This window comes from Streptomyces sp. NPDC104367, from assembly GCF_055583825.1.
In genome coordinates, this window is sequence record NZ_JBVJND010000006.1 from 113,760 (window position 1) to 169,528 (window position 55,769).

A 55,769-nucleotide genomic window follows, 5' to 3' on the forward strand; every position below is an offset into this window, starting at 1 on the left:
ATCAGCACCCTGAAGACGGCGGCCGGCACCAGCGCGTCCACCGTCTACCCCGGGGACTCGCTGTGCTCGGCGGGCGACCAGTGGTGCGCCGACTCGATCGTCCAGCGCACCCTGGGCGGCATCAAGCACTACAACATCAGCTGGCAGAACCGGCCGACCTTCCAGCAGGTGGTGGAGTTCACGTCGCACCGGTGACGTACCCCGGCGGCGGGGTCACGCGATACGCCCCGCCGCCAGCACCACCCGGGCCAGCTCGGGGTGCACGATGTCACTGTGCGCCCCGGTCGGCGGACCGCCCCTCCTGACCACCGCCGCCGCGTCGACGTTCACACAGCCCGACGCGGCGAGCGGTCCGCTCAGGGCCGCCGCCAGATCCAGCGACCCGGTACCCGGCACCGCCTGCACGCCGTCGTGGCCCAGCGCGCCCCACCGGTCGCCGGCCGTCCGGCCCGCGTCCGCGACCAGGACCGCCCGGTCCTCGTCCGCCAGCCGCGAGGCCAGCGGATAGAGCGTGCCGAGCGCCTCGTCGAAGCGGGAGTAACAGCACACCAACGGCCCGTCGATCCGGTCCTGACGGCCGTGCAGCACTCCGCTCGTGCGCGCGTCCTGGGGCAGCCGGGCGGCGAACGCGTAGTGCGAGAAGGCCCCTTGCAGCAGCGTCACGGACTTCACCGTGCGCACCCCGTCGGGCAGCCCGCGCAGCGCGAACGCCACCAGCCGCCCGCCGAAGCTGTGCCCGACCAGATGCACCCGCACGTCCGGCGCCACCTGGGCCAGCCGCCCGATCACACCCCCGAGTCCCCGCTCGCCGACGGTCCCCGCGCGCCGCTTCATCGCGTAGTACGCCGCCTGCCGCAGCAGCTCCTTGGCCCCGTCCCACGGATCGGGCAGCGCGAACTCCTCGGCCCCCGGCCCCTGCCGGAGCGACGCCAGGGTCCGGGCGAACTCCTCGCACAGGGCGGCCGGGTCCCCGGTGAACAGCGCCGGCTCGCCCTGCGGGACGCCCTCCGCGAGCGTGTCGGCGGCGAAGAGCGGCTGCGGGCCGTCGGGGAGGACCTCGACGAGCACCCGCGCCAGCCGCCCGAACTCCTCCAGTCCGTCGGCCGGCCGCCCGTCCAGCATGCGCGCGAGCCGGTCGACCACGGTGGCCCGCCCCGGGAACGCCTCCAGCAGCGCCTGCCGGGTGTCCTTGTCCAGCGCGGGGGCCGGCGACTGCTCCGCCTCCCGCGCCGCCACGGACCTCGGGAAGTCCGGGATCGGCTCGTCGCAGAACCGCATCGACGGCCAGATCACCCCGACGTACCCGAGCCGCGCCCTCGGCACCAGCTTCGGGATCGGGGCGAAGAACCGCCGGTACAGGGCGGTCGCGCCCGAGCGGTCGTTGTTCCAGCCGTGCGCGAAGACGATCAGGTCGTGGACGCCGTGCCCCGCGACCTGCCCCAGCAGCCGGTCGCGTTCGGCGCCGTCCGGGTCCCCGTCCGCGTCGAAGGTCAGCTCCCAGTAGGGAGCCACACTCGTCCCGGGATCCGTCATACCGGGCTCCTCCTCCCGCGAACCGGTGCGATGTGCGCGCATCGTCCTGCCGGGGGGCAAGTTTGGCCATACGCCGCGCCTCACCTGTAGCGGAGAAATTCCCTTCGGATGCGGAGGAAAGCATCCAGTTCGTCCCGCCGGGCTCCGACGGCGCCCGGTCCGGGCCGGGGCCCGCGCCGATCGCCGTCCGCCCGTCCGGGCCGCCCTTCCCTTTCAACATACCGACTGGTTAGTCTGACGACGCTGAGCCGAGGCGTGTTGTTTCGCGTCGTGTCGAAGGAGACCGATGGTGGGAGCCGTGCGAGATGCCCGAGTCGTCGTCACCGGGGCGGGAGGCGGCATCGGGGCCGCGCTGGCCCGCCGGTTCGCCGCCGAAGGGGCGCGGGTCGTGGTGAACGACCTGGACGCGGAGAAGGCGGCCGCCGTCGCCGGGGAGATCGGCGGGACCGCCGTCCCGGGGGACGCGTCGGGCATCGTGGCGGCCGCCCGCGAGGCGCTCGGCGGGGGCGTCGACGTGTACTGCGCCAACGCCGGGCTCGGCTCGGGCGGGTCCGAGGCCGCCGGCGAGGAGGTGTGGGCCTCGGCCTGGGACGTGAACGTGATGGCCCATGTGCGGGCCGCCCAGGAGCTGGTGCCGGAGTGGCTGGAGCGGGGGAGCGGGCGGCTCGTGTCGACCGTGTCCGCCGCCGGACTGCTCACCATGATCGGGGCCGCGCCGTACAGCGTGACCAAGCACGCCGCCTACGCCTTCGCCGAGTGGCTGTCCCTGACGTACCGGCACCGGGGGCTCAAGGTGCACGCGATCTGCCCGCAGGGCGTGCGCACCGACATGCTCGCCGCCACCGGGAGCGCGGGCGACCTGGTGCTCCGGCCGACCGCGATCGAGCCGGACGACGTCGCGGACGCGCTGTTCAAGGGGATGGCGGAGGACCGGTTCCTGATCCTGCCGCATCCCGAGGTCGCCGAGTTCTACCAGGCGCGGGCCGCCACCCCGGACCGCTGGCTGGCCGGCATGAACCACATCCAGCGGAAGTGGGAGGCCACCCGGTGAGCTCACCGCAGACGGAGTCCGTGTACGCCGCCCGCCCCTGGGTGGCGCTGCTCAACGACGTCCAGCGCGGCCCGGTCGACCCCCCGGACTCGCTGGTCCACGCCCTGCGCACCGCCGCGGCCGAGGCGCCCGACCGGGCCTTCCTCGCCTACTTCGACGCCCGGCTCGGCTTCCGCGAGATCGACGAGCTGAGCGACTCCGTCGCCGCCCACCTCGCCGAGCGCGGCCTGGAGCGCGGCGACCGGGTCGCCGTCGTCCTCCAGAACTCACCGCACTTCGTGCTCGCCGTGCTCGGCGCCTGGAAGGCGGGCGCGATCGTCGTGCCGGTCAACCCGATGTACAAGTCGGGGGAGGTCTCCCACGTCCTGAAGGACGCCGGGGCGGCCGCGCTGGTCTGCTCGCAGCGGGCCTGGGAGTCGTACCTGCGCGAGACGGCCGCCGACTCGCCGGTGCGGATCGTGCTCACCGCCAGCGAGCTGGACTTCCAGACCCGCGACGACGCACGCGTGCTGACCTTCGGACGGCTCCCGCAGGCCGCCGACGCCGACGACCTGGTCGAGGTCGCGCGCCGGGGCGGCAGGGCGCCCGAGGGGCGGGACCCGGCGCCGTCCGACATCGCGCTGATCAGCTACACCTCCGGGACCAGCGGCGCCCCCAAGGGCGCCACCAACCTGCACGGCAACATCATGTACAACGCCGAGCGGCAGCGCACCGGGCTCGCGCTGCCCGACGCGCCCGTCTACTACGCCCTCGCGCCGCTCTTCCACATCACCGGCATGGTCTGCCAGCTCGGCGCCTGCCTGACCAGCGCGGGCACACTGGTGCTGACCTACCGCTTCGAGCCGGGCCTGGTCCTGGAGGCGTTCGCCGAGCACCGGCCGCAGTACACGGTCGGTCCCTCCACCGCCTTCATGGCCCTCGCCGCCCACCCGGACGTCACCCCGGAGCACTTCGCGTCCTTCGTGAACATCTCCTCGGGCGGCGCGCCGCTGCCGCCCGCGCTGGTGGAGAAGTTCCGGGCGGGCTACGGGCCGTACATCAGGAACGGCTACGGGCTGACCGAGTGCACCGCGCCGTGCGCCGCCGTGCCGCCCGGACGGGAAGCGCCCGTCGACCCCGCCTCCGGGACCCTCGCGGTCGGCGTGCCCGGTCCCGACGGCGTCGTGCGGATCATCGACGACGAGGGCCGTGAGGTGCCCCTCGGCGAGCAGGGCGAGATCGCCGTGCGCGGGCCGCAGGTGGTGCCCGGGTACTGGCGGCGCCCCGAGGCCACCGCCGAGACCTTCCCCGACGGCGAACTGCGCACCGGCGACATCGGGTTCATGGACGCCGAGGGCTGGCTGTACGTCGTCGACCGCAAGAAGGACATGATCAACGCGTCCGGCTTCAAGGTCTGGCCGCGCGAGGTCGAGGACGTCCTCTACACGCACCCGGCGGTGCGCGAGGCGGCCGTCGTGGGAGTACCCGACGGCTACCGCGGGGAGACCGTCAAGGCGTACATCAGTCTCCGCCCGGGAGCCGCAACCGATCCCGCCGATCTCGCCCTCCATTGCAAGGAGAGACTGGCCGCCTACAAATATCCGCGCCAGGTGGAGATCCTGCCCGACCTGCCGAAGACGGCGAGTGGGAAGATCCTCCGACGGGAACTTCGTTCCCGACCGCAACAGGGTTAGCAGGACATACGAGGAAGGCAGGTGGCGGCAGTGCCCAGGACGACGGACGGGGACGGGGCTCCCGTTCCGCAGCGGCTCCTCGCCGCCGCCACCCGGCTCTTCGCCGAGCAGGGGTACGACCGCACCTCCGTGCAGGAGATCGTGGAGGCCGCCGGCGTCACCAAGGGGGCGCTGTACCACTACTTCGGCTCCAAGGACGACCTCCTGCACGAGGTGTACGCGCGCGTGCTGCGCGTCCAGCAGGAGCGGCTCGACGCCTTCGCGAACGCGGACGAGCCGATCGAGAAGCGGCTGCGGGGCGCGGCCGCCGACGTCGTCGTGACCACCATCGAGAACCTCGACGACGCGTCGATCTTCTTCCGGTCCATGCACCACCTGAGCCCGGAGAAGAACAAGCAGGTGCGCGCCGAGCGCCGGCGCTACCACGAGCGCTTCCGCGCGCTCGTCGAGGAGGGCCAGCGCGCGGGCGTGTTCTCGACCGCGACCCCGGCCGACCTCGTCGTCGACTACCACTTCGGCTCGATCCACCACCTGTCGACCTGGTACCGGCCGGACGGCCCCCTGACCCCGCAGCAGCTCGCCGACCACCTGGCCGACCTGCTGCTGCGAGCGCTGCGCCCCTAACGCGCCCCGGCCGGTGCCGTGCCGACGGTGTCGGTCAGCAGCGGCAGGAGCGAGGGGTCCGGCACGGTCAGGCGCAGGCCCTCGCCCGGGTAGAGGCGGGCGTGCAGGCCGGCGTCGGCCAGCCGCCGGTGGACCGGGGCGGACGCCTGCGGATGGTCCAGCCACACGAAGTTCGCGTGGCTGCGCGGCACCGTCCAGCCGGCCTTCCTGAGCGCGTCGAGCAGGGCGTCGCGGGTGCCGGTGAGCGAGCGGATCCGGTCCTCCAGCTCCGTCTGCGCGCGCAGGCTGGCGTGGACCGCGGCGGTGGCCTCCTTGGTGACGCCGAACGGCAGTTGCTGGGCCCGGGCCCGCCCGGCGGGACCCGGGTGGGCGATGCCGTACCCGATCCGCAGCCCGGCCAGGCCGTACGCCTTGGAGAACGTCCGCAGGACGACCAGGTTGGGACGGCCCTCCAGGAGGGCCGGGGAGTCGGGGCGGCCGGGCCCGGCGAACTCTGTGTACGCCTCGTCGAGCAGGACGAGGGTGTGGGCGGGGACGCGGTCGAGGAAGCCGGTCAGCGCCCGCTCGCCGACCAGCGTCCCGGTGGGGTTGTGCGGGTTGCACAGGACGACCGCGGCCGCCCCCGCCCCCGCCACCGCCGCGTCGGCGATGGCGTCGAGGTCCTGGTGGCCGCCCGCCCGCAGCGGCACCCGCACCGGTCGCGCCCGGACCATCTGCGCGAGCAGCGGGTAGGCGTCGAAGTTCCGCCAGCCGAAGACCATCCGGCCGCCCGCGGGCACCTCGGCCCGCAGGAACTGAAGGGCCACGCCCACGGACCCGTTGCCCACCACCACGCGGTCCTCGTCGACCCGGCACCAGCGTGCCAGCCGGGCGGCCAGCGCGTCGGGGTGGAAGTCCGGGTACCGGTGGGCGTCGGCGCCCGCCTCGCCGATCGCCCGGGCCACGGAGGGCAGGGGGGCCAGCGGGTACTCGTTCAGGTCCAGCCGCACCGGTGCTCGGCCGGCCGGGCCGGGGGCCGGCGCGCCGAGGGGCAGGGGCGGGGGGTGCAGGCTCACGGGGGTCTCACCTCGTCGTAAACGATCACAGGGACGCCCCGCAGTCTGCTGGCAGCCGTGCCGATGCCCCGGCGTCCGCACGGCGCACTCCTATTCGGTTTCCTGTTCGCATCCTGACCCGCCGAATCGATCCGCCGGGCCCGGCCCGTACTCCTCCAGGTGACTTGCCCGGTGTGCGGCGCCCCGGGCGCGGCCGGGAGTGGGACAGTGACCTGGGCCGGAGAGGGGGCAGACGCGGCCGGACGGACGGCGGGCTCGGCCCGCCCGAGCGGAGGCAGGGATGCGTGTGCCGGTGGTGAGTGCCGCGCCGTTGATGGGGCTGGCCGGCGGGCTGTGGACGTTCAAGACGGTCGCCACGGCCCTGGAGTTCGGCCTGTTCGAGTTCCTCGACGGCCGTCCGGCCCGGGAGGAGGAGGTCCGCGAGGCCCTGGGGCTGACCCCGCAGGGCACGGAGATGCTGCTGGCGGCCTGCGCCTCGCTGGGGCTGCTGACCAGGCCGGCGGAGGGCTTCTGGGCCGCGGGCGAGATGGCCGCGGCGTACCTCGTGCCGGGCAAGCCGTACTACTTCGGGGACCTGATCGAGTACATCGACCGCTACCAGTACCGGCCCTGGCAGCGGATCGGGGACGCGCTGCGCACCGGCCGGCCGGTGATGTGGGACCCGGACCGGCACGAGACCCGGTTCCACGACGCGGAGTTCCAGGAGGTCTTCCACCGGGCCATGCGCGCGGCCTCGGCGGCGACGGCGCGGGAGTTCGCCGGCCTCGTGCCCTGGCCGTACCGGCGGCTGCTGGACGTCGGCGGCGGCAGCGCGGTCTACGCCGTGGAGCTGTGCCGGGCCAATCCCGCCCTGGCCGCCACGGTGATGGACCTGCCGTCCGTCACCCCGGCCGCCGAGAAACAGGTGTCCGACGCGGGACTGGCCGGGCGGATCGCGACGCACCCCGGCGACTTCCGCGCCGACCCGCTGCCGGGCGGGCACGACGTGCTGCTGCTGTCGCACATCCTCCACGACTGGGACGACGCCACCTGCCACCGCCTGCTGGACGCGTGCTTCACCGCGCTGGAGCCCGGCGGCACGATCGTCGTCAACGAGATGTTCCTCAGCGCCGACCGCACCGGGCCGGCCGGCGCCGCGCTCCTCGGGATGAACATGATCGGCGAGTTCGGCATCAGCCGGAACTTCTCCCACACCGAGATCGGCGACTGGCTGACCGGGCACGGATTCACCAGGGTGTGCCACCGGGAGCTGCCGTTGGCCACGAGTACCGGCATCGTCACCGGCGTCAAACCCACGGGCTGACCTGCGCGTCCCGCTCCCGGGGCGCTTCCGCTCCCGGCGGCGGAGCGTCTCGTGCGGGTGAATTCCACCGCCGGGCGGGTGAGTCCGGCGTGGGGGGCGCGCGGGGAGCTTTTAGGTTGCGCCGGTGAACGACGTGTACCGCATCCTCGAAGAATCCGCCCTCCTCGCCGAGTCCGGGGACACGGCCGGGCTACGTGCCGCGCTGGCCCGCGCCGAACACCTGTCCAGCGACGACCCGCAGCTCACGCACTCTTTCCTGACCGCCTTCCGGCGCCGCCTCGACGGTGTCGCGGACCTCGGGAACCTGTACCTGCGCGCGGACGGCGACGCCCAGATCGACCTGTTCGCCGTGATGGTGCGTCACCTTCCGCTGCTGCGGGCGGCCCGGCACGCCAACGACAACCTGCTGCCCCTGCTCGACGGGGAGGAGCGGGCCACGGTCCTCGCCCTGGGCATCGGCGAGGGCCGCCAGGAGCGGGATCTGCTGGTCCGGGCGCCCGCGCTGCGGCATCTGACCGTGATCGGTGTGGACGTGGCCGCCGACAGCCTGGTGGCGGCGGAGGGCGCGGTGCGGGAGGGGGCGGGGCGGACGGGGGCCACGGTGGACTTCCGTTCCGTCACGGCCGCGACCGAGGACCTGGACGACGCCTTCTGGGAGAGCCTCGCCGCCCTGCCCGGCCCGCTGCTGGTCACCGCGTCGTTCGCGCTGCACCACATGCGCGACACCCCCGACGGCGCCGACACCCGCACCCCGCTCTTCCGGCGGCTGCGGGCCCTGTCACCGGCCGCCCTCGCGCTGTGCGAGCCGGATTCCGACCACCACCGAGTCCCCCTGCCCGTCCGGCTGGCGAACGCCTGGCACCACTACGGCACGGTGTTCGCCGCGATCGACGCCACCGGCGCGACCGATGCCGAACGGACCGCGATGAAGCGGTTCTTCGGCCGGGAGATCCACAACGTGATCGGTGCCAGGGACGCGGACCGCTACGAGCGGCACGAGTCCGCGGATGCCTGGGCCGACCGGCTCACCACCGCCGGATTCCGCCTGCTCACCCCGCTGCCCGCCCCGGACGGCCCCGAGCCGGGCTTCACCGCCACCGTCCTGCCCGGCCGTCTCGCCCTCGCCTTCAAGGACGTCCCCCTCGCCGCCGTGCTCATCGCCGCACCCAGCTGAGGACACCCGGCGGACCGCACGGCCAAGGGGCGCACGGGACAAGGGCCCGATGGACAAGGGCCCCACGGACGGGGCCGCACGGACGGGGCCGCACGGACGGGGCCGGGGCGGGCGGGGCGGTTCGCCCGCCCCGGCCCCGGCGCGCCGCGGACTACAGGTACTTCTTCAGCTCCCGGCGTGCCAGCGACCGCTGGTGCACCTCGTCCGGGCCGTCGGCGATCATCAACGTCCGCGCCCCGGCGTACAGTTCGGCCAGCGGGAAGTCCTGGCTGACCCCGCCCGCGCCGTGCAGCTGGATCGCGCGGTCGATGATGTCGACGACGGCGCGCGGCGTGGCGATCTTGATGGACTGGATCTCGGTGTGGGCGCCCCGGTTGCCGACCGTGTCCATCAGCCAGGCGGTCTTGAGGACCAGCAGCCGCAGCTGTTCGACCGTCACGCGCGCGTCGGCGATCCAGTTGTGCACCACGCCCTGCTGGGCCAGCGCCTTGCCGAACGCCGTGCGGGACACCGCCCGCCGGCACATCAGCTCGATCGCCCGCTCGGCCATGCCGATCAGCCGCATGCAGTGGTGGATCCGGCCGGGGCCGAGCCGGGCCTGGGCGATGGCGAAGCCGCCGCCCTCCTCGCCGATCAGGTGGGACACCGGCACGCGCGCGTGGTCGAAGACCACCTCGGCGTGGCCGCCGTGGTAGTGGTCCTCGTACCCGAAGACCCGCATCGCGCGCTTCACGGTGACGCCCGGGGTGTCGCGCGGGACCAGGACCATGGACTGCTGGCGCCGGATGTCGGCGCCGTCCGGGTCGGTCTTGCCCATCACGATGAAGATCCGGCAGTCCGGGTTCATCGCCCCGGAGATGTACCACTTGCGCCCCGTGACGACGTAGTCGTCGCCGTCCCGCTCGATGTGCGTGGTGATGTTGGTGGCGTCGGAGGAGGCCACCTCCGGCTCGGTCATGGCGAACGCCGAGCGGATCTCACCGGCGAGCAGCGGCTCCAGCCACTGCTTCTTCTGCGTCTCGTCGCCGAACTGCGACAGCACCTCCATGTTGCCGGTGTCCGGGGCCGCGCAGTTGAGGGCGGTGGGCGCCAGCTGCGGGGAGCGGCCGGTGATCTCGGCGAGGGGCGCGTACTGGAGGTTGGTGAGGCCCGCGCCGTACTCGGAGTCGGGGAGGAAGAGGTTCCACAGGCCCTGCCGGCGGGCCTCGGCCTTCAGCTCCTCCACCACGGCCGGGGTGTCCCAGGGCGAGGCGAGCGCGGCGCGCTGCTCCTCGGCGACCGCCTCGGCCGGGTGGACGTACTCGTCCATGAAGGCGAGCAGCTTGGCGCGGAGTTCCTCGGTGCGCGCGTCGAACGCGAAGTCCATGGCCGGTCAGCCTTCCTGAAGAGTCGTCAGTCCGTGGTCGATGAAGACGGGCACCAGCTCGCCGATGCGGTCGAAGCCCTGACCCAGCGTCTGGCCCAGCGTGTACCGGTAGTGGATGCCCTCCAGGATCACGGCGAGCTTGAACCAGGCGAACGCCGTGTACCAGGAGACGGCCGAGACGTCCCGCCCCGAACGCTCGGCGTAGCGCTCGACCAGCTCCTGCGGGGACGGGTGGCCGGGCGCCTCGGCGGTGGTCGACACCGGCGAGTCGGGCGCGCCGAGCGGCTGGCTGTACATCACCAGCAGACCCAGGTCGGTCAGCGGGTCGCCGAGCGTCGACATCTCCCAGTCGAGGATCGCCCTGATCCTGTCGTCCTCGCCGATCAGCACGTTGTCCAGGCGGTAGTCGCCGTGGACGACGGCGGGCGCGGGGGAGTGCGGCAGCCGGCGGCCCAGGGTCGCGTGCAGTTCGTCGATGCCGGCCAGTTCGCGGTTGCGGGAGGCGTCCAGCTGCTTGCCCCAGCGGCGCAGCTGCCGGTCCAGGAAGCCCTCGGGCCGCCCGAAGTCGGCGAGCCCCACCGCCGCGGGGTCCACGGCGTGCAGCTCCACGAGCGTGTCGACAAGGGACAGCACGGCGTCGCGGGTGCGCTCCGGGCCGAGCGGGACCAGCTGCTCGGCGGTGCGGTACGGGGTGCCCTCGACGAACTCCATCACGTAGAACGGCGCCCCGAGGACCTCCTCGTCCTCGCACAGCAGCAGCGGGCGGGGCACCGGCACCTCGGTCGGGTGCAGCGCGCTGATCACCCGGTGCTCGCGCTTCATGTCGTGCGCGGTGGCCAGCACATGGCCGAGCGGTGGCCGTCGCACGACCCACTTCGAGGCGCCGTCCGACACCGCGTAGGTGAGGTTCGACCGTCCGCCCTCGATCAGCCTTCCGGTCAGCGGACCGGTCACCAGGCCGGGGTGCTCACGGTCGAGCAGCCCGCGCAGCCGGTCGAGATCCAGTCCGGGCGGGTGGTCGGGGCTCATGCATCGCTCCTACGAACGAGTGAACAGGACCCGACTCATGATGCCGACCAGTCGGTATGTCGTCCAGCTCGGGAGCCAAACGTGACCGGGACCACCCTACGGTCCGGCCACGGGGTGACGGCTCCCCGCGCGCGCAGAGCGGGGAGCCGTCGTCCGTCGGTGAGGTCTCAGTGGTCGTCCCAGTGACCGTCGTGCTCGGCGTGCCGGTGGCCGTCGTGCAGGTAGTCGACGTGGTCGCCGTGCAGCACGCCGGTGTGCCCGCAGCCGTCGCCGTGCCGGTGGTCGTGGCCGTCGTGGGTGACGTGCCCGGCGGGCTCGCACTCGTCCCAGTGGCCGCCGTGCTCGCGGTGCAGGTGCCCGTTGTGCGCGTAGTCGACGTGGTCGCCGTGCGGCACCTGGTCGTGCCCGCAGTCCGGTCCGTGGCTGTGGCCGTGCGCGGCGTGTTCCTGGTGAAGGGTGGTCATGCGGCTCGCCTTCGGGGGGTGCGGGGTCCGGGAGTGTGGCGGGATGCCGACGGACAGGCTGCCACGCGAAAGCCGCTTATGCGGGCATAACGGGTGCGTGGCGTTCGAGTACCCCGGATGGGCGAAGCCATGGACGCGCGCGGCTCATACGACCAGGGCGGCGGCGCAGACCGCGATGGCGACCGTGCACAGCACCGCCGCGACCGCCTGCCGCGGGGCCAGCGCCGGGGGGCGGCCGGTGGCGGCGAGGGCGCGGATACGGCGGTGGGCGACCCAGAGGAAGCCCAGCCAGAGCGCGCAGCACAGGGCGCAGGCGGTCACCCCGAGGGCCGAGGCGCCCCCGTGCAGCACGGTCTTCACGGCGAGTACGGCGGCGACGGTGCCGGACAGCGTCGTGCGCCGCCAGGCCAGCCGGGTGCGCTCCGGCTGGAGCCCCGGGTCGCGGGCGGTGCCGGTCATCCCGCCCATCCGACGAGCACGACGACGACCATCGCCACGGCGACCACGGCGACGACCATGCTCAGCAGGGCCGGGAACCGGGAGACCGGGAGATCCTCGCCCCGGCGCATCGCCCGCTCGCAGCGTATCCAGTGGTTCACCGCGCGCAGCGAGCAGAGCACGCCGGCGGCGAGCAGCGCGAGGGCGAGGCCGACGCGCCAGCCCCAGGTGAGGTCGGGCAGGAACTGGTCCACGGCGAAGCCGCCGCCGATGAGGGCGAGGGCAGTGCGCAGCCAGGCCAGGAAGGTGCGCTCGTTCGCGAGGGAGAAGCGGTAGTCGGGGGTCGTTCCCTCCTGGCGCACGGCCTCGGGGGCGAACCACAGACGGACGTTCCTCACGAATTCGATCACGTGTAGCAAGACTACCGGGACGTGCCGTCCGGCGTTCTGCTGCGGGCTGCGGGCTGCGGGCTGCGGGCTGCGGGCTGCGGGCTGCGGGGGCGGCCGTGTGGTCGCCCGTGCCTCTCGGGTCTCTCAGGGCGCGCGCCGCAGCCGCAGCTCCTCCCACGCCGCCGACCCGTCCGGCACCCACTCCCACTCCCCGAGCCTGGACGCCAGCTCCTCCTCGGTCAGGAAGTCGTGCCAGGCCACCTCCTCCACCTGGGGGTGCACGGGGAGGTCGCAGCGGACCTCGTACACCGCCGACCACCAGCTCCGGCCGGCGCCGTCGTCGTAGAGGAACTTGAAGAGGTACGTCGGCCGGGGGAGGCCGGTGACGCCCAGCTCCTCCTCGGCCTCGCGCAGGGCGGCGTCGTCGTAGGACTCGCCCGCGCCGACCACGCCCCCGACGAACATGTCGTACAGGGAGGGGAAGACCAGCTTGGTCGCGGTGCGGCGGTGCACGAAGACGCGGCCCGAGGCGTCGCGGGCCTGGATGAAGACGCAGCGGTGGCGCAGCCCGCGCGCGTACGCCTCGCCGCGCGGGGACTGCCCGGTGACCTGGTCGTTCTCGTCGACGATGTCGAGGATCTCGTCAGCAGCGCTCATGGCGCCCATCCAAGCAGCCGCCCGGCGCGGGCGTCAGCGCGGCTGGAGGTCCAGGGCCGGTTCCCGCGGCGCCGCGCCCCGGGGCATCGCCGGGTGCAGCCCGAGCAGCACGATGCCCGTCACGATCGCCGCGAGCCCCGCCGCCTCCCAGGCCAGCGCCCCGGTGTCGGTGCGCAGCCGGTCCCCGAGGAAGCCGACGCCGCACAGGATCCCGGCGAGCGGCTGGGCCGCGGTGAGCGCGGGCAGCGACATCCGCAGCTCGGCGGTCTCGAACGCGCTCTGGACGAGGAGCAGCCCGGTGACCCCGAGGACCAGCACACCGTACGGCTGCCAGCCCGTCAGCACCTCCATGAGGCCGCCCTCGGAGAAGCGGGTGCCGGTGACCCGGGTCAGCGCGTCCTGCACGCCGTACAGCAGGCCGGCCGCGAGGGCGAGCAGGGTGGGTCCCGCGCTCAGGCGCGAGCGCTTGGCGAAGGTCGTCAGCAGCAGGGCGATGCCGACCGTCACGCCGATGATCAGCCAGTGCCGCAGCGGGTCGGCGACGGCGTGGCCGCCGCGGGGCTCGCCCGCCACGATGAACGTGGTGACGCCGCCCGCCAGCAGGACGAGGCCCGCCCAGCCCTGGTGGCTGAGGGGGTGCTTGGTCTGGTGCCGGGAGAGCGCGAGGGCGAACAGGAGGTTCGTCGCGAGCAGCGGCTCGACGAGGGAGATCTCGCCCTTGCCGAGCGCGACCGCGCCGAGGATCATGCCGGCCACCATCAGGCCGATACCGCCGAGCCAGCGCGGCACCCTCACCAGGTCGAGCAGCAGCCGGGGCGAGAGGAAGTCGCTGAGCGGGGCCTTCTGGGCGACGTTCTGCTGGAGCACGAACCCGAAGCCGAGGCAGCAGGCGGCGCTCACCGCGAGAACCAGAACCGGGACGGACACGCTGCGTACCTCGATCATGCGGCCGGGCTACGGGATGCGTAGTGGCCGACTGTAGCGGTGCCGGGCAGGGACTGCTCCGGGAGTACCCGGAACCGGGTGGACGACTCGGTCACGACGCCCGGGTCGATCGCACGGGGTGGATCGGGGCGGCGGCGGGACCCTACGGCCATGGTCCGACGCCCGGGCGGCCCGCGCCATGGCGTACGCCACAACCGGAACCCGGAGCCCTGCGGCCACGGTACGCCAACCCGGCCCCGGCATGGGTCAAGTTCCGTCCTCTCCAGGGTAGTTGAACGAAGGACCAGCACCGCCCGGCTTGACGCAAAGTCTTGGCTGCGGGTTTGCTGTGCGTGATCGGCCGATGGCAGCCCGACAACCAGGAAGTTCCGCGGTGCCCCCAACCCCGCCTCTCTTAGGCCCAGGCCGGGCCGTCGCCGAAGGTCCCCGCGCGGCAGCGCACCACAGGTGCGAACACTGTCCCGACGACGCCCTCGACGACGCCGAACTCATCTCCGCCCGTGCCGCGTTGGCCCAGGGCCGCTGGCAGTCCGCCCGCTCCCTGCTGCTCCACACGGGTGACGACTGGGACCGCCGGGGCCACCGGGTCACGGTCCTGGCCGGCGAGCCGTACGCCGTCGCCTGGGCCCGCGAGTGGCTGCTCGCCGAGCCGGACTCCGGCGGCGCCGCCACCCTGTACGCGCTGACCCTGACCCGGCTGGCCCTGCGCGGCAAGGAGGACCCCGACCGGGCCCGCGAGGCCTGCGACCGGGCCACCGTCCTCGCCCCGGCGGATCCCACCCCGTGGCTCGGCCTCCTCCTGCTCGCCCGCCGCCTCGGCACGGACGACGAGACCCGGCGGGCCTTCGCCGAGGTCCGCCGCCGCCACCCCGAGCACCACCACGCCCACCACCTGATGGCGGCCCGCATCGCGGAGACCGAGACCCAGGGGACCTACGAGCTGTGCGCCTTCGCCGAGCGCGCGGCCACCGAGGCGCCGGCCGACTCGCCGCTCGCCGTCCTGACGGTCGTCGCGTACGCCGAGCGGCACCGGGTGCTGGCCGCGGCCGGCCGGGCGCCCGCCGACCCGGCCGCCGCCGGGCACTGGGCCGAGCCCTCCGCCAGGCGCGCCCTCACGGCCGCCTTCGACTGGTGGCTGGAGTGGGGGATCGAGGAGCACCCGCGCCGCCTGGTGGACCTCAACCACCTCGCCCACGCCACCTCCGGCGCGGGCCGCCTCGCCGAGGCCGCGGCCCTCTTCCAGCGCATCGGCCGGCACGCGACCGCGGCGCCCTGGTCGTACCCGGACCGCGATCCGTGCGCGACGTTCCGGGCGGCCCGGGAGCGCGCGCTGGGAGGTTCATGAGAAGAAGTTGTGGATTCCTTACGGACGCCGTGATTCCTGGCCGATCGCGTCCCGGGGGTGTTCGAATGAAGGGGTGAACTCTGAACGACCCGAGGAGCCGCGGCACACCGAGGAGGGCAGCCCGGTCGGCCGCCGGGTGTTCCTCGGCACGATCGGTCTCGGCGCCCTCGGCGTGGTGACCGCACCCGTGCTGCAACGGGCCACCGAGGCGGTTCTCGGCGCCTTCTCCGGCGAGGACCCCACGGGGCTGACCGGCCTGCTCCCGAACGGCGGCGGCTTCCGCTACTACTCGGTGACCGGATCGGTGCCGACCAGGACGGCCGCGAACTACCGGCTGAAGATCGACGGACTGGTCGACAGTCCGCGCACCTACTCCCTGCCCGACCTGCGCGCGCTGCCGCAGACCAGGCTGGTCAAGGACGTCCAGTGCGTGACCGGCTGGCGGGTGCCCGACACGCCCTTCTCGGGGGTGCGCCTCTCGCACCTGCTGGACCTGGCCGGCGTCCGGGACACCGCCAGGGCGATCCACTTCACCTGCTTCGACGGCGCGTACACCGAGAGCCTCACCCTCGACCAGGCGCGCCGCCCGGACGTCCTGGTCGCGCTGCGCATGCAGAACAAGGAGATCTCCCACGACCACGGCGGCCCGGTCCGCCTGTACGTCGCCCCCATGTACTTCTACAAGTCGGCCAAGTGGCTCTCCGGCATCACGGTCACCGACAAGGTGGAGCCCGGGTACTGGGAGAACCTCGGCTACGACGTCGACGCCTGGGTCGGCCGCTCGAACGGACGCGACGATGAGCCTACGAGCTGAGGCGCCGGCCGCGACGGACCGGCTGCACCGCTTCACCGCCGCCGAGCGCTGGATCCACCGCACCACGGCGCTGCTGATGGGGGTCTGCGTGCTGACGGCCGCCTGCCTCTACATCCCGCAGCTGGCGATCCTGGTCGGCCGCCGGGCCCTGGTGGTCCGCGTCCACGAGTGCGCGGGCCTCGCCCTGCCCGTCCCGGTCCTCCTCGGCCTCGCCTCCCGCGCCTTCCGCCGGGACCTCGGCTTCCTGAACCGGTTCGGCCCCCACGACCGGCTCTGGCTGCGGGCCGCCCTGAGCCGCGACAAGCGCCCCTCGTCCCGGCCCGCGGGCAAGTTCAACGCCGGCCAGAAGATCTACGCCAACTGGATCGCCGGCGCCACGCTGGTCATGCTCGCCACCGGGCTCATGATGTGGTTCACCCACCTCACCCCGCTGATGTGGCGCACCTCGGCCACCTTCGTCCACGACTGGCTGTCCCTCACCATCGGGATCGTCGTGGGCGGCCACATCGGCATGGCCCTGGCCGACCCGGAGGCCCGCCGCGGTCTGCGCACGGGCGAGGTCAGCCGCGCGTGGGCGAAACGCGAACACCCGCTCTGGCGCCCTTAGCCCCCACGGGGCGCGAGCCGACGGGGCCGCCTTCGCGGACCGCCGTCGGCGGCGCGCTTCTGGATCGCGCTTCTGGATCGCGCTTCTAGATCACGAGGGACAGCAGCAGGACCAGGCCGCCGGCGACGACCGAGATGATGCACTCCATGACCGACCAGGTCTTCAGGTTCTGGCCGACGCTGAGCCCGAAGTACTCCTTGACCAGCCAGAACCCGGCGTCGTTGACATGGCTCAGGAAGAGCGAGCCGGCGCCGACGGCGAGGACCAGCAGGGCGGTGTGGGTGGTCGACATGTCGGCCGCGAGGGGGGCCACCAGGCCCGCCGCGGAGACCGTGGCCACCGTCGCCGAGCCGGTCGCGAGGCGGATCGCCACCGCGATCAGCCAGGCCAGCAGCACCGCCGGGATCGACCAGTCCCGGGATATCTCCAGGATCATCCGGCCGACACCGCAGTCGATCAGGGTCTGCTTGAAGCCGCCGCCCGCGCCGACGATGAGCAGGATGCCCGCGATGGGCACGAGGCCCTTCTCGACCGTCCGCGAGATCCGCTCCCTGCTGAAGCCGGCCGGTCGGCCCAGCGTGAAGATGCCGACGACGACGGCCGCGAGGAGGGCGATCAGCGGGGAGCCGACGACGTCGAGGACGCGCTGGACGGTGTGCGTCGGGTCGTCGACGACGATGTCCACCACGGCCTTGGCCAGCATCAGCGCGACCGGCAGCAGGATCGTGGCCAGCGTCACGCCGAAGCCGGGGCGTTTCTCCAGCTGCTCCGAGGGGCGTTCGGGGACCAGCAGGTCGGGCACCGGCACGTCCACCCAGCGGGCCGCGACCTTCGAGAACAGCGGTCCGGCGACGACCACGGTCGGGACGGCGACCAGTACACCGAGGGCGAGGGTCACACCGAGGTCGGCGCCGACCGCGTCGATCGCGACCAGCGGGCCGGGGTGCGGCGGCACCAGGCCGTGCATCACGGACAGACCGGCCAGCGCCGGGATGCCGACCCGCATCAGGGAGTAGTTGCCGCGCTTGGCGACCATCAGCACGACCGGGATCAGCAGCACGATGCCGACCTCGAAGAAGAGCGGCAGACCGATCACGGAGGCGATCAGCACCATCGCCCACGGCATGGCCCGGCCGCCCGCCCTGGCGAGGATCGTGTCGACGATCTGGTCGGCGCCGCCGGAGTCGGCGAGCAGCTTGCCCAGGATCGCCCCGAGCGCGATCAGGACACCCACGCCGGCGACCGTGGCGCCGAGTCCGGTGGTGAAACTGGTGATGGCCTTGTCCGGCGGTGCCCCGGCGAACGCGCCCAGCGCGAGCGAGCCGATGGTCAGCGCCAGGAAGGCGTGGAGCTTGAACCGGGTGATGAGCAGGACGATGACGGCGATGCCCGCGAGGACGGCGATGCTGAGCCGGGCATGTCCGGCCGAGGTGATGGGCGCGACGGTGTCCGCTGCCAGCAGCTCGACGCTGAGTCTGGTCACGGGGGTTCCTAGTGGTGTGGGGACCATGGGGTGGTGAGGCCGGGCAGCGCGGCCAGCGCCCGCTCGGCCCGTGCGGTGATCTCCGCGGGGCCGCCGGACACGTCCACGGCGACGCCGGGCTCGTCCGCGCCGAGCGGTTCGAGCGTGGCGAACTGGGAGTCCAGCAGCGCGGTCGGCATGAAGTGGCCCTGCCGGTGCGACATCCGGTCCTCGATCAGCCGCCGGTCACCGGTGAGGTGCACGAACACGAGGCCGGGGTCCGCGGCCCGCAGCCGGTCGCGGTACGACCGCTTCAGCGCGGAGCTGCTGACCACCCCGCCGAGCCCTTCCCGCCCGTGCGCCCAGGAGCCGATGGCGTCCAGCCACGGCCACCGGTCGGCGTCCTGGAGCGGGTGCCCGGCCGACATCTTGGCGATGTTGGCGGGCGGGTGGAAGTCGTCGCCCTCGGCGTAGGGGACGCCGAGCCGGGCGGCGAGCAGGGGACCGATCGTGGTCTTGCCCGTGCCGGCGACGCCCATCACCACGACGACGTGGGGGGTCCGCATCACTGCCTCGCTGTCTTCCGCGGGATTCCTCGAAGAGGGAGACACCGGCGTAGGCCATCCGGTGTCGGCCTCACTGAAGCCCATTAGGTACGACTAATTCAAGAGACTGTGACAAATAAGTCTGACTTTTTGGTCGAGTGATCCACTCGGTACGCTGAGTGCATGAGCACACCGGGCCGAGGGCTGCACGGCCGCGTACTGGACTCCCTCGGCCCCGCGATCACCGCGGGCGAGTACCCGCCCGGCAGCGTCCTGCGTACGGACGAACTGGCCCAGCACTTCGAGGTGTCGCGCTCCGTGATGCGCGAGGCGGTCCGGGTCCTGGAGTCCATGCACCTGGTCGAGTCCCGCCGCCGGGTGGGCGTCACGGTCCGCCCGAAGCCCGAGTGGAACGTCTACGACCCGCAGGTCATCCGCTGGCGGCTGGCCGGCGCCGACCGCCCGCACCAGCTGCGCTCGCTCACCGTGCTGCGCTCGGCGGTCGAGCCGGTGGCGGCGGGCCTGGCGGCCGAGCACGCGACGGCCGGGCAGTGCGCCGAGCTGACCGAGTGCGCGCTCGGCATGGTGGCCAACTCCCGCGGCCACCAGCTGGACGCGTACCTCGTCCACGACACGGCGTTCCACCGGGTGATCCTCGCCGCGTCCGGCAATGAGATGTTCGCCCGGCTCGGTGACGTGGTGGCCGAGGTCCTCACGGGCCGCACCCGCCACGAGGTGATGTTCGAGGACCCCGACCCGGCCGCCGTCACCCTCCACGTCCAGGTCGCGGAGGCGGTCCGGGCGGGCGACGCGGTCCGCGCGGAGCGGCTGACCCGCGAGATCACGGCCGGCGCCCTCCAGGAACTGGACATCCTCGCGCCGTGACCCGGCTCACCCCTCGGGGAACTCCCCGTCCACGTACACCCACGCCCCGTCCACCCGCTCGAACCGGCTGCGCTCGTACAGCGAACCGTCCCTGAAGGACGCCCGGAAGGTCACCGTGCCGGTGCTGTGGAAGGCCGTGCCGTCGGCGGTCCCCAGGACCTCCAGACCGGTCCAGCGCATCCCCGGGTCGAGGTCGATCCGCGGCGGGCGGGTCCGCGGATGCCAGGTCCGCAGCAGGTACGCCTCGTCACGCCGGACGAAGGCGCTGTAGCGCGACCGCATCAGCCGCTCGGCCGTGGGCGCCGCCGCCTCGCCCCGGTGGAACCGGCCGCAGCACGCCTCGTAGGGCTCCGCGAGACCGCAGGGACAGGAGGAGCCGGTGACCGGGGCGGAGCCGGGCCGCCGCCGGGACGGCGAGGTGCGTCGGGACATGCGGTCCATTCTGCTGCACCCCTGCCGCACCACGACGCCGTCCCCCGCGCCGCCGGCGCCCGCGGCTACGCCGACTCGGCGTTGGTGGGCGGCTGCGCCGGGCGCGCCGGCACGGCCTGGACGGGCAGCGGCGGCAGGGCCGTGCGGTGCACCCAGGCGTCGAGGAGGCCGTCCAGCGGCTCGTCCGCGAACCGGTTGACGTGGGTGGTGAACGCCGACGTCGTCACCGACCCGCCCCGGTGCAGCCCCGCCCACGCCCGCAGCATGTGGAAGAACCGCTCGTCGCCGAGCGCGCAGCGGATCGCGTGGACCGCGACCCCGCCCCGCTCGTAGAGCCGGTCGTCGAACATCGCCTTCTTGCCCGGGGCCGCGATCCGGATGTCCTGCGGCAGCCCGGACAGCAACCGGTGTGCGACCGTGGCCAGTTGCTGGGCGCTGCGGCCGCCGGACCGCTCCGACCACAGCCACTCCGCGTACTTGGCGAGCCCCTCGTTCAGCCAGATGTGCCGCCAGTCGGCGATGGACACGCTGTTGCCGAACCACTGGTGGGCCAGCTCGTGCGCCACCAGCCGCTCCGAACCCCGCGCCCCGTCCACGTGGTTGGCGCCGAACAGCGACAACCCCTGGGCCTCGACCGGGACGTCGAACTCCTCGTCGGCGACGACCACGGCGTACTCCTCGAAGGGGTACGGCCCGAACAGCCGCTGGAACAGGTCCATCATCGCGGGCTGGCGCGCGAAGTCCCGGGAGAACTCCGGCAGCAGCTGGGCCGGTATGTGCCCGTGCATCGGCACCCCGCCGAAGCCCGGGTCGCCCAGCAGCACCGTCTGGAACTTGCCGATCGCCAGGCTCACCAGATAGCTCGACGTCGGCGCCGCCTGCTCGTACACCCAGGTGGTCGTGGACGCCTTCGTGGCACGGGTCAGCAGCCGGCCGCCCGCCACCACCGAGTACGCCGACGGACACGTCACCGAGATCAGGTAGGACGCCTTGTCGGCGGGCCGGTCGTTGCACGGGAACCAGGAGGGCGCACCGACCGGCTGGCTGGCCACCAGGGCGCCGTCCGTCAGCTCCTCCCAGCCGAGCCCGCCCCAGGGGCTGGTCACCGGCTTGGGGTTGCCCGACCAGTGGATCTCCACGGTGAACGCGGCCCCGGCCCGCAGCGGCTTCGCCGGCTTCACCCGCAGCTTGCCGCCGCGGTGCGTCCAGTGCGGCTGACGGCCGTCCACCCGGATCCGGCCGATCTTGAAGTCGGCCAGGTTCAGCTGGAACTCGGGCAGCGGCGCCCGGCCCGCGATCGCGTTGATCCGGGCCATGGCGGACAGGCGGTTGGGTCCGGGCCGGTAGTCCAGCGTGAGTTCATAGCGATGCACCCGGTACCGGGGATCGCCGTTGTCCGGGAAGTACGGGTCCGGACCCACTGACTGCTGAACTGCCACTTCCGCGTTCGCTCCCTGCGCTGTGCTCGAACCGTCTCTCGGCGCGCCGACGCCCGCGGCCACCGTACGGCCCGCGCTCAGGGACGCCATGCCTCGATCGGGTTGCCGAGCCAGCGGGTGTCGTCGGGAACCGACTCCGCCGCCATGACGAGCGACGCGGGACCCAGGGTGGTACGGGCCCCGATCGTGCTGCCGGGCAGCACGATCCCGCCAGGGCCCAGGGTGGCGCCCTCACGGAGAACAACAGTATCCGTCCGCAAGATCCGGTCGTGGAAGAGGTGAGTCTGCAGGACGCATCCGCGGTTCACGGTCGCCGCGTCCTCCAGGGTCACCAGATCGGTCTCCGGAAGCCAGTAGCTGTCCACCCAGACACCCTTGCCGATCCGGGCGCCCAGACCCCGCAGCCAGGCCGTCATCAGCGGGGTACCCGGAACCGAGCCCGCCAGCCACGGCACCGCCAGCACCTCCACGAAGGTGTCCGCCAGCTCGTTGCGCCACACGAAGGAACTCCATAGCGGGTGCTCCCCGCCGCGGTGCCGTCCCACCAGCAGCCACTTGGCCAGCACCGACACCAGCCCCGCCGCGGCACCGGCACCGAGCAGCACCGGCCCCGACAGCAGCGGCGCCCAGGCGCCCAGCGTGCACAGCGCGGCCACCGTCAGCCCGGCCAGCGCCACCGAGCACAGCACCGGCACGATCCGGCACGTCTCCACCAGCCCGCGCGCCCACAGCAGCCGCGCCGGCGGCTCGTAGGTACGGCTCTGGTCGCCGTCGGCGGCGCTGCGCGGCAGCTTCACCGGCGGCAGCCCCAGGTACGAGGTGCCCTTCTTGGCCTTCTTCGGGGTCGCCGACAGCACACCCACCAGACCGCCGTCCGGCACGCTGCGGCCCGGCGCGGTCATCCCGGAGTTCCCGAGGAACGCCCGCCGCCCGATCTCCGCGCGCCCGATCCGCACCCAGCCACCGCCCAGCTCGTACGGCGCGGTCAGCGTGTCGTCGGCCAGGAACGCGCCCTCGCCGACCGTCGTCAGGCTCGGCAGCGCGAGCACGGTGGACACCTCGGCACCCCGGCCGATCCGCATCCCGAGCAGCCGCAGCCACACCGGGGTGGCCAGACCGGCGTACAGCGGGAACAGCGTCTCGCGCGAGCGGTCCATCAGCTGGGAGACCGTCCACGCCTGCCAGCCGATCCGGCTGTGCGTGGGGTGCGTGCCGACCCGCAGGCGCAGGCTCAGCAGCCGTACGGCGACCAGGATCAGCAGCGCGTACACCAGCCCGAACGCCAGCGTCGCCGGGACCAGCGCGACGGCGGCGCCCCGCAGGGCCCCGGCCAGCCCGTCGCCGGGGGCCACGAAACGACCGGCGACCAGCAGCGCCGCGGCGCCCGCCAGCACCGGCAGGGCGCTGAGCCCGAGCCCGGTCAGGCCGTACATCACCCGCCAGTAGGTGCCGCGCTGCGGCCGCTGCTTGGGCCAGTTCCGCTTGGCCTTGCCCAGCTTGACCGCGGGCGCGCCGGCCCAGCGCTGGCCGGTCGGGACCTGGCCGCTGACCGCCGAGCCGGGGGCCACCTCGGCGCGCTTGCCGACCCGGGCACCCGGGAAGAGCATGCTGCGCGTCCCGACGACGGCGTGGGCGCCGATCCGGACCGCGCCGACCACCAGACGGTCGCCGTCCAGCCAGTGGCCGGACAGGTCCACCTCGGACTCCACGGCCGCGCCGCGCCCCACCCTGAGCAGACCGGTGACCGGCGGCAGCGAGTGCAGGTCCACCTCGGGACCGATCTTGGCGCCCAGCGCCCGCGCGTACCGCTCCAGCCAGGACCCGGTCAGCGTGGTCGCCCCGGAGAACTCGGCCAGCCGCTCCGCGGCCCAAAGCCGCAGGTGCACGGCGCCGCCGCGGGGGTATCCGCCGGGCTTGACGCCCCGCAGCAGCAGCCGGGCGCCGCCGGCCGCGATGGCGATCCGGCCGGGCGGGGTGAACAGGACCAGGGCCCCGAGGCCGACCAGCCACCAGGGCGCGGTGGGCAGCCAGCCGTAGCCGCCCAGCACATGGCCGAGCGCGGCCAGGACGACCGTCCAGCGCAGCCCGAGCAGGGTGAACAGGGGGAGCAGGAGCAGCAGCTGCACGAGCTGGGCCGAGCGCGGCACCGGGGCGACGGCGCGCCGTGCGCCGTCGTCGTGCGCGGACTCCTCCAGCCGGCGGGCCAGCTTGCGCAGCACCGGCTGCTGGTAGACGTCGAGGACGGCCGCGCTCGGGTAGCGGGTGCGCAGCCGGGTGGTGAGCTGGGCGGCGGACAGGCTGCCGCCGCCGATCGCGAAGAAGTCGTCGGCGGCGCCGGTCACCGGGATGCCGAGGACCTCGGTCCACTGCTCGGCGAGCCAGGCCTCGGTGCCGTACAGCTGCTCGGCCGGACCGCCGCCCTCCAGGCCCTCCAGGGGCCACGGCAGGGCGTTGCGGTCGACCTTGCCGGAGGTGCGGGTGGGCAGCCCGGCGACGGGCGCGAGCAGCGGCACCAGGGCGGCGGGCAGCTCGGCGCGCAGCTTCTCCACGGCGGTGGCGTGGTCCCAGCCGTCCTGGGTGACGACGTAGCCGACCAGGAGCTGGTTGCCGCCGCGGGCGGTGCGCACGGCCGCCGCGGCGCCCGCGACCCCGGGGAGCGCCTGGAGCGCCGCGTCGACCTCGCCCAGCTCGATCCGGCGGCCACCGAGCTTGATCTGCTCGTCGGCGCGCCCCAGGAAGACCAGCCCCTCGCGGTCGGCCCGGACCAGGTCACCGCTGCGGTACGCCCGCTTCCAGCCCAGCGATTCCAGGGGCGCGTACTTCTCGGCGTCCTTCTCCGCGTCGAGGTAGCGGGCCAGGCCGACGCCGCCGATCACCAGCTGGCCGCTCTCGCCCAGGGACACCGGCTCGCCCGCGTCGTCCACGACGGCGAGCTCCCAGCCGTTCAGGGGCAGCCCGATGCGGATCGGCTCCGCGCCGGTCATCAGGGCGGCACAGGCCACCACGGTGGCCTCGGTGGGTCCGTAGGTGTTCCAGACCTCGCGGCCCTCGGTCACCAGGCGCTGCGCCAGCTCGGGCGGGCAGGCCTCGCCGCCGAAGATGAGGAGGCGTACGTCGTTGAGGGTCTCGGGCTCCCAGAGCGCGGCCAGGGTCGGCACGGTCGAGACGACGGTGATCTCCTGCTCGACCAGCCAGGGGCCGAGGTCGGCGCCGCTGCGGACCTGGGAGCGGGGCACCGGCACCAGGCAGGCGCCGTAGCGCCAGGCGAGCCACATCTCCTCGCAGGAGGCGTCGAAGGCCACGGAGAGGCCCGCCATGACCCGGTCGCCGGGGCCGATCGGCTCCTCGGTCAGGAACAGCGCGGCCTCGGCGTCCACGAAGGCGGCGGCGCTGCGGTGGGTGACGGCGACGCCCTTGGGCCTGCCGGTGGAGCCGGAGGTGAAGATGATCCAGGCGTCGTTCTCCACGCCGGGGCGGTTCACGGAGTGCGCCGGGCCCGCCGGGGCCACCGAGCCGCCCGCCGGGGCCACCGAGCCCGTCGAGCCCATCGGGTCCGTCGAGCTCACCGGGGCCGTCGGGTCCGCCGGGTTCTTGCCGGGGCGGAGCGGGTCGATGCGCAGGCCCTCGCCGAGGACGGCCGCGACCTCCGCCTCGCCGAACACCAGTGCGGCCCGCTCGTCCGGGTCCTCGGCGTCGACGGGCACGTAGGCGGCACCGGCCGCGAGGACGCCGAGAACGGCGACGTACAGATCGTTGGTCCCCGACGGGACGCGCACGCCCACCCGGTCGCCGAGCCCGATGCCGGCCCCGGCGAGCCGCTTGGCCAGCCGCCGCACCTCGACGGCGAGCGCGCGATAGGTGAGCTGGATGGTTCCGTCGTCCAGCGCGGGCTCGTCGGGATGTGCCCGTACGCTCGCCTCGAACACGTCCACGAGCGTGCGCGGCGGTGCCGCCGCCCCGGCCGAGAATCGTGCGGTGTCCCCGAACTCCTCGCGGATCTCATCGTCGAGCAGGCCGAGAGCACTGCTCTCGTCAATGGCTGCCATCCGGTCCTCGCGTCTCGTTCCCGGAACCCTCCGGGGCGCCGGCGGGCCCGCAGGTGTGCCTGGGGTTGTCCGGCTCCGGCTAGGTGACAAGCCGGAAATATTAGTACGACGCTAGGCTCCGGCCCCGGCGGCAGCCACTCGAAAGCGGCCGTTCGGGGCAGTCGGTTGGATCTTGACCGATCGCTGACCAGGGATTATCCGCGCAGGGCGAGAGATGGGCCACACAGCGTGAGAGCGGCCGACTCCCCGTGTCCGGCCGCCCGCACGACGGTCACGGGAAGGTCAGGCGGCGCTGACCTCGGCCCAGATCGACTTGCCCCAGGGCAGGTTGCCCACACCCCAGCGGCCCGAGCAGAGCGCGTCCAGGATGAGCAGACCGCGCCCGCGGTCCCGCTCCACGGAGATGGGCCGCAACCGGGGGTGCCGGCCCAGCGGGTCGTGCACCTCGACCCGTGTCCTGGCACCGTCGGACTCGATGAGGAGACGGACCGGGTCGTCCGGGTCGGTCTCGTAGCGCAGGGAGTTGGTGACCAGCTCGCAGGTGACCAGGGCGACCGCCTCGATGTGGTCGCGGGAGGCGTCCGGTGTGTGATGGGCGATGAAGTCGCTCACGAACAGCCGTGCCGCCCGCGCCGACTGGGGTTCGCTCGCCAGCAACAGGACCGGTGGCGGGGCGACTTGCAGTGCGCGGGTCTCGGTCGTGGTGCTCCGCTGGACTTCGATCATGTGGATCCCCTCACGGGCATGTCCCAACGCAGGCACAGTGGTTCGCCATGCGAGTGCGGTCACTGTCGTATTTCCCGGATTCATGGTGCCTTCACGGCACAGTCGATCGCAATACGTCCCACGGGATGTGAAAAATTGCGCACACTGGCGAGAGAGTTGCGGCACAAGTCGTCAGCCGGTGGCGAGGGCCGGGACGGGCACGGCAGACTGTCGGGCAGTTTCACCGGACGGAAGGGGGATCCGTGAGCACGCCCACGGTGCGCCGGCGACGGCTCGGTGCGAAGTTGCGCGAACTGCGCGGCGAACTCACCCTCGACGAGGTCGCGGAGCACTCCTCGGGAACCTTCGTCTCCTCGAAACTGTCCAGGATGGAGACCGGTAAGACGGCTCCCAAGGCAGCGGACATCCAGGCGCTGCTCACCCTGTACGCCGATCTCGGCCGTGACGTCAGCGACGAGCTGCGCGCGGCCCTGATCACCCTCACCAAGGAGGGCGGCCGACGCGGCTGGTGGCATTCGTACCGGGGTGTCCTCACCCCGGTCTACGAGGACCTGATCAGTCTGGAGGCGGAGGCCGAGACGGTCTCCACCTGGCAGCTGGGCATGGTCCCCGGACTGCTCCAGACCGCCGAGTACGCCCGCGAGATCATCCGGGCGACCGCCATGTCCGAGGCGGTCGAGGCACGGGTCGACGCGCTGGTGGAGGTACGGCTGGCCCGCCAGGCCGTCCTCACCCGCGACAGCGATCCGCTGGCGCTCTGGGCGATCGTCTCCGAGCAGGCGCTGCGCTCCTCCACCGAGGATCCCGCCCTGATGTACGAGCAGTTGGGGCGCCTGCTTACGATGGGGCGGCGCCCGAACATCAACATCCAGGTGTTGAGATCGGACGCTCCCCTCCACGCCGGGCTGACCGGCACCTTCAGCATCCTGGGCTTCGGTCCGCACACCGATCTGGACGTCGTCCACCAGGAAGGGCTGACCTCCGCCCTGTACATCGAGGAACGTGATCGGGTCTCCACGCACCGGGCCGCGTGGCAACGCCTCACGTCTGCCGCCGAGTCCGTCGAGGCGTCGGTGGAACTGATCACCCAGATAAGGAAGAACGAATAGCGAATGAAGCACGTTGACGACGCGTCGACTCTGCCGGTGACCTGGTGGAAGTCCTCGGCGTCCGCATCACAGTCCGACTGCGTGGAATGCGGGATCGTCGACGAGGCGACGGTCGCCGTCCGCGACAGCAAGCGGCCCGACGGCCCCGCCCTCCTCCTGGACCGAGCGGCACTCTCCGCGTTCACCTCGGCCCTGGCATCCGACGACGGCCGAACAGGCCGCGCCTGCTGAGAGCGGCAGCGACGACATCACCAGGGGCAGCGCGAGAGCCACCGGGAGGTGGTCGCCCGTACCCACTCCTCCGGAAAACGAAGAAACCCCTGCTCAGCAGGGGTTTCTTTATGCTTACCGCATGGTGTCCGAGGGGGGACTTGAACCCCCACGCCCGATAAAGGGCACTAGCACCTCAAGCTAGCGCGTCTGCCATTCCGCCACCCGGACAAGGTGTCTGTCGTGCGGGGTTTCCCTCGCGGCGACGAAGGAAACACTACCAGGCTTTCGGGGGCGGCCGATCACACCCTGTTCCCGGGGCGGCCGGGCGTGAACGGCGTGTGACGGACCGGGACCGGTCTTGGGCTCCGGGCCGGAAGGGAGAGAGGATGACAGGGAACGGCCGGCAGTGACAGCGGGAGGAAGCAGCGTGAGCGAGACCGACACGGCCAGGGGTGCCACCGGCGACGAAGAGGTCGTCGACCTCTGCCGCGAGCTGATCCGGTTCGACACCAGCAACTACGGCGACCACTCCGGACCCGGCGAACGCAAGGCCGCCGAGTGGGTCGCGGAGAAGCTCGCCGAGGTCGGCCTGGAACCGAAGATCTTCGAGTCCCACCCGGGCCGTGCCTCGACGGTGGCCCGCATCGAGGGCGCGGACCCGACCCGGCCCGCCCTGCTGATCCACGGCCACCTCGACGTCGTACCGGCCAACGCCGACGACTGGACCCACCACCCGTTCTCCGGCGAGGTCGCGGACGGGTGCGTGTGGGGCCGGGGCGCCGTCGACATGAAGGACATGGACGCGATGACCCTGGCGGTCGTCCGCGACCGGCTCCGGAGCGGCCGGAAGCCGCCCCGGGACATCGTGCTGGCCTTCCTCGCCGACGAGGAGGCCGGCGGCACCTACGGCGCCCGGTTCCTCGTCGACAACCACCCGGACCTCTTCGAGGGCGTCACCGAGGCGATCAGCGAGGTCGGCGGCTTCTCCTTCACGGTGAGCGAGCAGCGGCGGCTCTACCTGATCCAGACGGCCGAGAAGGGCATGCACTGGATGAAGCTCAAGGTGGCCGGCACCGCCGGGCACGGCTCGATGATCCACCGCGACAACGCGATCACCGAACTGTCGGAGGCGGTGGCCCGGCTCGGCCGGCACAAGTTCCCGGTGCGGGTCACCAAGACCACCCGGGCCTTCCTCGACGAACTGGGCGACGCGCTCGGCACCGAGCTGGACCCGGAGGACATGGAGTCGACGCTGGCCCGGCTCGGCGGCATCGCCAAGCTCATCGGCGCGACGCTCGGCAACACCGCCAACCCGACCCAGCTGAACGCCGGTTACAAGGTCAACGTCATCCCCGGCGAGGCCACCGCGCACGTGGACGGCCGCTTCCTGCCCGGCCACGAGGAGGAGTTCCTCGCCGACCTCGACCGCATCCTCGGTCCGAAGGTGGTCCGCGAGGACGTGCACTCCGACAAGGCGCTGGAGACCAGCTTCGACGGGGCGCTGGTGGAGGCCATGCAGTCCTCGCTGCTCGCCGAGGACCCCACCGCCAAGGCGATCCCCTACATGCTCTCCGGCGGCACCGACGCCAAGTCCTTCGACGACCTCGGCATCCGCGGCTTCGGCTTCGCGCCGCTCAAGCTGCCGCCGGAGCTGGACTTCGCGGGCATGTTCCACGGGGTGGACGAGCGGGTGCCGGTTGACGGCCTCCAGTTCGGCGTGCGCGTGCTCGACCGTTTCATCGACGCTTCGTGAAATCCTACGCGTCGTGAAGCAATGGCTCTGGCTAATCGGGCGGCTGTGCGAATTCGACTGAAAAGAGTGAATGCGACGATAAGCTCGTAGCTCCATTACTCCCTCCTCGTTACAGGTAATGCGATCCGCTACTTGGGATCGCATTACCAACAAGGAGGAATAATGCTCAAGAAGGTCGTCGCTGCTGCGGCTGCCACTGGTGGTCTGGTTCTCGCGGGTGCGGGCCTGGCCGTCGCCGACTCGGGTGCGCAGGGTGCCGCCGTGGGCTCCCCGGGTGTCATCTCCGGCAACGTGATCCAGGTTCCCGTGCACGTCCCGGTGAACGTCTGCGGCAACACGATCTCCGTGATCGGGCTGCTGAACCCCGCCTTCGGCAACACCTGCGTCAACCAGTGACGCCGACTCCCTGAGGGGCGTCTTTCCGTCGGCCCCGGAGCGCGCGTCATGCGCTCCGGGGCCGACCGGTTTTTCCGCGGTCTCATTCCGCGGAAAACACAGAGGTCAGGATCGAAGGCAGGGGGGAATCCAGTAATGCGACAGGGTACCCGAAAGGGACTCATGACAATGGCCGCGGCGACCGGTGTGATCGCCGTGACGGGCGGCTACGCGTACGCCGACGCGGGGGCCGTCGGCTCCGCGGCCGACTCACCCGGCGTGCTGTCCGGGAACACGGTGCAGGCGCCGGTGCACGCGCCGGTCAACGTCTGCGGCAACACCGTGAACGTCATCGGCCTTCTCAACCCGTCGGTCGGCAACAAATGCGCCAACCACGGCACCGGGCACGGCGGGCACGCCGGGTACGGCGGCCAGGGCGGGTACGGCGGCCAGGGCGGGCGCGGGGGGCACGGAGGTGCGCACGCCGGCGGACACACCGGGGGTTCGCCCGGTGTCGGCTCCGGCAACACCGTCCAGGCACCGATCGACGTTCCGGTCAACGTGTGCGGCAACAGCGTCGACATCATCGGCGTCGCCAACCCGACCATCGGCAACGAGTGCGCCAACGACGGGGGTTACGGACACCCCGGCGGCTCCGGTGGGCACGGCGGTCACGGCGGTTCCGGTGGGCATGGTGGTTCTGGTGGCCACGGCGGTTCCGGCGGTCACGGTGGCCACGGAGGGTCTGGCGGCCACGGTGGCTCCGGCGGTCACGGCGGTCACGGCGGTCATGGCGGCCACGGTGGTGGCGGCCACTCCACGCAGCCGCCCGGGCACGGGGATCACGGCGGGCATGATCACGGCACGCCTCCGGGACACGGCGGTTCTGGCGGCCACGGTGGGAACGGTGGCCATGGCGGGCACGGCGGTCACGGGCACGGGACGCTGCCCGGGCAGGGCGGTGGGCACGGGAGCAACCCGCCCGGGAAGCCGGGGCACCCCGTGACCCCGGGGCAGCCGGGCAACCCTGGCACCCCCGCCGCTCCGGGTACTCCTGGTACCCATGTCTCGACCGTCACCGACCCGCTGGGCAGCAGTTCGGTGAGCCGGCCGGACTCGGCCGCTCAGCTCGCGCACACCGGCAGCGAACTGCCGCTGGACCTCGCGCTCCCGGCGGGCGCCGGCGCGCTGCTCGCGGGCGCGCTGCTGTACCGGAAGGCCCGCGCCTCGGCGTAGCGCACGCAGGGTGACGCACCCTTCGCGGTGCGTGGCGAACGGACCGGGCCCCGTCGACGCGGGGCCCCTTCCGTCATCGCGCCGGTCTCACCATGTGGCACGCACCTGGCGGATGATCCGCCGGCGCAACCGCACCCTGCGGCTGCCGTCACGCATGAGGCTCAGTCGGTCCAACTCCCAGTGTCCGTACTCGGCATGGTCCGTCAGCAGGCGTGTGGCGTCCTTGCGGGAGACCCCGCGAGGTACGTACACGTCGACAAATTCGTATTCCGGCATCGCATCTATTGTGCGGGCTGGTGCCCGGTACGGATAGCGTCTGCACTATGTCTGATGCTGCGCAGCCCACCGCTGCCGAGGTACGCGCCGCCGCCGAGGCGGTCAAGACCGCGCTCGACCGCCATCTTGCCGCGGTCGAACGCAGGTCGGGGGAGGACGACCCGGCTGTCTACGAGGCGTTCAACCAGCTGGCCGCGGCCGCCGAGGTCTACGACGAGCTGCTCTACGACCGCTACGACGAGGTCACCCCCTTCGAGATCCCCGGTACCGAGGACTCGCTGCCACCGTACGCGGGGCCCGAGGAGCCGAACGCGATCAGCGTGCTGATCCGCCGGGACTACGCCGTGGCGGAACCGCAGCGGCTGCTGGCACAGGCCGAGCGGGTCGAGGCGGCGGAGTACGGCGACGGCCCGGGCGCGGACGCGGAGGCCGCCGGCACGATCCACGGCGCGCTGGGGATCCTGTTCGGCGAGTTCGAACCGGACGAGATCGCCTCCCGGCACAAGGAGTTCGGCCTGGAGGAGGGCGACTCCACGCTGTGGGTGACCGCGTCGGACGAGCCGGCCGAGCCCGGGGAGTGGCTGGAGGCGCCGTTCGAGGCACTCGACCCGCAGCGGGTGGTGTGCCGGTTCGACGTCAGCGCGGTGTTCGACGACGAGGACGTCGACGACACCGATGACGCCGACGATGCCGAGGCCACCGGGGAATCCGACGAGCTGGACGAACTCGACCTCGACGAGGACGAGGACCTGGAGCCGTTGGACGCCGAACGCTGAACACCTCGTGCGGCGGTGCCCCCCGGTGCGTTCCGGCCGGAGGGGCACCGCCGTTCGTCGTGGCCGCCCGCCCGGCTAGACGGCCGCCGGGACCTGGGTCCCGAGCAGCAGCGGCAGACGGGTCGTCCGGGGCTTGGGCAGGGCTTCGGCCACCGCCCTCGCCAGGCCCTGTTCCACACCGTGGACCACCGACAGATGGCGCTCCGCCCGGCTGAACGCCGTGTACACCCAGGGACGGCTGAGGGACTGGGCCGCGTCGCCCGGCAGCACCACGACCACCGCGGGCCAGCGGCCGCCCGCCGCCTGGTGGGCGGTCAGCGCCCAGCCGTGCCGCACCGACTGCTCCACCCGCTCCCTCGGTACGACGACGGGCACGCCCGCGCACGACAGGTGCAGCCCGTCGGCGTCCGCCGTCACCACCTGGCCGGGGACCGCACGGCCCGGCGCGGGGGAGTGGACGACCCGGTCCCCGGGATCGAAGCCGCCGAAGCGGCCGGGGCCGGGGTTGAGCCGCTCCTTGAGGGCCGCGTTCAGGGCGCGGGTGCCCGCCGCTCCGCCGTGCCCCGGGGTGATCACCACGGTCTGCTCGGCGGGGACGCCGATCGCGCGCGGCACCGAGTCGGCGACCAGCTGCACGGTCCGGTGCACCGCCTCGCCCGCGTCCCGCACCGGCACGATCACGATCTCCTTGCCGGGCGCCTCGACCTGGTTGAGCTCGCCGATGCCGATCCCGGAGACCAGCTCGCCGAGCGGGCCGGGGTCGGGCGTGCGGGAGGCGATCTGCGGGCACACACGGGCCGCCAGCAGGTCGGCGAAGACCCGCCCGGGCCCCGCCGACCACAGCACCGCTGGATCGCCGCTCAGCACCAGCCGCGCCCCGTCGGGCAGCGCCTCCACGACCATCGCCGCGCCCTCGACGTCCAGCTGGGGCGCGTCCAGCACGATCAGCAGGTCCAGGTCCAGGGAGCCCTCCGGGTCCCGGCCCGGGCCCTCGGTGCCGGAGAGCAGCCCGGCGACGGTGCCCACGGCCGCGGCCCCCTCGCCGTCCGGGTCCGGCACCGCCAGGCGCCGGTGGCCGTCGGGCGCGTGGACGGCGGCGAAGGCACGCAGCCCCGCGGTCCGGGCGGCGGCCAGCAGCGCGGCGGGTTCGGCGCGGGCCGCCTCGCCGCCCGTGTGCAGCACCAGGCCGTGTCCGGCGACCGCCCGGGCCAGCTCGGCGGCGCCCCCGGAGGCCGCCTCGGCCACCGCCTCCCAGGCCTCGGAGGCGTCCTTGGACAGGGAGCTGACCAGCCGGGCCAGGCCGTCGGCGAGGCTCTCCTCGGCCAGTGCGTACCGCTCCAGACCGACCAGGATCCGGACCGGCCGCTCCTCCTCGTCGTCCGCGGGCTCGGGGGCGCCCGGGTCCAGGGCGTCCTGGAAGACCAGCGCCTCGCCCTCGGCGAGCGCGCTCTGCACGGCCGCCTCCGGGTCGGGCACCGCCCGCTGGGCCAGCGCGGCGATGAGCGCCGGCATCTCCAGCGCGGTGTGCCCGGCCACGGCCGCCTGTTCGAGGAGCCAGCCGGTCACCGCCCGGCCGCGCCGCTCGTCGTCCGGCCCGCACTCGGCGCCGAGCAGCGCCCGCGCGAACCCGTCGGCCTGTTCCGGCCGTACGCCGGTGACCCGGAGCAGCTGCCAGGGGTCCTCGCGCAGCACCGCCTCCGCACCCTCGCCGAGGGCGGCGGCGACCTGGGCGGCGAGGGACTCGGGGGCGCCGCCGTCGGCCAGCACCCGGAGCACCGCCGTGATCGTCTCCGCGGCGGGCGCGGCGGGCGCGGCGGGCGCGGCGGCGGTGGGCGCGGGCTGGGGCCGGCTGACCGGCTGCGGGGCGGGGGCCGCCCGGCGCGGGGCGGGTGCCGGGTCGGCGAACACGGTCGCCGTCGGCTTCTCGCCGCCCTCCACCGCGCGGATCGCCGCGAGCAGGTCGGCCGCCGTGCCGCTCAGCTTGGCCCCGCTGTCCACGGGCCCCTTCCGCTCGGCCTTCCGCCGCGCGATCCGCTCCCGCTCCACCCGCTGAGCCGCCAACTCGGCCTCGGCCTCGGACCGCTGACCCCCCTCTTCCCCACCGGCCTCCACAGCACCCTCGCCACCTCGGCCCACGCCCGCGTCGCCCTCGGCCCCGGCGGCCTCACCACCTCGGCCCTCGCCCGCGTCGCCCGCCGCCGCTCCGCCGCCCACGCCCGCGTCGCCCTCGGCCCCGGCGGCCTCACCACCTCGGCCCTCGCCCGCGTCGCCCTCCGCGACCCCCTCCGTGACCGCGTCGGCCGGACCGCCGCTCCGGCTCGCGCCCGTCTCACCGCCGCCCGCGTCCCCCGCCGCCGCTCCGCCGCCCTCGGCCCCGGCGCCGTCTCCGGTGTCCGTATCCGTGTCGGGGGCGGGGGCGGTGGGGGTTCCGGGGTCTGTCCTCGTCCCGGCCGTCGTGGTCTCGTCGGCCTCGGGCGTGGCGCCCAGCCCCGGCTCCGTGCTCACAGCGTGCTCCAGTCGTGATCGGGATAGCGGTGCACGGGCGCCGACACGTCGTCGAGCGCCCGGCAGATCTCGTCAGGAAGCGTAAGCGCCTCCACTGACAATGCCGCCGTGAGCTGGCGCGCGTTGCGCGCGCCGACGATCGGCGCGGCCACGCCAGGGCGGTCCCGCACCCACGCCAGCGCCACCTGGAGCGGGGTCACCGCGAGTCCGTCCGCCGCCGTCTGCACCGCGTCCACGATCCGGCTCGCGGTGTCGTCTAGGTACGGCTCGACGAACGGCGCCAGATGCTCGGAGGCGCCGCGCGAGTCCGGGGGAGTGGCGTTGCGGTACTTCGCCGTCAGCACCCCGCGGCCCAGCGGGGAGGACGGCAGCAGGCCGATGCCCAGGTCCAGCGCGGCCGGCAGCACCTCGCGCTCCACGCCCCGCTGGAGCAGCGAGTACTCCAGCTGCGTGCTGGCCAGCCGGGTCCGGGTGCCGGGCGCCGCGAGCTGCCAGGTCGCCGCCTTCGCGAGCTGCCAGCCGCAGAAGTTGGAGACACCGGCGTAGCGGGCGCGGCCGCTGCCGACCGCCAGGTCGAGGGCCTGGAGGGTCTCCTCCAGCGGGGTGTCCGGGTCGTAGGCGTGCACGTGCCAGATGTCGACGTGGTCGGTGCCGAGGCGGGCCAGGGACGCGTCCAGCGCGGCCAGCAGATGCCCGCGGGAGCCGTTGAACCTCCGGTCGGGGTCGGGGACGCTGCCCGCCTTCGTGGAGATGACCAGGTCCCTGCGCGGCACCAGGCCTTCCATGAGCTGCCCGAGCAGGTACTCGGCCTCCCCGTCGCCGTACACGTCCGCGGTGTCGACGAGGCTGCCGCCGGCCTCCCAGAACGCCTTCAGCATGTCCGCGGCGTCGTGCTCGTCGACGTCTCGGCCCCAGGTGAGGGTGCCGAGCCCGATCCGGGACACGCGCAGGCCGGTACGGCCGAGATGCCTCTGCTCCATGTCCGCGAGATTACTGGCCAGAGCTGGTGCGTTGGGTTGCCTGTGGATAACCGATTTCCATGGAAGAAGTTCCCCCCGCCCCTTTCGGGGCGCCTCGCGCTAAGGTCTCTCGCGACAGCGACGTTACTGATCGGTAAGGGGAACGGCCATGCAGCTCGGGATCAACCTCGGCTACTGGGGTGCCGGGATGGACGGGGACAATCTGGCCGTGGCGCAGGAGGCCGAGCGGCTCGGGTACGCCGTGTGCTGGGCCGCCGAGGCCTACGGCTCCGACGCCGCCACCGTGCTCAGCTGGGTCGCCGCGAAGACCGAGCGCATCGACGTCGGCTCCGCCATCTTCCAGATCCCGGCCCGGCAGCCCGCGATGACCGCGATGACCGCCGCGACCCTCGACTCCCTCTCCGGCGGCCGTTTCCGGCTCGGTCTCGGCGTCTCGGGCCCGCAGGTCTCCGAGGGCTGGTACGGCGTCAAGTTCGACAAGCCCCTGTCCCGCACCCGCGAGTACGTGGAGATCGTGCGCAGGGCGATGAGCCGGGAGCGGCTGTCGTTCGAGGGGGAGCACTGGACGCTGCCGCTGCCCGGCGGTCCCGGCAAGCCGATCAAGCTGACCGTGCACCCGGAGCGCGAGCACATCCCGGTCTACATCGCCGCCATCGGCCCGAAGAACCTGGAGCAGACCGGCGAGATCGCCGACGGCGCCCTGCTGATCTTCCCCTCGGCCGAGCACCTGGAGGACACGGCCGTCACGTACCTGCGCGCCGGGCGCGAGAAGGCCGGTCTGACCCTCGACGGGTTCGACATCTGCCCGACCGTGCCGCTCGCCGTGGGCGACGACAAGGACGTGGCCGCGCTCGCGGACACCTTCCGGCCGTACACCGCGCTCTACGTCGGCGGCATGGGCAGCCGCAAGCAGAACTTCTACAACCAGCTCGCCCGGCGCATGGGGTACGAGAAGGAGGCCGCCGAGATCCAGGACAAGTACCTCTCCGGGGACAAGAACGGGGCGTCCGCGGCCGTACCGCAGGAGCTCATCGACAAGACCACGCTGCTGGGGTCCGTGGACCGGATCGCCGACCGGATGCAGGCCTACGCGGCCGCCGGGGTCACCACCCTGTCCCTCGCGCCCGCCGGCTTCACCCTGGACGAGCGGCTCGCCTCGCTGCGGGCCGGTGCCGAGGCCGTGGAGCGCGCCGGCCTCGCCTAGGAGTCCCGGCCGGGGCCGTCCGGCGGTCCCGGGAACCGGAGAGGTCCGCGGCCGTGGTGGGGGCTCGGGGGGTCTTCCCCGCCACGGCCGTCACGGAGAACAACGCGCCCGCGCCCGCGGGGTTACGCCCCCGGCGTGACCCCGCCGGTCCTCCTTTCGGCCGAGTCGGCCCGCACAGGTGTTGCACCGGCCGGGCCGCGGCACTTGACTCGGTCTTCGCGGGTCTGGTGAGTCCTCCGGAGAGGTGCCCACGATGCTTTCGGCCAGAAGTCTGTTCCAGGAGATCCTCGACGACGACGAGTCCTTCCGGCTCTTCTGCTCCATCGCGGCCTGCGGGGAGTCCCAGGGCGGCTGGGAGAACGCGCGGATCGCCGCGCTGGTACCGGCGAGCGAACGCCGCCTCGCCCCCAGGATCACCCGCCACGGCGCCGACGAGGACAAGCACGGCCGCATCTTCCAGGCCCTGCTGAGGAAGCGCGGGCTCACCCCCGTCCCGGTGCCGCCGGACACCGACTACACGATGCTCCTGGAGCGGCGCGGCATCGGACTCGCCCACGCCAGGCTCAGGACCGACCGGCCGCTGGGCGTGCGCGACATCGTCACCTACCTCGCGCACAGCAGGGTCACCGAGCAGCGCGCCTCCGAGCAGATGGAGCTGCTGCGCAGGCACTTCGCCGACCACCCGGACGTGGGCCGCGCGGTACGGATGATCTCCCACGACGAGGACAACCACCTCGCCTACTGCCACGAGGAGCTGCTGCGCCTCGCGGACGCCGGACACGGCCAGGTCATCCGGCGGACCCTGCGCGAGTGCGCCCTCGCGGAGATCCGGGTCTACCGGGACGTCAGCCTCGCCGTCATGGCCCACATGGGCCGCATCCTCGGCTGGCCGAGGCCCAAGTCGGCGCTCCTCGCGGCCGGCATCCACGCCGTCCACGGCTGGGAACGCGCCGTCGGCTGGCGCCGCCTGGTCCGGCTGCGGATGCCGGAGCGCCGCGACGCCCTCGGCGGCCCCGCGGCCTCTACCGCCGAGTTCGCCTGATCACATCCACCCGCGGCGCTTGAACTGCCGGTACAGCACCGTCTCCAGGAAGGCCATCACCAGGATCACCGCCGGGTACGACCAGTACCAGTGCAGCTCGGGCATGTGATCGAAGTTCATGCCGTAGATCCCGGCGATCATCGTGGGCACCGCGGCCATGGCCGCCCACGCGGAGATCTTCCGCATGTCGTCGTTCTGCCGCACGCTCATCTGTGCGAGATGGGCGCTGAGGACGTCCGAGACCAGCCGGTCCAGGGACTCCACGGCCTCGTTGACGCGCAGCAGATGGTCGTTGACGTCCCGGAAGAACGGCCGGGACCTCTCGTGCACGAAGGGCACCGCCGCGGTGCCGGCCGGACCGGCGCCCGACAGCTTGGTCATCGGCACCACCAGCGGCACGGTCGCCCGGCGGAACTCCAGGATCTGCCGCTTGAAGCCGTAGATCCGCGACGCGGTGTGCCGGGAGCCGCCGCCGGACGGCGAGAACACCTCCGCCTCCAGCTCCTCCAGGTCGGTGTGCAGCTCGGTCGCGATCTCCTCGTAGTGGTCGACGATCGCGTCGGCGACGGAGTACAGCACCCCCGTCGGCCCGTGCCTGAGCAGTTCGTGCTGCTCCTCCAGATGGCGCCGGACGTCCCCGAGCGGCGAGGGCGTCCCGTGGCGCACGGTGACCACGAACGAGTCCCCGACGAAGATCATCAGCTCGCCGGAGGTCACGGTGTCGCTCTTCTGTTCGTACGTCACCGGTTTCAGGACGACGAACAAGGAGTCGTCGTACACCTCCAGCTTCGGCCGCTGATGGGCGTTGAGGGCGTCCTCGACGGCCAGCGGGTGCAGTCCGAACTCGTCCGTGACCAGGTCGAACTCCCGTTCCGTCGGCTCGTACAGACCGATCCACAGAAAACTGTCGCCACGCGCGCGTGCCTCCGCGAGGGCGTCGGAGAAGTCCTGCGGGGTCTCCGTGCGCTCCCCGTCGCGGTAGATGGCGCAGTCCACGATCACGGAGAGTATTCTCCCGTCGCCCGTCCGTCTGCGCACTTCGGCTTGCGCCTACGCTGGGCCGCATGCCCACGCTGATCCTCGTAAGGCACGGACGGTCCACCGCCAACACCTCCGGGCTGCTCGCCGGCTGGACGCCGGGCGTCGCCCTCGACGAGCGCGGGGCCGCCCAGGCCGCCGCACTGCCCGGCCGGCTCGCCGGGCTGCCGATCTCCGAAGTCGTCGCCAGCCCCCTGCAACGCTGCCAGGAGACGATCCGGCCGCTGCTGGAGTCCCGGCCCGGACTCACCGCCCACACCGACGAGCGGATCGGGGAGGCCCACTACGGCGACTGGTCCGGCCGCAAGCTCGCCGAACTCATGGACGAGCCGCTGATGCAGGTCGTCCAGGCCCATCCGTCGGCCGCCGCCTTCCCCGGCGGCGAGTCCATGCGGGCCATGCAGACCCGCGCCGCCGAGGCGGTCCGCGAGTGGAACGCGCGCGTGGAGCGCGACCACGGCGCCGACGCGGTCTACCTCATGTGCTCGCACGGTGACATCATCAAGTCGCTCGTGGCGGACGCGCTCGGTCTGCATCTCGACCTCTTCCAGCGGATCTCCGTCGAACCGTGTTCCGTGACGGCGATCCGCTACACCCGCCTGAGGCCGTTCCTCGTCCGTCTCGGGGACACCGGGGACTTCGCCTCCCTCGCGCCCCGCGAGGAACCCCCCGGGGAAGACGCCCCGGTCGGTGGCGGCGCCGGCGCGCCGTGATCGACAAGCGCAGTAGGGTGAAGCGATCCACGTGAGCGGCCCTCCCGGTCGCCCCGTCGCCCTCCCGAGCCCACGCACCCTCGATTCCCATGGAGACAGGACGTGTCCCGTCAGGTGTTCCTCTACGATCCGCCGGACCGCTTCGTCGCGGGCACGGTGGGACTGCCCGGACGCCGTACGTTCTTCCTCCAGGCCACGGCCGGCCCCCGGACGACCAGCGTGGCCCTGGAGAAGACCCAGGTGGCCGCGCTCGCCGAACGCATGGACGAACTCCTCGACGAGGTCGTACGGCGCAGCGGCGGCAACGCGGCCGTGCCCGCCGTGGCGCCCAACGAGATCGCCGACAGCGCCCCGCTGGACACCCCCATCGAGGAGGAGTTCCGCGTCGGCACCATGGCGCTCGCCTGGGACGGCGACGAAGAGCGCATGATCGTCGAGGCCCAGGCCCTCGTCGAGCTGGACGCCGAATCCGAGGAGGACCTCGCCGAGGCCGAGGAACGGCTGCTCCAGGACGAGGAGAACGGACCCCCGATGCTGCGGGTCCGGCTGACCGGCGCGCAGGCCAGGGCCTTCGCCAAGCGCGCCCTCGACGTCGTCAACGCCGGGCGGCCGCCGTGCCCGCTGTGCAGCCTCCCGCTCGACCCGGAAGGACACGTATGTCCGCGCCAGAACGGATACCGCCGCGGAGCGTGACCGCCGCCGAACTGCTCGCCCACGGTGAGCTGAAGGTCCGCGGCCGGATCCGCGACGCCTCCAACGCGGCGCTGTTCTGCACGGTCGCGCACGACGGCGAGGAGGCGTCCTGCGTCTACAAGCCGGTCGCCGGTGAGCGCCCGCTGTGGGACTTCCCCGACGGCACCCTCGCCCAGCGCGAGGTGGCCGCCTACGAGGTCGCCGCGGCCACCGGCTGGGACCTCGTCCCGCCCACCGTGCTGCGCGACGGGCCCTACGGCGAGGGCATGGTCCAGCTCTGGATCGAGGTGGCCCCCGACGGCGCCGATCTGCTCGCCCTGGTGGACGCGGAGGAGCCGGAGCCCGGCTGGAAGGCCGTCGGGCTCGCCGACGTCGGCGAGGGGAGGACCGCGCTGCTGGTGCACGCCGACGACGAACGGCTGCGCCGGCTCGCCGTCCTCGACGCCGTGATCAACAACGCCGACCGCAAGGGCGGCCATCTGCTGCCCACCGCCGACGGCCGGCTGTACGGCATCGACCACGGCGTCACCTTCAACGTCGACAACAAGCTGCGCACGCTGCTGTGGGGCTGGGCGGGCGAGCCGCTCACCGCCGACGCCGTGGAGGTCCTCCAGGGCCTGCGCGAGGCCCTCGGCGGGGCCCTGGGGACCCGGCTCGCCGAACTGGTCACCGCCGCCGAACTGGACGCCACGCGCGCGCGTGTCGACGCGCTGCTCACCGCCGGCAAGCACCCGGAACCGAGCGGCGAGTGGCCGGCCATCCCCTGGCCGCCGGTCTAGGGCGCTTCTGACGGGTCCCCGCGGCGTCGCGACGCCCGGCACGAACGCCGCTCCTTCTTCCACACAGACCCGTCAGAAACGCCCTGGCGCCCCTCCAGCACCCCGCGGCACATCCCGGTCGCAAGATCAAGAGTGCCTTTCCGGCCGTCTGGCCCGATCCGGTTCGTATACCGAACTCTGGTCCGGTTACGCTCATGTACATGCATGCCTGGCCCGCTTCCGAGGTCCCCGCCCTGCCTGGTCAGGGCCGCGACCTGAGGATCCACGACACCGCGACCGGCGGACTGGTCACTCTCGACCCCGGTCCCGTCGCCCGTATCTACGTCTGCGGCATCACGCCGTACGACGCGACCCACATGGGTCACGCGGCGACCTACAACGCGTTCGACCTGGTTCAGCGCGTGTGGCTCGACACCAAGCGGCAGGTGCACTACGTCCAGAACGTGACGGACGTCGACGACCCGCTGCTCGAACGCGCGGAGCGGGACGGCGTCGACTGGGTCGCCCTCGCCGAGCAGGAGACGACCCTCTTCCGCGAGGACATGACCGCCCTCAGGATGCTGCCGCCGCGGCACTACATAGGCGCGGTCGAGGCGATACCCGGCATCGTGCCCCTGGTCGAGCGGCTGCGCGACCTCGGCGCGGCCTACGATCTCGACGGCGACATCTACTTCTCCGTCGAGGCCGACCCGCACTTCGGCGAGGTCTCCGGCCTCGACGCGGCCGCCATGCGGCTGCTCTCCGCCGAGCGCGGCGGCGACCCGGACCGCCCGGGCAAGAAGAACCCGCTCGACCCGATGCTGTGGATGGCGGCCCGCGAGGGCGAGCCCAGCTGGGACGGCGGCTCGCTCGGCCACGGCCGTCCGGGCTGGCACATCGAGTGCGTGGCCATCGCCCTCGACCACCTCGGCATGACCTTCGACGTCCAGGGCGGCGGCTCCGACCTCGCCTTCCCGCACCACGAGATGGGCGCCTCGCACGCCCAGGTGCTCACCGGCGAGTTCCCGATGGCCAAGGCGTACGTCCACGCCGGCATGGTCGCGCTCGACGGCGAGAAGATGTCCAAGTCCAAGGGCAACCTGGTCTTCGTCTCCGGGCTCCGCCGGGACGGCGTCGACCCGGCCGCCATCCGGCTCTCCCTCCTCTCCCGCCACTACCGCAGCGACTGGGAGTGGACCGACCAGGTCCTCGCCGACGCCGAGGCCCGTCTGGACCGCTGGCGCGCGGCCGTCTCGCGCCCCGACGGCCCGCCGGCCGAGTCCCTGGTGGAGGAGATCCGCGAGGCCCTGAGCAACGACCTGGACGCGCCGGCCGCCCTGGCGGCGGTCGACCGCTGGGCGGCCCTCCAGCAGACGGAGGGCGGCACGGACACGGGCGCGCCCGGTGTCGTGTCGCGCGCGGTGGACGCCCTGCTGGGCGTGGCCCTCTAGACGAGAACGGCGGCACCCGCGCCCCTGTCTTCCGGGGGCGCGGGGAACCGCGCGGCCGGCCACGACCCACCCGCGCCGAACGCACGACGCGTACCCGGCAGGGCCGACGAGAAGGGGCGGTACGCATCTCGCGTACCGCCCCTTTCTCAGTCCTCGGAGGTGCCCTCGCCGTCCGGCCCGGTGTCCCCCGGGTCCGCGCCGTCCCCGGCGTTCCCGGCATTCCCCGTGCTCCCGGGCGCGTCCGGCTTCGGGGGCCGCGGCGGCCTGGCCCTGCCGGCCGGACCGCCCGGGGTGTCCCGCAGGTACGCGCCGTCGGTGCCGTCCGCCGTGGCATGGCCGCCGGGCGGGTTCACGTCCCGGCGCCGCAGATACCGCTCGAACTCACGGGCGATCGCCTCGCCCGAGGCCTCCGGCAGCTCGGCGGTGTCCCGGGCCTCCTCCAGTGTCTGCACGTACTCCGCGACCTCGCTGTCCTCCGCGGCCAGCTGGTCCACGCCGACCTGCCAGGCGCGCGCGTCCTCGGGCAGCTCGCCCAGCGGGATCCTGAGGTCGAGCAGGTCCTCCAGCCGGTTGAGCAGGGCCAGCGTGGCCTTCGGGTTGGGCGGCTGGGAGACGTAGTGCGGCACCGCCGCCCACAGCGAGACCGCCGGGACGCCCGCGTGCGTGCACGCCTCCTGGAGGACGCCCACGATGCCCGTCGGGCCCTCGTACTTGGTCTCCTCCAGGTCCATCCGCTGCGCCAGGTCCGCGTCCGACGTCACCCCGCTGACCGGCACCGGTCGCGTGTGCGGGGTGTCACCGAGCAGGGCGCCCAGGATGACGACCAGCTCCACGCCCAGCTCGTGGGCGAAGCCGAGCAGCTCGTTGCAGAACGAGCGCCAGCGCATGGACGGTTCGATGCCTCTGACCAGCACCAGGTCACGCGGCTTGTCGCCGCCGACGCGGACCACCGACAGCCGTGTCGTCGGCCAGGTGATCTTGCGCACGCCGGCGTCCAACCACACCGTGGGGCGGTTCACCTGGAAGTCGTAGTAGTCCTCGGCGTCCAGCGCCGCGAACACCTCGCCCTTCCACTCCCGCTCCAGATGCGCGACCGCGGTGGAGGCGGCGTCGCCGGCATCGTTCCAGCCTTCGAACGCGGCCACCATGACTGGGTCGATCAGCTCTGGAACCCCCTCCAGCTCGATCACCCAGTGCCTCCTTCCGACGTGCCCTCGCGTACGCCCCAACCTTACGGCGTCCAGCAAGGGCGCCCGCAGCCCCCTTGCACGGGGGAGTGAACGGATCACTGCCCCGTTCGCAACGCTCGAACACCCCCGGCCGGGGAAGTCGGCAAGCGCTTCACAGGGTGCTGCGCAGCCACTGCTCCACGCTCGCGATGTGCACGGTCGCCCAGGAGCGGGCCGCCTCGGCGTCCCGGTCGCGCAGCGCGGCCAGGATCGCCCGGTGCTCGCGCAGGGTGCGGGCGACCGCGTCCTCCTGGGTCAGCCCGCGCCAGATCCGCGCCCTGGTGGTCGGTCCGGACAGGCCGTCGAGGAGCGAGCAGAGCACCGAGTTCCCGGAGCTCTGCACGATGCCGCGGTGGAACTCCAGGTCGCAGGCGACCAGTTCCTCCACCGAGGGCGCGGCGCCCAGCGCGTCCAGCTGCCCGTCCAGCGTGTCCAGCTGCCGCTCGGTGATCCGGGAGGCGGCCATCGCGGTCGCGGCCGGCTCCAGGATCCGGCGCACCGCGAGGAACTCCAGGACCGTGTCGTCACGGTGGAAGTCGACGACGAAGCTCATCGCCTCCAGGAGCAGCTGCGGGTCGAGGCTCGTGACGTACGTGCCGTCGCCCTGCCGTACGTCCAGGATCCGGATCAGCGACAGGGCCCGCACCGCCTCCCTGAGGGAGTTGCGGGACAGGCCCAGTTCGGCGGCGAGTTCGCTCTCCTTGGGCAGGCGGTCGCCGGGGCGCAGCGCACCGGAGACGATCATGCCCTTGATCTTCTCGATCGCCTCGTCGGTGACTGCCATGCCGGCCTCCCTGCCGCCCGGACATCCGATGTCTCAGGCCCCATTATGCGAACGCGGTCAAGCCGTCTCCGGCCGGGGCCGCGCACCGGTGGGCGACAGGGTCAGAACGCGGCCTCCACGTCGGCGATCACGGCCCGCTCGTCCAGCGTCAGCAGCTCGCGCCCGCGCATCAGCACCCGGCCGTCGACCACGGTGTCCCGCACGTCCGCCGAGTGCGCCGAGTACGCCAGGGCCGACCACGGGTCGTGCAGCGGCCGCAGATGCGGCGCGTCGAGACCGACCACGATCAGGTCCGCCCGCTTGCCGGCCTCCAGCGACCCCAGCTGGTCCCCGAGCCCGAGCGCCCGCGCGCCCTCGATGGTCGCCATCCGCACGGCCTGCTCGGCACCGACCGCCGTCGGGTCGCCGGCCGCCTTGTGCACCAGCGCCGCCTGCCGCACCGCACCCAGTACGTCCAGGGAGTTGGAGCTGACCGCCCCGTCCGTGCCGAGCCCCACCGTCACACCGGCGCCGAGCAGCCGGGGCACCGGCGCGATCCCGCAGCCCAGCTTCAGGTTCGACACCGGGCAGTGCGCCACCGACGTGCCGGTGCGGGCGAGGGCCGCGATCTCCGGGCCGGTCAGGTCGACCGCGTGCGCGAGCAGCACGTCCGGACCGAGCAGCCCGAGCGAGTCCAGCAGCTCCACCGGCCGCCTGCCGTGCTTGACCTCGACCGTCGCCACCTCGGTGGCGTTCTCGGCCGCGTGGATGTGCACCAGCGCCCCGAACTCCCGGGCGAGCGCGAAGACTTCGGTGAGCTGCGCGGGGGAGAGGGTGTAGGCGGAGTGCGCGAAGACCACCGGCCGTCGGCCGTGCCGGGCCGCGCCGCGCGCCTCGAGGTCGCGCCGCGCCCAGGCGAGCCGCTCCTCGTGGGAGTGGCCGTCCGGCGGTTCCGGTACGTCCATGAACGTCGGCCCGGTGTGCAGCCGCCAGCCCGCCTCCCGGGCCGCCGCCTCGGCCGCCTCGTGGAACCAGTACATGTCCAGCGCCGAGGTGACCCCCGCCCGTACGCTCTCCGCGATCGCCAGCCGCACGCCCGCCGCCACGTTCTTCGGCGCCAGCAGCTCGGCCTCCCACGCCAGCACCCGTTCCAGGAAGCCCTGGAGGGTGACGTCGTCGGCCCGGCCGCGCAGCAGCGTCATGGCGAGGTGGGTGTGCGTGTTGACGAACCCGGGCAGCACCAGGCAGCCCTCGGCGTCGATCGTCTCGCGGGCCGGGTAGCGCCCGGCGAGGTCCGCGGCGGCCCCCACGGCCACGATCTCGCCCTCGTGCACCGCGACGGCCCCGTCCCGTACGACGGTCGAGGCCTCGTCCACGGTGAGGACGTCGCCGCCCCGCACCAACAGGTCGACGGTCACGCCTCGTCGCCCTCCGCCAGCAGCCGCAGCGCCTCCAGGGACACCACCGCGCCGCGCTCCACACCCGCCGCGACGACGTCCCGGTGCGGGTTGTAGCCGCCGGTCGACGCCTCGTCGACCAGCTCGTCGGCGTTGGCCCCGTCGATCACCAGCACCCCGCCCGCGACCAGGCCGCGCAGCGAGGCCGTCACCAGCAGCGCGGACAACTCCATCTCGATGGCGGCCAGTCCGGCGCCCTCGTACGAGAACAGCGGCAGCAGCCCCGGCTGGAAGGCCGCCCGCGTCCACACCACGCCCCGGTGGTGCGGGGCGCCCGCCTCGCGCGCGGCCCGCTGGAGCGCGAGCACCGCCTCCGGGGCGGAGTACGCCGGGTACTCGGGCGGCAGCAGCTGCTGGGTCACCCCGTCGTCGCGCACCGTCGCCTCGGCGATGACCAGGTCGCCGTCGCCGATCCCCGGCTTCATGGCCCCGGCCGTGCCGAACCGCACGAAGGTCCGCACCCCCGCGTCGGCCAGCTCCTGGAAGAGCAGCACCGCGCCCGGCGCTCCCACCCCGTGCGAGGCCACCACCACGGGCAGCCCCTTCCAGCTTCCCGCGAACGCGCGGTACTCGCGGTGGTACGACACCTCTTCGGCACCGTCGAGCAGTTCGGCCACCGCCGCCGCCCGCGCCGGGTCCCCGACCACGAGCGCGTGCGCCGGCAGCCCCGTGCGCGGTATGCGGGTGATGGGCAGCAGGTCCTGCGTCATGCGGCGACTCCGGAGGAGGGGGTACGGCGACGGCGGCGGGCCGTCGAGAGGAAGAGGGCGCCGAGCGTCACCACGTACGGCGCGGCGTCGGTCGCCTGCTGCGGCAGACCGAGGCCCTGGAGGCGGAAGCCGGCCGCCTCGGCGAGCCCGAACAGCAGCGCGGCGAGCAGCACGCCGACGGGCGCGGCGCGGCCGAGCATGACGGCGACGACGGCGATCCAGCCGCGTCCCGCGGTCATGTTCTCGGAGAACAGCGTGACGTTACCGAGCGCGAGCTGGGCCCCGGCCAGTCCGCACAGCACACCGGAGGCCAGCACGGCGCCGTACTTGTAGCGGACCGGGCTCACGCCCAGCGAGGCCGCCGCGCTCGGGGCCTCGCCGACCCCGCGCAGCCGCAGCCCCCACACATGGCGGGACAGCAGCAGCGCGGCCACGGCGACCGCCGCGAACGCCAGGTAGGCCAGGGGCGTGAAGCCGCCGATGAGCGGCAGCCCGGCGAGGGAGGGGTCGTCGAAGGTGCCCTGCACACCGAAGACGGTGCGCAGCAGGAAGCTGGTCAGCCCCACCGCCAGCAGGTTCATGGCGATGCCGAGCACCACCGCGTCGCCCCTGAGGGTCACCGCGCCCACGGCCAGGATCAGCGAGTAGGCGGCCGCGGCGAGGGCGGCGGCCAGTACGCCCAGCCAGGCGCTGCCGGTGAACCAGCTGGTCGCCACCGAGGTGAAGCAGCCGAGCAGCATCATGCCCTCGAGGCCGACGTTGAACACGCCCGCCCGCTCGCACAGGGCACCGCCCAGCGCGGCCAGCAGGATCGGGGTCAGCGCCCGCAGCGCCGACATCAGAAGGTCGGAGTCGAGGAACATCACACGGCCTCCCGCTTCCTCAACAGGCGCCGGGGGAACCGGAGCCGGGCGGCCAGGAACACGATCACGATCGCCTGGAGCACCTGGGTCAGCTCACGCGGCACCTCGGTGGTCCGCTCCATCGCCAGCCCGCCCACCTGGAGGACGGCGAAGAACAGGGAGGCGATCACGGTGCCGAGCGGGGAGGCGGCGGCGAGCAGCGCGGCCGTCAGCCCCGTCCAGGTGTAGCCGGGCGCGGTCAGCGAGCCGTCCACGAAGCGGTAGGGGAAGCTCAGCACCCCGACGGCGCCGACGAGTCCGGCCAGCGCCCCGGAGAGCGACATCAGCTTCAGCGTCAGACCGCGGCGCTCGACGCCCGCGTAGGCGGCGAAGCGGGCGTTGAGACCGGTCATCCGGATCTCGTAGCCGAAGGCCGTGCGCCGGTCGGTGAACCAGTACGCGGCGGCCGCGGCCAGCACCAGCAGCAGCCCCACGGTCACCGTCGAGTCGCCGAACGCGGGCAGCGCGACGCCGTCCTTGAGGGTGCGCGTCTGGGGCAGGCTTGAGCCCGGTTCCTTCAGCGGATAGCGGGCCAGGTAGGAGGCCAGCGACACCGCCGGATAGCTCAGCAGCAGACTGCTGACCAGCAGCGGAACCCCGAGATGGTTCTCGCACAGGGCGGCCAGCGCGGCGTATCCGGCGCCGGCCGCCATGCCCGCGAGCAGCGCCAGCACGACGGCGACCGGGGCCGGGACGGGGGCGTACAGACCGGTCACGGCGGCGGTGATGCCGCCGAGGACCATCTGTCCGTCGCCGCCGAGGTTGATCAGCCCGGCCCGCAGCGGGATCGCCAGCGCCAGGGCCAGGCCGAGCACGCTGGTGCCGGTGGACAGCGTCGAGCCGATGCCGTCGGCGCCGAGCGCGCCGGTGATCACGGCGCCGTACGCGGTCAGCGGGTCGGCGCCGGTGCCGAGCAGGAAGACGGCGCCGATGACGACGCCGGCCGCCACGGAGAAGGTGACGGGGGAGCGCAGCGCTCCGGATATCCGGTTGTTCATGTCAGTCCACGGCCTCCGCCGGCTCCCGGGCACCCGCCATGGCGAGCCCGAGCGTCCGCTCGTCGGCCTCCTGTTTCGGGTACGAGGCCGTGATCCGGCCCTCGTACATGACCAGCACCCGGTCCGCGAGCCCCCGGATCTCGCTCAGCTCGGCCGAGACGAGCAGCACCGCGTGACCGGCGTCGCGGTAGGCGATCAGCTGGTCGTGGATGTTCTGGACGGCCCCGATGTCGACCCCGCGGGTCGGCTGCTCGACGAGCAGCAGCGGGGCTTCGTGGGCGAGTTCGCGGCCCATCAGCAGCTTCTGGAGGTTGCCGCCGGAGAGCGTGCCCGCCGGTGCCTCCGGGCCGGCCGCCTTGACGCCGAACCGCTCGACGAGCCCGCGCGCGTGGGCGCGGACGGCGGACGGCGACAGCAGGCCCCGGGAGGACAGGGCCGTACGGTGGTGGCCCATCGCGAGGTTGTCCGCGACCGAGGCGGCCGGGGCCGTACCGACCGCGTGCCGGTCCTCGGGGACGTAGGCGAGACCCCGCGCCCGGCGTTCGGTGGCCGAGCTGTGGGTGATGTCACGTTCCTGGAGCAGGACCGTGCCGCCGGTGACGGGCCGCAGCCCGGCCAGCGCCTCGACCAGCTCGCTCTGCCCGTTGCCCGCGACGCCCGCGATGCCGACGATCTCCCCGGCACGGACGCTGAGCCCGACGTCCCGCACGCCGTCCGTGGCCAGCCCCCGCACATCGAGGACGACGGCGCCGGGCGTGCCCGGGGGATGGATCCGGTCCAGCTCCACCTCCCGGCCGGTCATGGCGGCGGCGATCTCGTCGGCGGTGGTGCCGGCGGTGTCCAGGCGGGCGACCACCCGGCCGTCCCGCAGCACGGTCACCCGGTCGCTGACCGCCAGCACCTCGCGCAGTTTGTGCGTGACAAGGATCACCGAACGGCCCTCGGCGGCGAGCGACTTCAGCACCGCGAACAGCGCGTCCGCCTCGGCCGGGGTGAGCACGGCCGTCGGCTCGTCCAGGATCAGCGTCCGGGCGCCCCGGTGCAGCAGCTTGAGGATCTCCACCCGCTGCCGCAGCCCGACCGGCAGCTCGCCGACCCGGGCGTCCGGATCGACCAGGAGCCCGTGCGCGTCCGAGAGCTCACGGACCCGGCGGCGGGCGGCGGCCCGGTCCACCAGGCCGAAGCGGCGCGGCTCGGCGGCGAAGACGACGTTCTCGGCGACCGTCAGCGAGTCGAACAGCTTGAAGCTCTGGTGGACCATGCCCAGCCCGGCCGCCATGGCGGCGGCCGGCCCGGTGAAGTGCACGTCCCGACCGTCGACACGGATCGTCCCGGCATCCGGATGCGCCATGCCGTACAGCACGGACATCAGCGTGGACTTGCCCGCGCCGTTCTCGCCCATCAGGGCGTGGATCTCGCCCTGATGGACGGTCAGGTCGACCGCGTCGTTGGCGAGCGTGCCGGGGAACCGTTTGGTGATCCCCTGCAGCTCGACGGCGACCGCGGGGTCAGCTTGCGGCGGGGTCATCGACCGTCAGCTTCCCGGCGACTATCTGGTCGCGCAGGTCCTTGACCTTGGCGAGGACGTCCTTGTGGTCGGCGATCACGCACTTGGAGGAGTCGACACCGGACTCGAGCCCGGTGAGGCTGATGCCGCCCTCCTTCAGGCCGTAGGACACGGTGGCGCCCGTCTTGCCGCCGAGCACCGACTCGATGCCCTTCTCGACGGCGACGTCCGTGCGCTTGATCACGTTGTCGACGACCGTGCCGGGGGAGGAGGTGCACTGGTTGACGTCGACGCCGTACGCGAAGGCGCCCTTGGCCTTGGCGGCCTCGAAGACGCCGTAGTTGCCGGCCGCGGCCGCCGCCATGATCTGGTCGGTGCCCTTGGCGAGCAGCGAGTTGGCCTGCTCCTTGGCGCGCGCCGAGTCGTCGAACGGGGACTGGCCGCCGACGAAGCGGGTGCCGGCGGAGGTCTTCGCGGCGACCTTCTTGGCGCCGGCCGCGAACGGGTCGCTGTAGCGGCGGAACTGGGGCGTGTCGAGGACGTCGACCGCGCCGACCTTCCCGGACTTGCTGAGCAGACCCGCCTCGGCGCCGGCGAGGTAGACGCCCTCGTGCTCACGGAAGACCGCGCAGCTCACGTTCTTGAAGGTCTTGGTGGTGCACGCGTCGACCATCAGGAACTGCTGCTTGGGGTGCGCCTTGGCCTGCTGGGCGACCAGGTCGGCGAACTCGAAGCCGACCAGCACGATGACGTCCGGCGCCGCGTTCACCGCCGCCTGCACGTTCTGCTGCTGGGAGGCGGTGTCCGTGGACTGGTACACCTTCTGCGAGCCGTTGTGCGCCTTCGCCGCGGACTTGATGCCGGTGACCGCGAGCTTCAGGAACTCGTTCTGGCCGACGGCGTCCGGGGTGACCAGGGTGAACGACTTCCCGGACGAGCCGGCCGCGTCCGACGAGTCGCTCTTCGCGGCGGCGTTGCACGCGGTGGCGACGGTGGCCAGGAGCGCGGTGGCGGCGGCGATCTGCAGGGTGCGGTGATGTCTGCGGCGCATGGAGACCCTCCGGGGACGTTCCGGGTACGGCTGCGCGCTCCGGCTTTGGAACGCGCGGGGTGGGATGGGAAAAGACGCTGAGGGGGCGGTCAGCGTCGACAGCCGTCGCCGGCACAGCGGCCGAAGTCGAGGAAGCGGCGTTTGGTGAGCGGCACGGTTCCTCCTGCTCCGTCTCGGCCTGCGGAATGCTGCTGTCGGCCCGCGCGGCGGCGGGCGGGTCGTCCTGCGATGTGCAGGTGCTGGACTTTAACACCCGATTCGAGCAGGCCGTCATAGTGTCTCGAACTGTGGTTCTGCGAGGTCATGTACGGTGTCGGACAGATTCGGAACATCAGGAGCATCCCGTATGTCCCAGGAACTGCGTGCCGTCGAGTGGACCGGAACCGGCCTCGCACTGATCGACCAGACCCTGCTGCCGCAGCGCACCGAGACCCTGCATGTCCACGATGTGGACACCCTGGTCGACGCGATCCAGCGGCTCGTGGTGCGCGGCGCGCCCGCCATCGGCGCGGCCGGCGGCTACGGCGTCGCGCTCGCGCTGCTCCAGGGGGAGCGCGAGGGATGGACCGGGGCGCGGACCCGGGCCGCCGTCGCCCGGATCCGCGAGGCGCGTCCCACCGCCGTGAACCTCATGGTCTGCGTGGACCGGGTGATGACCCGCTTCACCGAGGGCCTCGACGCGGTCCTCGCGGAGGCCGCGGCGGTGCAGCGCGAGGACGTCGAGGCGAACCGCGCGATGGGCGCGCACGGCGCCGACTGGCTCCTGGAGCGGATCGGCGAGGACCGGCCGCTGCGCATCCTCACCCACTGCAACACCGGCGCGCTGGCGACGGCCGGCTGGGGCACGGCCCTGGGCGTCATCCGCGAACTGCACGCGCGCGGCCGCCTGGAGGTCGTGTACGCCGACGAGACGCGCCCGCTGCTCCAGGGATCCCGGCTCACCGCCTGGGAGCTGGTGCAGGAGGGCATCCCGCACTACGTCCAGGCCGACGGCGCGGCCGCCGGAACGATCCTGCGCGGCGAGGTCGACGCGGCGATCGTCGGCGCGGACCGCATCGCGGCCAACGGCGACACGGCCAACAAGGTCGGCACCGTGGGCGTCGCCCTCGCCTGCGCCGACGCGGGCATCCCGTTCCTGGTGGCGGCGCCGACCACCACGGTCGACCTCGCCACGGCCACCGGCGCCGCCATCCACATCGAACTCCGCTCGGAGACCGAGGTGCTGGAGTGGTCCGGCGTCCGCACGGCCCCCGCGGAGTCCCGCGGCCACAACCCCGCCTTCGACGTGACCCCCGGCCGCCTGGTGACGGGCCTGGTCACCGAGCGCGGCGTGCTGGAGGTCTCGGCGGGCGAACTCCCGGGCGACCGGCTGAAGTGACGCGCCTTCGGGGCGCACGGGGGAGGGGGCCGACGGAATTCCGTCGGCCCCCTCCCCCGATGCCCGGCTACTTCCCCGAGAGCTCCAGCTCCAGCAGCCACTCCACCACTTCGGTGTGATGACGGGCCTGGCGCGGGTTCTCGCCCCAGACGTACAGCCCGTGTCCGGCCACCACCACCGCCGGCACCCCCGGCTCGCGGGCGGCCTCCAGACGGTCGCCCAGCTCCTCCATGTCCTGACTGTTGGCGATGACCGGCAGGGTCACCTCCACGCCGTGGGCGGCCTGCCCGATGCCCTTGAGCATCTCCAGGTCCCGGAAGACGATGCCGCCCGGGTGGCGGTGGCCCATCGCCACGGAGGCCACCGTGTGCACGTGCACCACCGCGCCGGCGCCGGTCAACGCGGCCACACGCGCGTGCAGTTCGGCCTCCGCCGACGGCTTGCCGCCCCGCACCGCGGCGCCCTTGCCGTCGACCAGCACCACGTCCGAGGGCGTCAGCTCGCCCTTGTCGTGGCCGCTCGCCGTGACGGCCAGCCGCAGCGGCTCGCGGGAGAGCACCACGGACAGGTTCCCCGAGGTGCCGCGCATCCAGCCGAAGGAGGCGAAGCGCGCGGACTCGGCCGCCAGGACGGCCCCGGCCTCTTCCAGTTCACGGGTGCTGATGTCGGCGGTCACGTAGTGCTCCTCGAAACGTCGATCTCGTCGAATGTCCCCGCCGCTGCGTGGTCACCGACGCCTTGCTGGTAGTACGGCTCCCCGGGCCGCCGGATCCCCACGGCGTGCCAGCCGGCCGCGCGGGCCGCGTCCAGCTCGCCGGGACGGTCGGAGAGGAACAGCAGCCGGTCCGGGGCGACCTGGGCCGATCCGGCGATACGGCGGTACGACTCCGCCTCCTGCTTGGGTCCCGCGTTCTCGGTGTCGTACAGCCCGGACAGCAGGGGCAGCAGGTCGCCCTCCGGGGTCGACGCGAACCAGGCGCGCTGGGCCGCCACCGAGCCGGACGAGTAGACGTACAGCCGCAGCCCGGCCGCGTGCCAGGCGCGCAGCGCCGGGAGGACGTCCGGGTAGAAGTGCGAGACCAGGTCGCCGCGGGCGAAGCCCTCCGCCCAGATGACGCCCTGAAGGGTCTTCAGGGGCGTGGCCTTGCGGTCCTCGTCCAGCCACGCGTTCAGCGTCTTCTCGACGGCCGTCGCGTCGGCCCCCGGGTCGCCCGTCAGCTCCCGCACCTGGGCCACCGCCCGCGCCACCTCGGGATCGTCGCCCCGCTCCGCGAGCAGCGCCCCGAACCTCGCGCGCGAGTACGGGTACAGCACGTCCACCACGAACCCCGTGGCGCTCGTGGTGCCCTCGATGTCGAGCACCACGGCGTCCACGTCACAGTGGTACGTCACACCGCACCCTTGTCGGCCGCGTAGCCCGCCTCGATCGTGTCGTAGTCCGGGAAGCGGCCGGCGATGGACGACCCCGTGAAGCTGCCGATCCAGCCGTCCTCCTCGTGGAAGAAGCGGATCGCGGTGAACGCCGGCCGGGTGCCCATGTCGAACCAGTGCGTGGTGCCGCGCGGCACGCCCAGCAGGTCGCCCTTCTCGCAGTAGACCGCGTGGACCTCGCCGTTCGTGTGCAGATAGAAGATGCCGGAGCCGGAGACGAAGAACCGGACCTCGTCATCGTCGTCGTGGGTGTGCTCCTGGAGGAACTTCTCCCGCGCGGCCTTGGCCTTCACCGGGTACTCGGGGTCCTCGCTCGGGTGCAGACCGAGGACGTCGACGGTGGTGAAGCCCTCCTCGGCGTTGAGCTTGTCGATCTCGGCGCCGTACGCGGCGAACACCGTGTCGCTGTCGGCGTCGGCCGGGACGTCCGCGCGGACCGGCCACTGCTCGTAACGCACACCGAGCGGCTTGAGCGCCTCGGCGATCTCGGCCGGGTCGGAGGTGCGGCGCACCACGGTGTCGGGGCCGGACTCGGGCCAGGTCGTCAGCAGCGTCATGGCGGCAACTCCAGGGGATAGGAGGGAATGTCCGGATACCGAGACGGTAAAGGACGAGCGGGAGGAAGCGGGAGGGCGGCTCGCGGGACAGCGGTCAGTCGCGACACGGCGCGCCGGTACAGCGGTGCATGCGGGGCATGCGCTGCGCTGTCGCGCGTTCAGTCGTCATCGGAGCCTCACTGTGCCGGGGCGGGTGCCGGTCTTGTGATGGTAACTCCACGGCGCTCGGCGCCCCGGTGTGACGTAGTCGTTGTCCCACATGTCGAGAAATCGCTTCCATACCATTTGACGGGTGACTGAAAGCATTCTCATGATCTGCCTATGAAGACGCTGCTGCTCGTGCGGCGGCTGTACGTGGACCTGTTCCGGTCGACCACGGCCAGCTGTCGCTGACCCGCCCCGGAGCCCCGCCGCGCCCTGTTCCGGCGCGTGCCCGCCGCATCCGTGCCCTGGCGCGTCCCTCTGTCCCGCTCCGGTCCGGGCACACCCTCTCCCCGCCGCGTCACCCCTGTACCTGGAGCCCGTCATGTCCCGTGTCCGCCTGCCCCTCGCCGCGCTCTCGCTGGCCTCCGTCTCCGCCCTCCTGCTCGCCGGCTGCTCGCAGTCCACGGACGCCTCGAAGAACACCGGCTCCACCGCCGCCTCGGCCTCCGCCGCCACCGGCAAGAAGCCGGCCCCCTTCAGCAAGGGCACCGTGAAGGTCGCCCTGGTCCGGCAGAGCGGCGCGGGCGACTACTTCGAGCAGTGGGGCAACGGAGCCAAGGCCCAGGCCAAGGCGCTCGGCATCGACCTCACCGTGTACGACGCCCAGGCCGACAACGCCAAGCAGGCCACCGACCTGTCCTCCGCCATCAACTCCGGCGCGCAGGCGATCATCGTCGACCACGGCTTCCCGGCCACCATCCAGCCGGAGATCGACCAGGCCGTGAAGAAGGGCATCAAGGTCGTCGTGTACGACGTCGACCAGACCAACAAGTCGGTCGTCAGCACCGAGCAGGACGACGCCAGCATGGCCCAGGCCGTCCTCGACGTGATGGCGAAGGAGGTCGGCCAGGACGCCAAGGTCGGGTACGTCAACGTGGCCGGCTACGCCGCCCTCGACAAGCGCGACTCCGTGTGGAAGAAGGCGCTGACCGGCAACGGCTGGACGCAGGAGTTCAAGGTCGGCAAGGTCACCGACTCCACCGCCACCGACAACGTCCCGCTGGTCTCCGCCGCCCTCACCCAGCACTCCGACGTGGCCGGGATCTTCGCGCCGTACGACGAACTCGCCAAGGGCACCGTCCTCGCCGTCCAGAACAAGAAGCTCCAGAGCAAGGTGAAGGTGTTCGGCGCGGACGTCTCCAACGCCGACATCCAGAACATGACCGCCACCGGCAGCCCGTGGGTCGCCACCGCCGGCACCGACCCGTCCGCCGTCGGCGCGGCCGTCGTCCGTACCGCCGCGCTGGAGCTGGCCGGTCAGCTGAACAGGTCCTCCGTCGAGTTCCCGGCCGTCGCCATCACCCGCGACTTCCTGCTCAGGAACAAGATCGAGAACATGGACGAGCTGCGCACCGCCCTGCCCGCGCTGAACCTCTCCAAGGTCAGCACCGCTGACTGGATCCCCAATGTCGCCCACTGAGACACCCGCGGTCACCCTGACCGACGTCAGCATGGCGT

At 73.0% G+C, this 55,769-nt stretch carries 55 protein-coding genes and 1 tRNA gene (2 of these 56 cut by a window edge); 25 read left to right on the forward strand and 31 right to left on the reverse strand.

The window, feature by feature from the left end; translation table 11 throughout:
• On the forward strand, positions 1-195 hold the 3' end of the coding sequence (locus ACZ619_RS11120) for a penicillin acylase family protein (RefSeq protein ID WP_469597000.1). Its footprint begins 2,589 nt before the window's first position; the window shows 195 of its 2,784 coding nt (coding positions 2,590-2,784); its start codon lies off the left edge, out of view; the stop codon is at positions 193-195.
• A gap of 18 nt (positions 196-213) precedes the next feature.
• Here the strand turns inward: ACZ619_RS11120 and ACZ619_RS11125 are convergent, their stop codons facing one another.
• Positions 214-1,533, reverse strand: coding sequence for a serine-threonine protein kinase (locus tag ACZ619_RS11125; protein WP_469597003.1), 1,320 nt, complete (start codon positions 1,531-1,533; stop codon positions 214-216).
• A gap of 286 nt (positions 1,534-1,819) precedes the next feature.
• Between ACZ619_RS11125 and ACZ619_RS11130 the strand changes: the two genes are divergently transcribed.
• The 3 genes from ACZ619_RS11130 to ACZ619_RS11140 are packed head-to-tail and all read left to right on the forward strand — an operon-like array spanning position 1,820 to position 4,881.
• Positions 1,820-2,584 (forward strand): SDR family oxidoreductase, encoded by a 765-nt coding sequence (locus ACZ619_RS11130; protein ID WP_469597005.1) that lies wholly within the window; start codon positions 1,820-1,822, stop codon positions 2,582-2,584.
• Positions 2,581-4,257, forward strand: coding sequence for a class I adenylate-forming enzyme family protein (locus ACZ619_RS11135; protein ID WP_469597008.1), 1,677 nt, complete (start codon positions 2,581-2,583; stop codon positions 4,255-4,257). Before ACZ619_RS11130 ends, ACZ619_RS11135 begins: the two co-directional genes overlap by 4 nt.
• Positions 4,258-4,287: 30 nt before the next feature.
• Entirely contained in the window at positions 4,288-4,881 is a 594-nt protein-coding gene (locus tag ACZ619_RS11140; RefSeq protein ID WP_469597010.1) for a TetR/AcrR family transcriptional regulator, read from the forward strand.
• Here ACZ619_RS11140 and ACZ619_RS11145 read toward each other — a convergent pair.
• Entirely contained in the window at positions 4,878-5,936 is a 1,059-nt protein-coding gene (locus ACZ619_RS11145; RefSeq protein ID WP_469597013.1) for an aminotransferase class I/II-fold pyridoxal phosphate-dependent enzyme, read from the reverse strand. The genes ACZ619_RS11140 and ACZ619_RS11145 overlap by 4 nt on opposite strands.
• A 280-nt stretch (positions 5,937-6,216) precedes the next feature.
• Between ACZ619_RS11145 and ACZ619_RS11150 the strand changes: the two genes are divergently transcribed.
• A complete protein-coding gene (locus tag ACZ619_RS11150) occupies positions 6,217-7,239 on the forward strand; it encodes a methyltransferase (protein WP_469597015.1) in 1,023 nt (340 codons plus the stop codon).
• 124 nt (positions 7,240-7,363) lie between these two features.
• Positions 7,364-8,413 carry a GRAS family protein gene (locus tag ACZ619_RS11155; RefSeq protein WP_469597018.1) on the forward strand — a complete coding sequence of 350 codons (1,050 nt, stop codon included), beginning with the start codon at positions 7,364-7,366 and terminating at the stop codon, positions 8,411-8,413.
• A 151-nt stretch (positions 8,414-8,564) separates the two neighbouring features.
• On the opposite strand, the gene ACZ619_RS11160 is transcribed toward ACZ619_RS11155, so the two are convergent.
• The 7 genes from ACZ619_RS11160 to ACZ619_RS11190 form a co-directional block, all read right to left on the reverse strand.
• Positions 8,565-9,779, reverse strand: coding sequence for an acyl-CoA dehydrogenase family protein (locus ACZ619_RS11160; RefSeq protein ID WP_469597020.1), 1,215 nt, complete (start codon positions 9,777-9,779; stop codon positions 8,565-8,567).
• Positions 9,780-9,785: 6 nt separating this feature from the next.
• The gene (locus ACZ619_RS11165) at positions 9,786-10,808 is read right to left on the reverse strand and encodes a phosphotransferase family protein (RefSeq protein WP_469597022.1); all 1,023 of its coding nucleotides are present in this window, start codon (positions 10,806-10,808) and stop codon (positions 9,786-9,788) included.
• A gap of 167 nt (positions 10,809-10,975) precedes the next feature.
• Entirely contained in the window at positions 10,976-11,272 is a 297-nt protein-coding gene (locus tag ACZ619_RS11170) for a hypothetical protein (protein ID WP_469597024.1), read from the reverse strand.
• 144 nt (positions 11,273-11,416) lie between these two features.
• Entirely contained in the window at positions 11,417-11,731 is a 315-nt protein-coding gene (locus ACZ619_RS11175) for a DUF202 domain-containing protein (RefSeq protein WP_469597025.1), read from the reverse strand.
• A complete protein-coding gene (locus ACZ619_RS11180) occupies positions 11,728-12,120 on the reverse strand; it encodes a YidH family protein (protein ID WP_469597027.1) in 393 nt (130 codons plus the stop codon). The genes ACZ619_RS11175 and ACZ619_RS11180 overlap by 4 nt, the downstream gene beginning before the upstream one ends.
• Before the next feature lie 123 nt (positions 12,121-12,243).
• Positions 12,244-12,756: an NUDIX hydrolase gene (locus ACZ619_RS11185; protein WP_469597030.1), complete on the reverse strand. Its 513-nt coding sequence runs from the start codon at positions 12,754-12,756 to the stop codon at positions 12,244-12,246.
• 33 nt (positions 12,757-12,789) lie between these two features.
• Positions 12,790-13,683, reverse strand: coding sequence for a DMT family transporter (locus tag ACZ619_RS11190; RefSeq protein ID WP_469597508.1), 894 nt, complete (start codon positions 13,681-13,683; stop codon positions 12,790-12,792).
• A 391-nt stretch (positions 13,684-14,074) separates the two neighbouring features.
• Here ACZ619_RS11190 and ACZ619_RS11195 point away from each other — a divergent pair, with 391 nt between their 5' ends.
• From ACZ619_RS11195 to ACZ619_RS11205, 3 genes are all read left to right on the forward strand, one after another.
• Entirely contained in the window at positions 14,075-15,046 is a 972-nt protein-coding gene (locus ACZ619_RS11195) for a hypothetical protein (protein ID WP_469597032.1), read from the forward strand.
• Between the two features lie 73 nt (positions 15,047-15,119).
• Complete coding sequence (locus ACZ619_RS11200) at positions 15,120-15,860, forward strand: molybdopterin-dependent oxidoreductase (protein WP_469597033.1); 741 nt, start codon at positions 15,120-15,122, stop codon at positions 15,858-15,860.
• Positions 15,844-16,467 (forward strand): cytochrome b/b6 domain-containing protein, encoded by a 624-nt coding sequence (locus tag ACZ619_RS11205; protein ID WP_469597035.1) that lies wholly within the window; start codon positions 15,844-15,846, stop codon positions 16,465-16,467. Before ACZ619_RS11200 ends, ACZ619_RS11205 begins: the two co-directional genes overlap by 17 nt.
• A gap of 85 nt (positions 16,468-16,552) precedes the next feature.
• On the opposite strand, the gene ACZ619_RS11210 is transcribed toward ACZ619_RS11205, so the two are convergent.
• Entirely contained in the window at positions 16,553-17,950 is a 1,398-nt protein-coding gene (locus ACZ619_RS11210) for a GntT/GntP/DsdX family permease (protein ID WP_469597037.1), read from the reverse strand.
• Positions 17,951-17,958: 8 nt separating this feature from the next.
• The gene (locus tag ACZ619_RS11215; protein WP_469597040.1) at positions 17,959-18,495 is read right to left on the reverse strand and encodes a gluconokinase; all 537 of its coding nucleotides are present in this window, start codon (positions 18,493-18,495) and stop codon (positions 17,959-17,961) included.
• A 162-nt stretch (positions 18,496-18,657) separates the two neighbouring features.
• Here ACZ619_RS11215 and ACZ619_RS11220 point away from each other — a divergent pair, with 162 nt between their 5' ends.
• Positions 18,658-19,359, forward strand: a complete 702-nt coding sequence (locus ACZ619_RS11220; RefSeq protein ID WP_469597042.1) for a FadR/GntR family transcriptional regulator — start codon at positions 18,658-18,660, stop codon at positions 19,357-19,359.
• Between the two features lie 6 nt (positions 19,360-19,365).
• Here ACZ619_RS11220 and ACZ619_RS11225 read toward each other — a convergent pair whose 3' ends face one another.
• From ACZ619_RS11225 to ACZ619_RS11240, 4 genes are all read right to left on the reverse strand, one after another.
• Positions 19,366-19,791 carry a YchJ family protein gene (locus ACZ619_RS11225; protein WP_469597045.1) on the reverse strand — a complete coding sequence of 142 codons (426 nt, stop codon included), beginning with the start codon at positions 19,789-19,791 and terminating at the stop codon, positions 19,366-19,368.
• A 65-nt stretch (positions 19,792-19,856) separates the two neighbouring features.
• Positions 19,857-21,230 (reverse strand): M1 family metallopeptidase, encoded by a 1,374-nt coding sequence (locus ACZ619_RS11230; protein ID WP_469597047.1) that lies wholly within the window; start codon positions 21,228-21,230, stop codon positions 19,857-19,859.
• A 77-nt stretch (positions 21,231-21,307) separates the two neighbouring features.
• A complete protein-coding gene (locus tag ACZ619_RS11235; RefSeq protein ID WP_469597050.1) occupies positions 21,308-25,276 on the reverse strand; it encodes a Pls/PosA family non-ribosomal peptide synthetase in 3,969 nt (1,322 codons plus the stop codon).
• Between the two features lie 282 nt (positions 25,277-25,558).
• Positions 25,559-26,002 (reverse strand): ATP-binding protein, encoded by a 444-nt coding sequence (locus ACZ619_RS11240; RefSeq protein WP_469597052.1) that lies wholly within the window; start codon positions 26,000-26,002, stop codon positions 25,559-25,561.
• A gap of 242 nt (positions 26,003-26,244) precedes the next feature.
• Here ACZ619_RS11240 and ACZ619_RS11245 point away from each other — a divergent pair, with 242 nt between their 5' ends.
• Positions 26,245-27,111 (forward strand): helix-turn-helix domain-containing protein, encoded by an 867-nt coding sequence (locus ACZ619_RS11245; RefSeq protein ID WP_469597054.1) that lies wholly within the window; start codon positions 26,245-26,247, stop codon positions 27,109-27,111.
• A gap of 3 nt (positions 27,112-27,114) precedes the next feature.
• Positions 27,115-27,342: a DUF397 domain-containing protein gene (locus ACZ619_RS11250; RefSeq protein ID WP_469597057.1), complete on the forward strand. Its 228-nt coding sequence runs from the start codon at positions 27,115-27,117 to the stop codon at positions 27,340-27,342.
• A gap of 122 nt (positions 27,343-27,464) precedes the next feature.
• On the opposite strand, the gene ACZ619_RS11255 is transcribed toward ACZ619_RS11250, so the two are convergent.
• A tRNA-Leu gene (locus ACZ619_RS11255) sits at positions 27,465-27,552 on the reverse strand.
• Positions 27,553-27,751: 199 nt separating this feature from the next.
• Here ACZ619_RS11255 and ACZ619_RS11260 point away from each other — a divergent pair.
• The 3 genes from ACZ619_RS11260 (at position 27,752) to ACZ619_RS11270 (ending at position 30,688) form a co-directional block, all read left to right on the forward strand.
• The gene (locus tag ACZ619_RS11260; RefSeq protein ID WP_469597058.1) at positions 27,752-29,077 is read left to right on the forward strand and encodes a M20/M25/M40 family metallo-hydrolase; all 1,326 of its coding nucleotides are present in this window, start codon (positions 27,752-27,754) and stop codon (positions 29,075-29,077) included.
• A 162-nt stretch (positions 29,078-29,239) separates the two neighbouring features.
• Positions 29,240-29,473, forward strand: a complete 234-nt coding sequence (gene chpH, locus ACZ619_RS11265; RefSeq protein ID WP_469597060.1) for a chaplin ChpH — start codon at positions 29,240-29,242, stop codon at positions 29,471-29,473.
• 135 nt (positions 29,474-29,608) lie between these two features.
• Positions 29,609-30,688 (forward strand): chaplin, encoded by a 1,080-nt coding sequence (locus tag ACZ619_RS11270; protein ID WP_469597063.1) that lies wholly within the window; start codon positions 29,609-29,611, stop codon positions 30,686-30,688.
• Between the two features lie 87 nt (positions 30,689-30,775).
• Here the strand turns inward: ACZ619_RS11270 and ACZ619_RS11275 are convergent, their stop codons facing one another.
• A complete protein-coding gene (locus tag ACZ619_RS11275) occupies positions 30,776-30,964 on the reverse strand; it encodes a DUF5703 family protein (protein WP_007380901.1) in 189 nt (62 codons plus the stop codon).
• A gap of 47 nt (positions 30,965-31,011) precedes the next feature.
• Here ACZ619_RS11275 and ACZ619_RS11280 point away from each other — a divergent pair, with 47 nt between their 5' ends.
• A complete protein-coding gene (locus ACZ619_RS11280) occupies positions 31,012-31,740 on the forward strand; it encodes a hypothetical protein (protein WP_469597066.1) in 729 nt (242 codons plus the stop codon).
• Positions 31,741-31,815: 75 nt separating this feature from the next.
• Here the strand turns inward: ACZ619_RS11280 and ACZ619_RS11285 are convergent, their stop codons facing one another.
• Both ACZ619_RS11285 and ACZ619_RS11290 read right to left on the reverse strand, forming a co-directional pair.
• Positions 31,816-34,227, reverse strand: a complete 2,412-nt coding sequence (locus tag ACZ619_RS11285) for a helix-hairpin-helix domain-containing protein (protein ID WP_469597510.1) — start codon at positions 34,225-34,227, stop codon at positions 31,816-31,818.
• Between the two features lie 14 nt (positions 34,228-34,241).
• Positions 34,242-35,225: an aldo/keto reductase gene (locus tag ACZ619_RS11290; RefSeq protein WP_469597068.1), complete on the reverse strand. Its 984-nt coding sequence runs from the start codon at positions 35,223-35,225 to the stop codon at positions 34,242-34,244.
• Positions 35,226-35,373: 148 nt separating this feature from the next.
• Here ACZ619_RS11290 and ACZ619_RS11295 point away from each other — a divergent pair, with 148 nt between their 5' ends.
• Together ACZ619_RS11295 and ACZ619_RS11300 are read left to right on the forward strand one after the other, a co-directional pair.
• Complete coding sequence (locus ACZ619_RS11295; RefSeq protein ID WP_469597071.1) at positions 35,374-36,429, forward strand: LLM class F420-dependent oxidoreductase; 1,056 nt, start codon at positions 35,374-35,376, stop codon at positions 36,427-36,429.
• Positions 36,430-36,682: 253 nt separating this feature from the next.
• Complete coding sequence (locus ACZ619_RS11300; RefSeq protein ID WP_469597073.1) at positions 36,683-37,471, forward strand: ferritin-like domain-containing protein; 789 nt, start codon at positions 36,683-36,685, stop codon at positions 37,469-37,471.
• On the opposite strand, the gene corA is transcribed toward ACZ619_RS11300, so the two are convergent.
• Positions 37,472-38,473: a magnesium/cobalt transporter CorA gene (corA, locus tag ACZ619_RS11305; protein WP_469597075.1), complete on the reverse strand. Its 1,002-nt coding sequence runs from the start codon at positions 38,471-38,473 to the stop codon at positions 37,472-37,474. It lies immediately after the preceding gene.
• A gap of 62 nt (positions 38,474-38,535) precedes the next feature.
• Between corA and ACZ619_RS11310 the strand changes: the two genes are divergently transcribed.
• From ACZ619_RS11310 to mshC, 4 genes are all read left to right on the forward strand, one after another.
• Positions 38,536-39,222 (forward strand): histidine phosphatase family protein, encoded by a 687-nt coding sequence (locus ACZ619_RS11310; protein ID WP_469597078.1) that lies wholly within the window; start codon positions 38,536-38,538, stop codon positions 39,220-39,222.
• A gap of 102 nt (positions 39,223-39,324) precedes the next feature.
• On the forward strand, positions 39,325-39,915 hold the full coding sequence (locus ACZ619_RS11315; protein WP_469597081.1) for a DUF3090 domain-containing protein: 591 nt from the start codon (positions 39,325-39,327) through the stop codon (positions 39,913-39,915).
• Positions 39,879-40,694 (forward strand): SCO1664 family protein, encoded by an 816-nt coding sequence (locus tag ACZ619_RS11320; RefSeq protein WP_469597083.1) that lies wholly within the window; start codon positions 39,879-39,881, stop codon positions 40,692-40,694. Before ACZ619_RS11315 ends, ACZ619_RS11320 begins: the two co-directional genes overlap by 37 nt.
• Positions 40,695-40,894: 200 nt before the next feature.
• Positions 40,895-42,124, forward strand: coding sequence for a cysteine--1-D-myo-inosityl 2-amino-2-deoxy-alpha-D-glucopyranoside ligase (gene mshC / locus ACZ619_RS11325; protein WP_469597085.1), 1,230 nt, complete (start codon positions 40,895-40,897; stop codon positions 42,122-42,124).
• Between the two features lie 146 nt (positions 42,125-42,270).
• Here mshC and ACZ619_RS11330 read toward each other — a convergent pair whose 3' ends face one another.
• The 8 genes from ACZ619_RS11330 to ACZ619_RS11365 all read right to left on the reverse strand — a co-directional run bounded on the left by ACZ619_RS11330 (position 42,271) and on the right by ACZ619_RS11365 (position 50,741).
• The gene (locus ACZ619_RS11330; RefSeq protein WP_469597088.1) at positions 42,271-43,314 is read right to left on the reverse strand and encodes a PAC2 family protein; all 1,044 of its coding nucleotides are present in this window, start codon (positions 43,312-43,314) and stop codon (positions 42,271-42,273) included.
• Positions 43,315-43,465: 151 nt separating this feature from the next.
• On the reverse strand, positions 43,466-44,137 hold the full coding sequence (locus ACZ619_RS11335) for a FadR/GntR family transcriptional regulator (RefSeq protein ID WP_469597091.1): 672 nt from the start codon (positions 44,135-44,137) through the stop codon (positions 43,466-43,468).
• A gap of 101 nt (positions 44,138-44,238) precedes the next feature.
• Positions 44,239-45,534, reverse strand: a complete 1,296-nt coding sequence (locus ACZ619_RS11340) for an amidohydrolase (RefSeq protein WP_469597094.1) — start codon at positions 45,532-45,534, stop codon at positions 44,239-44,241.
• Positions 45,531-46,283 carry a nucleoside phosphorylase gene (locus tag ACZ619_RS11345; protein WP_469597097.1) on the reverse strand — a complete coding sequence of 251 codons (753 nt, stop codon included), beginning with the start codon at positions 46,281-46,283 and terminating at the stop codon, positions 45,531-45,533. Before ACZ619_RS11345 ends, ACZ619_RS11340 begins: the two co-directional genes overlap by 4 nt.
• Positions 46,280-47,146, reverse strand: a complete 867-nt coding sequence (locus ACZ619_RS11350; RefSeq protein WP_469597100.1) for an ABC transporter permease — start codon at positions 47,144-47,146, stop codon at positions 46,280-46,282. Before ACZ619_RS11350 ends, ACZ619_RS11345 begins: the two co-directional genes overlap by 4 nt.
• Positions 47,146-48,183: an ABC transporter permease gene (locus tag ACZ619_RS11355; RefSeq protein WP_469597103.1), complete on the reverse strand. Its 1,038-nt coding sequence runs from the start codon at positions 48,181-48,183 to the stop codon at positions 47,146-47,148. The genes ACZ619_RS11350 and ACZ619_RS11355 overlap by 1 nt, the downstream gene beginning before the upstream one ends.
• Position 48,184: 1 nt before the next feature.
• A complete protein-coding gene (locus tag ACZ619_RS11360) occupies positions 48,185-49,711 on the reverse strand; it encodes an ABC transporter ATP-binding protein (RefSeq protein ID WP_469597106.1) in 1,527 nt (508 codons plus the stop codon).
• Positions 49,692-50,741: a BMP family ABC transporter substrate-binding protein gene (locus ACZ619_RS11365; protein ID WP_469597108.1), complete on the reverse strand. Its 1,050-nt coding sequence runs from the start codon at positions 50,739-50,741 to the stop codon at positions 49,692-49,694. The genes ACZ619_RS11360 and ACZ619_RS11365 overlap by 20 nt, the downstream gene beginning before the upstream one ends.
• 346 nt (positions 50,742-51,087) lie before the next feature.
• On the opposite strand from ACZ619_RS11365, the gene mtnA reads away from it, so the two are divergent.
• Positions 51,088-52,119, forward strand: a complete 1,032-nt coding sequence (gene mtnA, locus ACZ619_RS11370) for an S-methyl-5-thioribose-1-phosphate isomerase (RefSeq protein ID WP_469597110.1) — start codon at positions 51,088-51,090, stop codon at positions 52,117-52,119.
• Between the two features lie 67 nt (positions 52,120-52,186).
• Here mtnA and mtnB read toward each other — a convergent pair whose 3' ends face one another.
• The 3 genes from mtnB to ACZ619_RS11385 are packed head-to-tail and all read right to left on the reverse strand — an operon-like array spanning position 52,187 to position 54,107.
• Positions 52,187-52,795 carry a methylthioribulose 1-phosphate dehydratase gene (gene mtnB, locus ACZ619_RS11375; protein WP_469597113.1) on the reverse strand — a complete coding sequence of 203 codons (609 nt, stop codon included), beginning with the start codon at positions 52,793-52,795 and terminating at the stop codon, positions 52,187-52,189.
• Positions 52,792-53,511: an acireductone synthase gene (mtnC, locus tag ACZ619_RS11380; RefSeq protein WP_469597114.1), complete on the reverse strand. Its 720-nt coding sequence runs from the start codon at positions 53,509-53,511 to the stop codon at positions 52,792-52,794. The genes mtnB and mtnC overlap by 4 nt, the downstream gene beginning before the upstream one ends.
• Positions 53,508-54,107 carry a 1,2-dihydroxy-3-keto-5-methylthiopentene dioxygenase gene (locus ACZ619_RS11385; protein WP_469597116.1) on the reverse strand — a complete coding sequence of 200 codons (600 nt, stop codon included), beginning with the start codon at positions 54,105-54,107 and terminating at the stop codon, positions 53,508-53,510. Before ACZ619_RS11385 ends, mtnC begins: the two co-directional genes overlap by 4 nt.
• 526 nt (positions 54,108-54,633) lie before the next feature.
• Here ACZ619_RS11385 and ACZ619_RS11390 point away from each other — a divergent pair.
• Positions 54,634-55,731 (forward strand): substrate-binding domain-containing protein, encoded by a 1,098-nt coding sequence (locus tag ACZ619_RS11390; protein ID WP_469597118.1) that lies wholly within the window; start codon positions 54,634-54,636, stop codon positions 55,729-55,731.
• Positions 55,718-55,769, forward strand: partial view of a sugar ABC transporter ATP-binding protein gene (locus ACZ619_RS11395; protein ID WP_469597121.1) — the 5' end (the start) only. 1,466 nt of this gene lie beyond the right edge of the window; the window shows 52 of its 1,518 coding nt (coding positions 1-52); its start codon is at positions 55,718-55,720; its stop codon lies off the right edge, out of view. Before ACZ619_RS11390 ends, ACZ619_RS11395 begins: the two co-directional genes overlap by 14 nt.

Coding starts and splice junctions, on each gene's coding strand:
- ACZ619_RS11125 (WP_469597003.1), bottom strand. CDS start 1,533: ATGACGGATCCCGGGACGAGTGTGGCTCCCTACTGGGAGCTGACCTTC.
- ACZ619_RS11130 (WP_469597005.1), top strand. CDS start 1,820: ATGGTGGGAGCCGTGCGAGATGCCCGAGTCGTCGTCACCGGGGCGGGA.
- ACZ619_RS11150 (WP_469597015.1), top strand. CDS start 6,217: ATGCGTGTGCCGGTGGTGAGTGCCGCGCCGTTGATGGGGCTGGCCGGC.
- ACZ619_RS11160 (WP_469597020.1), bottom strand. CDS start 9,779: ATGGACTTCGCGTTCGACGCGCGCACCGAGGAACTCCGCGCCAAGCTG.
- ACZ619_RS11165 (WP_469597022.1), bottom strand. CDS start 10,808: ATGAGCCCCGACCACCCGCCCGGACTGGATCTCGACCGGCTGCGCGGG.
- ACZ619_RS11170 (WP_469597024.1), bottom strand. CDS start 11,272: ATGACCACCCTTCACCAGGAACACGCCGCGCACGGCCACAGCCACGGA.
- ACZ619_RS11175 (WP_469597025.1), bottom strand. CDS start 11,731: ATGACCGGCACCGCCCGCGACCCGGGGCTCCAGCCGGAGCGCACCCGG.
- ACZ619_RS11185 (WP_469597030.1), bottom strand. CDS start 12,756: ATGAGCGCTGCTGACGAGATCCTCGACATCGTCGACGAGAACGACCAG.
- ACZ619_RS11205 (WP_469597035.1), top strand. CDS start 15,844: ATGAGCCTACGAGCTGAGGCGCCGGCCGCGACGGACCGGCTGCACCGC.
- ACZ619_RS11215 (WP_469597040.1), bottom strand. CDS start 18,495: ATGCGGACCCCCCACGTCGTCGTGGTGATGGGCGTCGCCGGCACGGGC.
- ACZ619_RS11220 (WP_469597042.1), top strand. CDS start 18,658: ATGAGCACACCGGGCCGAGGGCTGCACGGCCGCGTACTGGACTCCCTC.
- ACZ619_RS11225 (WP_469597045.1), bottom strand. CDS start 19,791: ATGTCCCGACGCACCTCGCCGTCCCGGCGGCGGCCCGGCTCCGCCCCG.
- ACZ619_RS11235 (WP_469597050.1), bottom strand. CDS start 25,276: ATGGCAGCCATTGACGAGAGCAGTGCTCTCGGCCTGCTCGACGATGAG.
- ACZ619_RS11240 (WP_469597052.1), bottom strand. CDS start 26,002: ATGATCGAAGTCCAGCGGAGCACCACGACCGAGACCCGCGCACTGCAA.
- ACZ619_RS11250 (WP_469597057.1), top strand. CDS start 27,115: ATGAAGCACGTTGACGACGCGTCGACTCTGCCGGTGACCTGGTGGAAG.
- chpH (WP_469597060.1), top strand. CDS start 29,240: ATGCTCAAGAAGGTCGTCGCTGCTGCGGCTGCCACTGGTGGTCTGGTT.
- ACZ619_RS11270 (WP_469597063.1), top strand. CDS start 29,609: ATGCGACAGGGTACCCGAAAGGGACTCATGACAATGGCCGCGGCGACC.
- ACZ619_RS11275 (WP_007380901.1), bottom strand. CDS start 30,964: ATGCCGGAATACGAATTTGTCGACGTGTACGTACCTCGCGGGGTCTCC.
- ACZ619_RS11280 (WP_469597066.1), top strand. CDS start 31,012: ATGTCTGATGCTGCGCAGCCCACCGCTGCCGAGGTACGCGCCGCCGCC.
- ACZ619_RS11290 (WP_469597068.1), bottom strand. CDS start 35,225: ATGGAGCAGAGGCATCTCGGCCGTACCGGCCTGCGCGTGTCCCGGATC.
- ACZ619_RS11295 (WP_469597071.1), top strand. CDS start 35,374: ATGCAGCTCGGGATCAACCTCGGCTACTGGGGTGCCGGGATGGACGGG.
- ACZ619_RS11300 (WP_469597073.1), top strand. CDS start 36,683: ATGCTTTCGGCCAGAAGTCTGTTCCAGGAGATCCTCGACGACGACGAG.
- ACZ619_RS11310 (WP_469597078.1), top strand. CDS start 38,536: ATGCCCACGCTGATCCTCGTAAGGCACGGACGGTCCACCGCCAACACC.
- ACZ619_RS11320 (WP_469597083.1), top strand. CDS start 39,879: ATGTCCGCGCCAGAACGGATACCGCCGCGGAGCGTGACCGCCGCCGAA.
- mshC (WP_469597085.1), top strand. CDS start 40,895: ATGCATGCCTGGCCCGCTTCCGAGGTCCCCGCCCTGCCTGGTCAGGGC.
- ACZ619_RS11335 (WP_469597091.1), bottom strand. CDS start 44,137: ATGGCAGTCACCGACGAGGCGATCGAGAAGATCAAGGGCATGATCGTC.
- ACZ619_RS11345 (WP_469597097.1), bottom strand. CDS start 46,283: ATGACGCAGGACCTGCTGCCCATCACCCGCATACCGCGCACGGGGCTG.
- ACZ619_RS11350 (WP_469597100.1), bottom strand. CDS start 47,146: ATGTTCCTCGACTCCGACCTTCTGATGTCGGCGCTGCGGGCGCTGACC.
- ACZ619_RS11355 (WP_469597103.1), bottom strand. CDS start 48,183: ATGAACAACCGGATATCCGGAGCGCTGCGCTCCCCCGTCACCTTCTCC.
- ACZ619_RS11360 (WP_469597106.1), bottom strand. CDS start 49,711: ATGACCCCGCCGCAAGCTGACCCCGCGGTCGCCGTCGAGCTGCAGGGG.
- ACZ619_RS11365 (WP_469597108.1), bottom strand. CDS start 50,741: ATGCGCCGCAGACATCACCGCACCCTGCAGATCGCCGCCGCCACCGCG.
- mtnA (WP_469597110.1), top strand. CDS start 51,088: ATGTCCCAGGAACTGCGTGCCGTCGAGTGGACCGGAACCGGCCTCGCA.
- ACZ619_RS11385 (WP_469597116.1), bottom strand. CDS start 54,107: ATGACGCTGCTGACGACCTGGCCCGAGTCCGGCCCCGACACCGTGGTG.
- ACZ619_RS11390 (WP_469597118.1), top strand. CDS start 54,634: ATGTCCCGTGTCCGCCTGCCCCTCGCCGCGCTCTCGCTGGCCTCCGTC.